The 56,418-nt window shown below is 70.2% G+C and carries 51 protein-coding genes, 2 pseudogenes and 2 riboswitches (1 of these 55 only partly in view); of the genes and pseudogenes, 31 read left to right on the top strand and 22 right to left on the bottom strand.

The window, feature by feature from the left end; translation table 11 throughout:
• Positions 1–1,004: 1,004 nt before the first annotated feature.
• The 6 genes from MKK63_RS18180 to MKK63_RS18205 form a co-directional block, all read right to left on the bottom strand.
• The gene (locus tag MKK63_RS18180) at positions 1,005–2,762 is read right to left on the bottom strand and encodes a DEAD/DEAH box helicase (protein ID WP_244004235.1); all 1,758 of its coding nucleotides are present in this window, start codon (positions 2,760–2,762) and stop codon (positions 1,005–1,007) included.
• A gap of 186 nt (positions 2,763–2,948) precedes the next feature.
• A complete protein-coding gene (gene cobF / locus MKK63_RS18185) occupies positions 2,949–3,722 on the bottom strand; it encodes a precorrin-6A synthase (deacetylating) (RefSeq protein WP_244004237.1) in 774 nt (257 codons plus the stop codon).
• A gap of 48 nt (positions 3,723–3,770) precedes the next feature.
• On the bottom strand, positions 3,771–4,709 hold the full coding sequence (locus MKK63_RS18190; RefSeq protein WP_244004240.1) for an ornithine cyclodeaminase family protein: 939 nt from the start codon (positions 4,707–4,709) through the stop codon (positions 3,771–3,773).
• Positions 4,710–4,838: 129 nt separating this feature from the next.
• Complete coding sequence (locus tag MKK63_RS18195) at positions 4,839–5,960, bottom strand: DSD1 family PLP-dependent enzyme (RefSeq protein WP_244004242.1); 1,122 nt, start codon at positions 5,958–5,960, stop codon at positions 4,839–4,841.
• Positions 5,961–6,012: 52 nt separating this feature from the next.
• A complete protein-coding gene (locus tag MKK63_RS18200) occupies positions 6,013–7,152 on the bottom strand; it encodes a pyridoxal-phosphate dependent enzyme (protein WP_244004244.1) in 1,140 nt (379 codons plus the stop codon).
• Positions 7,153–7,311: 159 nt separating this feature from the next.
• Positions 7,312–8,574 (bottom strand): D-amino acid dehydrogenase, encoded by a 1,263-nt coding sequence (locus tag MKK63_RS18205; protein WP_244004246.1) that lies wholly within the window; start codon positions 8,572–8,574, stop codon positions 7,312–7,314.
• Between the two features lie 63 nt (positions 8,575–8,637).
• A riboswitch (glycine riboswitch) is annotated at positions 8,638–8,753 on the bottom strand.
• A 1-nt stretch (position 8,754) separates the two neighbouring features.
• Positions 8,755–8,857: riboswitch (glycine riboswitch) on the bottom strand.
• A gap of 158 nt (positions 8,858–9,015) precedes the next feature.
• Between MKK63_RS18205 and MKK63_RS18210 the strand changes: the two genes are divergently transcribed.
• From MKK63_RS18210 to MKK63_RS18225, 4 genes are all read left to right on the top strand, one after another.
• Positions 9,016–9,372 (top strand): hypothetical protein, encoded by a 357-nt coding sequence (locus MKK63_RS18210; RefSeq protein ID WP_244004248.1) that lies wholly within the window; start codon positions 9,016–9,018, stop codon positions 9,370–9,372.
• Positions 9,373–9,500: 128 nt separating this feature from the next.
• Positions 9,501–10,031: a DUF2721 domain-containing protein gene (locus MKK63_RS18215; RefSeq protein ID WP_244004250.1), complete on the top strand. Its 531-nt coding sequence runs from the start codon at positions 9,501–9,503 to the stop codon at positions 10,029–10,031.
• A gap of 248 nt (positions 10,032–10,279) precedes the next feature.
• Entirely contained in the window at positions 10,280–10,531 is a 252-nt protein-coding gene (locus MKK63_RS18220; RefSeq protein WP_244004252.1) for a hypothetical protein, read from the top strand.
• Positions 10,532–10,617: 86 nt separating this feature from the next.
• Entirely contained in the window at positions 10,618–11,223 is a 606-nt protein-coding gene (locus MKK63_RS18225) for a glutathione S-transferase (protein ID WP_244004253.1), read from the top strand.
• A gap of 177 nt (positions 11,224–11,400) precedes the next feature.
• Here MKK63_RS18225 and MKK63_RS18230 read toward each other — a convergent pair whose 3' ends face one another.
• The 3 genes from MKK63_RS18230 to MKK63_RS18240 form a co-directional block, all read right to left on the bottom strand.
• Positions 11,401–11,868, bottom strand: a complete 468-nt coding sequence (locus MKK63_RS18230; RefSeq protein WP_244004255.1) for a DoxX family membrane protein — start codon at positions 11,866–11,868, stop codon at positions 11,401–11,403.
• Positions 11,869–12,000: 132 nt separating this feature from the next.
• Entirely contained in the window at positions 12,001–14,058 is a 2,058-nt protein-coding gene (locus MKK63_RS18235) for a methyl-accepting chemotaxis protein (RefSeq protein ID WP_244004257.1), read from the bottom strand.
• A gap of 101 nt (positions 14,059–14,159) precedes the next feature.
• Positions 14,160–14,519, bottom strand: a complete 360-nt coding sequence (locus MKK63_RS18240; RefSeq protein ID WP_244004259.1) for a winged helix-turn-helix transcriptional regulator — start codon at positions 14,517–14,519, stop codon at positions 14,160–14,162.
• Between the two features lie 108 nt (positions 14,520–14,627).
• Between MKK63_RS18240 and MKK63_RS18245 the strand changes: the two genes are divergently transcribed.
• Complete coding sequence (locus MKK63_RS18245; protein WP_244004261.1) at positions 14,628–15,647, top strand: zinc-binding alcohol dehydrogenase family protein; 1,020 nt, start codon at positions 14,628–14,630, stop codon at positions 15,645–15,647.
• 10 nt (positions 15,648–15,657) lie between these two features.
• Positions 15,658–16,083, top strand: a complete 426-nt coding sequence (locus MKK63_RS18250) for a cupin domain-containing protein (RefSeq protein WP_244004263.1) — start codon at positions 15,658–15,660, stop codon at positions 16,081–16,083.
• Positions 16,084–16,277: 194 nt separating this feature from the next.
• Here MKK63_RS18250 and MKK63_RS18255 read toward each other — a convergent pair whose 3' ends face one another.
• Positions 16,278–16,670, bottom strand: a complete 393-nt coding sequence (locus MKK63_RS18255) for a type II toxin-antitoxin system RelE/ParE family toxin (RefSeq protein WP_244004265.1) — start codon at positions 16,668–16,670, stop codon at positions 16,278–16,280.
• Positions 16,663–16,932, bottom strand: coding sequence for a type II toxin-antitoxin system ParD family antitoxin (locus MKK63_RS18260; protein ID WP_244004267.1), 270 nt, complete (start codon positions 16,930–16,932; stop codon positions 16,663–16,665). The genes MKK63_RS18255 and MKK63_RS18260 overlap by 8 nt, the downstream gene beginning before the upstream one ends.
• A 286-nt stretch (positions 16,933–17,218) precedes the next feature.
• Between MKK63_RS18260 and uvrA the strand changes: the two genes are divergently transcribed.
• The 11 genes and pseudogenes from uvrA (at position 17,219) to MKK63_RS18315 (ending at position 31,788) form a co-directional block, all read left to right on the top strand.
• Entirely contained in the window at positions 17,219–20,374 is a 3,156-nt protein-coding gene (gene uvrA / locus MKK63_RS18265) for an excinuclease ABC subunit UvrA (protein ID WP_244004269.1), read from the top strand.
• Between the two features lie 518 nt (positions 20,375–20,892).
• Entirely contained in the window at positions 20,893–21,882 is a 990-nt protein-coding gene (locus MKK63_RS18270; RefSeq protein WP_243916269.1) for a transporter, read from the top strand.
• 221 nt (positions 21,883–22,103) lie between these two features.
• Positions 22,104–23,078 (top strand): S1C family serine protease, encoded by a 975-nt coding sequence (locus tag MKK63_RS18275; RefSeq protein WP_243916268.1) that lies wholly within the window; start codon positions 22,104–22,106, stop codon positions 23,076–23,078.
• Positions 23,079–23,247: 169 nt separating this feature from the next.
• Positions 23,248–23,514, top strand: a pseudogene (locus MKK63_RS18280) (GCG_CRPN prefix-to-repeats domain-containing protein).
• 642 nt (positions 23,515–24,156) lie between these two features.
• Entirely contained in the window at positions 24,157–24,303 is a 147-nt protein-coding gene (locus MKK63_RS18285) for a DUF1127 domain-containing protein (protein ID WP_020095497.1), read from the top strand.
• Between the two features lie 75 nt (positions 24,304–24,378).
• The gene (gene trmFO, locus MKK63_RS18290; RefSeq protein WP_244004271.1) at positions 24,379–25,800 is read left to right on the top strand and encodes a methylenetetrahydrofolate--tRNA-(uracil(54)-C(5))-methyltransferase (FADH(2)-oxidizing) TrmFO; all 1,422 of its coding nucleotides are present in this window, start codon (positions 24,379–24,381) and stop codon (positions 25,798–25,800) included.
• 184 nt (positions 25,801–25,984) lie between these two features.
• Entirely contained in the window at positions 25,985–27,190 is a 1,206-nt protein-coding gene (locus tag MKK63_RS18295; RefSeq protein WP_244004273.1) for a Zn-dependent hydrolase, read from the top strand.
• A gap of 569 nt (positions 27,191–27,759) precedes the next feature.
• The gene (locus tag MKK63_RS18300) at positions 27,760–28,575 is read left to right on the top strand and encodes a glycosyltransferase family A protein (protein ID WP_244004275.1); all 816 of its coding nucleotides are present in this window, start codon (positions 27,760–27,762) and stop codon (positions 28,573–28,575) included.
• A gap of 77 nt (positions 28,576–28,652) precedes the next feature.
• The gene (locus tag MKK63_RS18305; RefSeq protein WP_244004276.1) at positions 28,653–29,915 is read left to right on the top strand and encodes a glycosyltransferase family 4 protein; all 1,263 of its coding nucleotides are present in this window, start codon (positions 28,653–28,655) and stop codon (positions 29,913–29,915) included.
• Between the two features lie 2 nt (positions 29,916–29,917).
• A complete protein-coding gene (locus tag MKK63_RS18310; protein WP_244004278.1) occupies positions 29,918–31,102 on the top strand; it encodes a DegT/DnrJ/EryC1/StrS family aminotransferase in 1,185 nt (394 codons plus the stop codon).
• Positions 31,099–31,788: a hypothetical protein gene (locus MKK63_RS18315; RefSeq protein ID WP_244004280.1), complete on the top strand. Its 690-nt coding sequence runs from the start codon at positions 31,099–31,101 to the stop codon at positions 31,786–31,788. Before MKK63_RS18310 ends, MKK63_RS18315 begins: the two co-directional genes overlap by 4 nt.
• 3 nt (positions 31,789–31,791) lie before the next feature.
• Here the strand turns inward: MKK63_RS18315 and MKK63_RS31740 are convergent, their stop codons facing one another.
• Complete coding sequence (locus MKK63_RS31740; RefSeq protein ID WP_276081995.1) at positions 31,792–32,511, bottom strand: CatB-related O-acetyltransferase; 720 nt, start codon at positions 32,509–32,511, stop codon at positions 31,792–31,794.
• 295 nt (positions 32,512–32,806) lie between these two features.
• On the opposite strand from MKK63_RS31740, the gene MKK63_RS18325 reads away from it, so the two are divergent.
• From MKK63_RS18325 to MKK63_RS18335, 3 genes are read left to right on the top strand one after another with little or no spacing between them, the layout of a single operon-like run.
• A complete protein-coding gene (locus MKK63_RS18325) occupies positions 32,807–33,445 on the top strand; it encodes a PadR family transcriptional regulator (protein WP_244004282.1) in 639 nt (212 codons plus the stop codon).
• Between the two features lie 30 nt (positions 33,446–33,475).
• On the top strand, positions 33,476–34,393 hold the full coding sequence (locus MKK63_RS18330) for a glycosyltransferase family 2 protein (protein WP_244004284.1): 918 nt from the start codon (positions 33,476–33,478) through the stop codon (positions 34,391–34,393).
• Complete coding sequence (locus MKK63_RS18335) at positions 34,390–35,355, top strand: glycosyltransferase family 2 protein (protein ID WP_244004286.1); 966 nt, start codon at positions 34,390–34,392, stop codon at positions 35,353–35,355. The genes MKK63_RS18330 and MKK63_RS18335 overlap by 4 nt, the downstream gene beginning before the upstream one ends.
• Here the strand turns inward: MKK63_RS18335 and rutD are convergent.
• The 4 genes from rutD to rutA all read right to left on the bottom strand — a co-directional run bounded on the left by rutD (position 35,315) and on the right by rutA (position 38,468).
• Entirely contained in the window at positions 35,315–36,130 is an 816-nt protein-coding gene (gene rutD / locus MKK63_RS18340; protein WP_244004288.1) for a pyrimidine utilization protein D, read from the bottom strand. The two genes, MKK63_RS18335 and rutD, sit on opposite strands and share 41 nt — an antisense overlap.
• Positions 36,117–36,503: a pyrimidine utilization protein C gene (rutC, locus tag MKK63_RS18345; RefSeq protein ID WP_244004290.1), complete on the bottom strand. Its 387-nt coding sequence runs from the start codon at positions 36,501–36,503 to the stop codon at positions 36,117–36,119. The genes rutD and rutC overlap by 14 nt, the downstream gene beginning before the upstream one ends.
• Before the next feature lie 109 nt (positions 36,504–36,612).
• Positions 36,613–37,374, bottom strand: a complete 762-nt coding sequence (rutB, locus tag MKK63_RS18350) for a pyrimidine utilization protein B (protein WP_244004292.1) — start codon at positions 37,372–37,374, stop codon at positions 36,613–36,615.
• The gene (gene rutA / locus MKK63_RS18355) at positions 37,374–38,468 is read right to left on the bottom strand and encodes a pyrimidine utilization protein A (protein ID WP_244004389.1); all 1,095 of its coding nucleotides are present in this window, start codon (positions 38,466–38,468) and stop codon (positions 37,374–37,376) included. The genes rutB and rutA overlap by 1 nt, the downstream gene beginning before the upstream one ends.
• A 474-nt stretch (positions 38,469–38,942) precedes the next feature.
• On the opposite strand from rutA, the gene MKK63_RS18360 reads away from it, so the two are divergent.
• Entirely contained in the window at positions 38,943–39,356 is a 414-nt protein-coding gene (locus MKK63_RS18360; RefSeq protein WP_243916256.1) for a DUF4864 domain-containing protein, read from the top strand.
• A gap of 34 nt (positions 39,357–39,390) precedes the next feature.
• Here the strand turns inward: MKK63_RS18360 and MKK63_RS18365 are convergent, their stop codons facing one another.
• Positions 39,391–39,771, bottom strand: coding sequence for a hypothetical protein (locus MKK63_RS18365; protein WP_244004294.1), 381 nt, complete (start codon positions 39,769–39,771; stop codon positions 39,391–39,393).
• A gap of 318 nt (positions 39,772–40,089) precedes the next feature.
• Between MKK63_RS18365 and thrC the strand changes: the two genes are divergently transcribed.
• The 7 genes from thrC (at position 40,090) to MKK63_RS18400 (ending at position 50,190) form a co-directional block, all read left to right on the top strand.
• Complete coding sequence (thrC, locus tag MKK63_RS18370) at positions 40,090–41,502, top strand: threonine synthase (protein WP_244004296.1); 1,413 nt, start codon at positions 40,090–40,092, stop codon at positions 41,500–41,502.
• A 160-nt stretch (positions 41,503–41,662) separates the two neighbouring features.
• A complete protein-coding gene (locus MKK63_RS18375) occupies positions 41,663–42,958 on the top strand; it encodes a M16 family metallopeptidase (protein WP_244004298.1) in 1,296 nt (431 codons plus the stop codon).
• Positions 42,959–43,227: 269 nt separating this feature from the next.
• Positions 43,228–46,104, top strand: a complete 2,877-nt coding sequence (locus MKK63_RS18380; protein WP_409564530.1) for an EAL domain-containing protein — start codon at positions 43,228–43,230, stop codon at positions 46,102–46,104.
• Between the two features lie 76 nt (positions 46,105–46,180).
• Complete coding sequence (locus tag MKK63_RS18385) at positions 46,181–46,585, top strand: globin family protein (RefSeq protein WP_244004303.1); 405 nt, start codon at positions 46,181–46,183, stop codon at positions 46,583–46,585.
• 91 nt (positions 46,586–46,676) lie between these two features.
• Positions 46,677–47,060, top strand: coding sequence for a hypothetical protein (locus MKK63_RS18390; RefSeq protein ID WP_244004305.1), 384 nt, complete (start codon positions 46,677–46,679; stop codon positions 47,058–47,060).
• Between the two features lie 62 nt (positions 47,061–47,122).
• On the top strand, positions 47,123–48,043 hold the full coding sequence (locus MKK63_RS18395) for a ferredoxin--NAD(+) reductase (RefSeq protein ID WP_244004391.1): 921 nt from the start codon (positions 47,123–47,125) through the stop codon (positions 48,041–48,043).
• Between the two features lie 449 nt (positions 48,044–48,492).
• A complete protein-coding gene (locus tag MKK63_RS18400) occupies positions 48,493–50,190 on the top strand; it encodes a methyl-accepting chemotaxis protein (RefSeq protein ID WP_244004307.1) in 1,698 nt (565 codons plus the stop codon).
• A 5-nt stretch (positions 50,191–50,195) separates the two neighbouring features.
• On the opposite strand, the gene MKK63_RS18405 is transcribed toward MKK63_RS18400, so the two are convergent.
• Together MKK63_RS18405 and MKK63_RS18410 are read right to left on the bottom strand one after the other, a co-directional pair.
• Positions 50,196–50,936 (bottom strand): Crp/Fnr family transcriptional regulator, encoded by a 741-nt coding sequence (locus MKK63_RS18405; protein ID WP_244004309.1) that lies wholly within the window; start codon positions 50,934–50,936, stop codon positions 50,196–50,198.
• Positions 50,937–51,105: 169 nt separating this feature from the next.
• The gene (locus MKK63_RS18410; RefSeq protein ID WP_244004311.1) at positions 51,106–52,125 is read right to left on the bottom strand and encodes a zinc-dependent alcohol dehydrogenase family protein; all 1,020 of its coding nucleotides are present in this window, start codon (positions 52,123–52,125) and stop codon (positions 51,106–51,108) included.
• Positions 52,126–52,473: 348 nt separating this feature from the next.
• On the opposite strand from MKK63_RS18410, the gene MKK63_RS18415 reads away from it, so the two are divergent.
• On the top strand, positions 52,474–52,791 hold the full coding sequence (locus MKK63_RS18415) for a hypothetical protein (RefSeq protein WP_244004314.1): 318 nt from the start codon (positions 52,474–52,476) through the stop codon (positions 52,789–52,791).
• A gap of 69 nt (positions 52,792–52,860) precedes the next feature.
• The gene (locus MKK63_RS18420; RefSeq protein WP_244004316.1) at positions 52,861–53,559 is read left to right on the top strand and encodes a hypothetical protein; all 699 of its coding nucleotides are present in this window, start codon (positions 52,861–52,863) and stop codon (positions 53,557–53,559) included.
• Positions 53,560–53,727: 168 nt separating this feature from the next.
• Here the strand turns inward: MKK63_RS18420 and MKK63_RS18425 are convergent, their stop codons facing one another.
• The 3 genes and pseudogenes from MKK63_RS18425 to MKK63_RS18435 all read right to left on the bottom strand — a co-directional run bounded on the left by MKK63_RS18425 (position 53,728) and on the right by MKK63_RS18435 (position 55,517).
• Positions 53,728–53,934, bottom strand: coding sequence for a hypothetical protein (locus MKK63_RS18425; protein WP_244004318.1), 207 nt, complete (start codon positions 53,932–53,934; stop codon positions 53,728–53,730).
• A gap of 153 nt (positions 53,935–54,087) precedes the next feature.
• Positions 54,088–54,348, bottom strand: coding sequence for a GCG_CRPN prefix-to-repeats domain-containing protein (locus MKK63_RS18430; RefSeq protein WP_244004320.1), 261 nt, complete (start codon positions 54,346–54,348; stop codon positions 54,088–54,090).
• A 166-nt stretch (positions 54,349–54,514) separates the two neighbouring features.
• A pseudogene (locus tag MKK63_RS18435) lies at positions 54,515–55,517 on the bottom strand (SDR family oxidoreductase).
• A gap of 427 nt (positions 55,518–55,944) precedes the next feature.
• Here MKK63_RS18435 and MKK63_RS18440 point away from each other — a divergent pair.
• On the top strand, positions 55,945–56,418 hold the 5' portion of the coding sequence (locus MKK63_RS18440; RefSeq protein WP_244004322.1) for a hypothetical protein. The gene runs 93 nt beyond the window's last position; the window shows 474 of its 567 coding nt (coding positions 1–474); it begins with the start codon at positions 55,945–55,947; its stop codon lies beyond the right edge, outside the window.

Here is a 56,418-nt window from a genome sequence, read left to right on the forward strand (position 1 = left end):
TTCAAGAGAAGCGCGTTTCCCCTCCCCCTTGCGGAGAGGGGTTAGGGGTGGGGGTGGTTCAGGATCGAGCGTGACGGTGCCGTCTGCACCACCCCCACCTCCGGCTCCTCCCCGCAAGCTCGAGCGATCCCGGGCAAGCCCTGGGTCGCCAGGGGAGGAGAAAATGCCGCGGCCAGCGATGTATGAACATCGTAGCCGGCAAAAATGCGAAGGATGTGCCGACCGCCGACCGTGTAAATGTCTTGACAATGTTCCTATTTTGTGCTCATTAGCCGCCACCTGTCCACGGCGGCCCGGAAGCGATCCCGGGGCGTCCTTTACGGGGCCCGTCCGGTGGCTGACCGGGCGGGTCCGTGGACGGGGCGGCGCCCGCGTCGGTGGCTCTCAGCCGCCATCGCCCCGGGCGGCGGACCGGTGCGGGGCGTGCCTCGGATGCGGGCGTGAGACCGGGCGGCAGTTTGCCCGGCGGGGGGAGGAAATGACCCCCGCGCCGACCCGCGTCGGGGCCGACCCTGGGCGCCCGTCGGACCCGCCGACAACGGGGCGGGGGACGCCTGGAAGGCCACGGTGCCGATGCGGGGTGCGGGGGTGCGTGCAACCGGCCCGAGACCGCTAACGGGGAGTGGCAGGACCGGGACGGCGACAAGACGCCGCGACGAGAAAGACGGCACCGGCCGGGGACCATGCCCGGTCGATGCCGCGGGCGCCGCGGGGATCGGATCCCGCGCGTACTTGGCCGACACCTGGGTTCCCGCGGCGTCCCGCGTCCCTCGTGTTCGTCTCTTGGGCCATGCCCCCGGCGCCAAAGGCGGGTGGGGACGATGATGCGCGCGTCGAAGGGGTGGCCTCGCATGCGGCTTCCATCCAGACGCTTCGGTTGCGGTTCCTCGCTGCCTCCCCTCCGTCATAACGCGCGCAGCGCAGGATCCGAGACACGGCGCTGTCGACAGGCGTGGCGCCGCGCGCAAGGAACCAGCGGCCGGACGCATCGACCGGGACCCGTGTCAGGCGGCCGATCCAGCCCGCCGACGGGTATCGCCGAGGATCCGTCCGTCCTCTGCCCGGCACTCGATCTGCTCCGTCAGCCGGCCCGGCCGGATCCGGATCGCCGCCGGTCGGGTCAGGCGATCGGCCCGGTCCAGGAACCCGGCGGTCCCCATGGGCGCATCCCGGCCGCCGCCGAGGCCGCGCCACCACTGCACCGCCTTCTCGCGCTCGTAGCCGCGGCCCTCGGGGCGCAGGCGCACGGACCAAACCGCGTCCCTGGTGCCATCGCGCCAGCCGAGCACGAGATCGAGCCCGTCCGGCGCGGCCTCCAGGCTCAGGGTTGTGACCGGATGCCAGGGGGCGTCCGGCCACGCGGCGTCCGGCCACGCGGCGTCCGGCTCCGGGGCAGGGCCGGACGGTCCGTTGCCGCGCGCGCCGGGATCGGCCGAGAGGATCGGCAGCTCGTCGTCGGCCGCGGCCTCGTGCGGGGCGTCGCCCTCCGCCGCATCCGCCTCCGGCTCGGTCCAGCAGGGCTCGCAGGTCGAGGCATTGAGGGGAATCAGGGCGCCGCAGCCGGGGCAGGGCTTGGCGCGCAAGGCCCCTGCCCCGCCGAGCAGCTGGCTCTGGACCTCTCCGGCGCTTCGGACGGTGACGGCGTCCACCGGACCGTGCATCCGCACCAGCCCGGCATAGTCGAGGATCAGCGCGTCGGTCTTGCCCGGCGCGCAGCGCAGGGCCCGGCCGACCTGCTGGACGTAGAGGCCGGTGCTGCGGGTCGGGCGCAGCAGCGCCACGAGATCGACCTCGGGGACGTTGAAGCCGGTGCCCAGCACGCCGACCGAGGTCAGGCAGCGGATGTTTCCGGCCCGGAAGGCGGCGACGATCCGGTCGCGCTCCCGGCGGGGCGTCTCGCCCGAGACGGTCTCACAGGGGTAGCCCTCCGCCCGCACCGCGTCCCGCACGGCCTCGGCATGGGCGAGCCCGGCGCAGAAGGCGAGCCAGGCCCGGCGCCCGCGCCCGTATTCCGCCAGTTCCGCGACCGCCGCCCGGGTGATCGCGTCGCGGTTGACCGCCGCCTCCAGCTCCCCCGGGATGTAGTCGCCCGCGCGCCGGCCGACCCCCGAGACGTCGAGCTGGGTCAGCGTCGCCTTGGAGACGAGCGGCGCCAGAAAACCCTGCCGGATCAGCGTGAAGGTATCGGCCTCGTAGGCGATGCCGGAGAACAGCCGGTGCGGACCCTCGTCGAGCCGGCCCGAATCGAGCCGGTAGGGGGTCGCGGTGAAGCCCGCCACCCGCATCCCGGGCCTGCGCGCCCGCAGGCCCGCCAGGAAGCGGCCGTAGCGTGTTTCCGAGGCGCGGGGGATCAGGTGGGCCTCGTCGACGATCACGAGGTCGCGCGGCCCCACCGCGTCGAGCCGTTCGGCCACCGACTGGATGCCGCAGACCAGCACCTGCGCGCCGGCCTCCCGCCGCCCGAGCCCGGCGGAGAAGATGCCGGCGGGTGCCTCCGGCCAGGCGCGGGTGAGTTCGGAAAAGTTCTGGGCGACGAGCTCGCGGCTGTGGGTGACGATCACGACGCGGGCGAGGGGGTTGTCCGCCAGGGTCTCCCGGGCCAGGGCCGCGATCACGAGCGACTTGCCGGCGCCGGTGGGCAGCACGATCAGGTGGCCGGGGGCCGCCGCGTCCACCCCGCCCCGCGCCCAGGCCGCCGCGAGCGCGTCGAGGCCGGCGCGCTGGTAGTCCCGCAGGTGCAGCCCGTGGTCAGGTGGTGCCATACCCTAGCTCAGTCCGGGCCAGTCGATCGATCTCGGTCCCAGGATCCCAAAGGGCCGAGGCCCTTTGGCGGGGTGTCGGGGCCGCGCCCCGATATCGGGCGAAGCCCGACCGCAGGGCTCTGCCCTGCACCCGCAAAAGGTCGCAGACCTTTTGAATCCCGGATTGTCGCGCGGTGGACGCGCCCTTTAGCGGGACCCGTCGGCTTCGTCACGACGCAGCAGGTAGATATCCATGATCCAGCCGTGCCGGTCCCGGGCCTCGGCGCGGACCCGGCGGATCGCATCGCCCACGCTGCCCAGCCGGCCGGCGATCAGGATCTCGTCCGGGCTGCCGAGATAGGCGCCCCAGTGGATCGTCAGGTCCGGGTCGAGATGGCCGAAGGTGGGGTCGCCGTCGAGCATCACCACGACGCTCTCGGCATCCGCCGGCCAGCCCGCGGCGAGGCGGCGGCCGGTGGTGATCAGCACCGAACCGCCGATGCCGTTCAGCGGCACCCCGTGGCGGGCTGCGAGCACCTGCACGCTCGACAGGCCGGGGATCACCGTCTGGGTGAGGGCGATGCGCCCGTTCACGGCGATCCGGTCGAGGATGCGCAGAATGCTGTCGTAGAGGGTGGGATCGCCCCAGGCCAGGATCGCCCCCACCTGCCCTGCCCCGAGATGGGCCGCGAAGGCCGCCTCCAGCCGCTCGGCCCGGGCCGCGTGCCACGCCGCGACGGTGCTGCCGTAATCGGCCGGGCGGCGTTCCCGGGGCGGGTCGTCCACGGTGACGAACCGGTGGGGGGTTCGGATATGGGCGGCGCAGATCCGGCGGCGGATCTCCACCAAGTCGGCGGTCTCGGCGCGCTTGTCGAGGACGAACACCGCGTCGACATCGGCGAGCGCCCGCACCGCCTGCAGGGTCAGGTGCTCGGGATCGCCCGTGCCGATGCCGATCACCCGGATCTGCCGGTCCTGCATGCGCTTCCCTCCTCCGCCGGGGCGGGCGAGGGCCGGCGCCGGCCTCCCCTACAAGCGCGCGTCGGCTTTGGCGAGGATCGCCCGGGCGATGGTCAGGTCCTGCAGGGCGATGCCGGAGGAATCGAACACCGTGATCTCGGCCGGATCGGTCCGGCCCCCCTCCCCGCTCCGGAGCACGTCGCCGATTGCCCGCAGGCCGGCCTGGGCGTGCTCCGAGGCATGCTGGAACTCGCCGATGGTGCGCGCCTGCTCCGGCAGGTCGCAGACCAGGCGGGCCCGCTCCAGCAGGGCGGGGGGCAATTCCTGCTTGCCCTTGGCGTCCGCCCCCATGGCGGCGACATGCGTGCCGGAGCGGACCCAATCGGCCTCGAACAGCGGCGCGCGGGCGGGCGTCGCCGTGACGATCACGTCGGCCGCTTCGCAGGCCTCCTGCGGCGAGGCCGCCCGCACGTCGAGCCCGGATGCCCCCTGCCCCGCCAGACGCTCACTGAGCCCCGCGACCTTGGCGGGGTCCCGGGCGACGACCAGCACCGTCTTGATCGGCAGCACCCGGGCCAGTGCCGCGGCCTCGAACGCGGCTTGGTTGCCGGCCCCGAACACTGCGAGCACCGCCGAATCCGGCCGGGCGAGGACGCTGGCCGCAACAGCATCGGCAGCGGCGGTGCGGTAGGCGTTGACGCGGCCCGCCTCGATCACCGTATCGATCCGGCCGGCAGCCTGATCGAACAGCAGGATCACCGAATTGTGCCGCGGCAGGCCCCGATCCGGGTTGCCGGGCCAGAACGAGCCGACCTTCAGGCCGGCATAGTCGGCGGTCGCGCCCGACTTGATCGAGAACCGGTTGGTCGGCTCCGAGCCGTGCCCAAGCACCGCCGGGAACAGGGTGGTGCCCGGCGCCACCGCGGCGATCAGCGCCTCACGGGCCGCGTCGAACGCCATGGCGTGATCGACCAGCGCGGCGGATTCCTCTTCCGAGATGAAGCGCATGGATTCATGGACCTCCAAAATCGCGGTTTCAAAAGGTCGAGACCTTTTGCGGGTGCAGGGCAGAGCCCTGCTGCGATCGGGGCTCCGCCCCGACACCCCGCCAAAGGGCCTCGGCCCTTTGGAATCCCGTTACAACGTCATGCCGCGGGCGGTGACCGGCCAGATCGCCTCGACCCGGCCGTTCCGCACGCCGACATACCAGTCGTAGACGTTGACCGTCGGGTCACAATGGCCGGGGATCAGCTTCAGACGCTCGTTGAGCTTGAGCACGTTGCCGGGATCGCTCAGCACCCCGTGCTCGTCGGAGCACTTGATGTATTCCACGTCGTCCCGGCCGAACACCAGGGGCAGGCCGCTGTCGATGCTCTGGGCCTTCAAGCCGGCGTCGCAGATCGCGACATCCGCCTTCGCCTTACTCATGATCGCCGTGACGATGAACAGGCTGTTCTCGAAATCGGCGATCGGCCGGCCCTCGGCGTCCTTCACCCGCTGGTAGTCCGCGTCCATGAAGACGTAGGAGCCGCATTGCAGCTCGTTGTAGACGCCGCTGCCGCCTTCCATCGCGAAGCTGCCGGTCCCGGCCCCCGCCACGATGGCGCAATCGAGGCCCTCGGCCTTGAGCAGGTCGACGGTGCGCTTGGTCTCGTCGATCGCCGTCTGGATCAGGGCCTTGCGCTCGCCGAAATCGCGCACGTGCTGGGCCTTGCCCTGGTAGGCCTGCAGGCCGGCGAAGCTCAGCCCCGGCGCCGCGGCGATTCGTTTGGCGATGGCGACGGCGGGCTCGCCCGGCGCGACGCCGCAGCGGCCGGCGCCGACATCGATCTCCACGAGGGCTTCGAGGATGACGCCGTACTGGACCGCCGCCGCCGAGAGGTCGTCGACATTGCCGGGGTCGTCGACGCAGACCAGCACCCGCGCCCGCTTGGCGAGCGCCGCGAGGCGCTCGATCTTCCGGGGTGCGGTCACCTGGTTGGAGACCAGCACGTCGCGGATGCCGGCGCTCACCAGCGCCTCGGCCTCGCTGACCTTCTGGCAGCAGACGCCGCAGGCGCCGCCCCGCTCGATCTGCATCACGGCGATGTCTGAGGACTTGTGGGTCTTGGCGTGCGCCCGGTGGCGCAGGCCGCGCTCCGTCATGAAGCGGCCGAGCTTGTCGATGTTGCGCTCGAGGGCGTCGAGGTCGACCAGCAGGCAGGGGGTGTCGACGTCCTCGACCGACATGCCGACGCTGGCGGGGATGTTGTTGCGCATGGGTTTTCCTCCTGATCGTCGCGGTTATGGTTTCGCAAGTCCCGTCAGCGCCTCACGGGGCAACACCCAAAAGTTCGGCGATGCGCGGCGTCGCCTTGATGCCGGTGCCGGTGAGCACCACCACGGTGGTCTCGTCGGGCCGGATCGCGCCGCTTGCGGTCAGGTCGGTGAGCGCCGCCGCCGCCATCGCGCAGGTCGGCTCGACGTAGAGGCCCGACCGGGCGAGCTCCATCAAAGCCGCCTCGATTGCCGCCTCGGAGACCGCCACGGTGCCGCCGCCGGAGCGGCGGAGCGCCGCCAGCACCTCACGGCCCCGGACCGGCTGGGCGATCGAGGCGCCCTCGGCCAGCGTCGGGCGCGGGGTGACCGGCACGAAATCCTCCGCGCCGGCCTCGAAGCCCGCGTGCAGGGGCGCGCAATGGGCCGGCTGCACCGCATAGAGCCGCGGCAGGCGGGCGATGGCGCCCCGGCGCAGCAGCTCCGAGAAGCCGATATCACAGCCGAGGATGTTGCTGCCCGCCCCGCAGGGGATGATCACGGCGTCGGGCGCGGAAAACCCCAGATCCTCCCACAGCTCGTAGGCCAGCGTCTTGGTGCCCTGGAGGAAATGCGCCTGCCAGTTGTGGCTGGCGTAAAAGATCGAATCCGCTTGGGCAACGGCCGCGTCGGCGGTGTCCTGGCGGGTGCCGGGGATCAGCTCGACCTCCGCGCCAGCGGCCCGCATCTGCACGGTCTTGGCCGGCGAGGTCGAGGCCGGGACCAGGATCTTGGCCCGCATCCCGGCCGCCGCCGCATAGGTCGCCACGGCCGCGCCGCCATTGCCCGAGGAATCCTCCAGCACCGCGTCGACACCCTGCTGGCGCAGGATCGACAGCATCACGGACGCGCCCCGATCCTTGAAGCTGCCCGAGGGCGCGAACCATTCGAGTTTGAAATGCGCGTGGCCGCCCCGCCAGGGCCGGCGCACCAGCGGGGTGCCGCCTTCCCCGAGGGTCACCGGATCGGAGACCGCCACCGGCAGCGCGGCGGCGTAGCGCCAGAGGGAGCGCTCGGCCGTTTCGATCTCCCCACGATCGATACCGGGAAGATCGGTAATCATCAGTGGGCCCCCCGTCTCCGAGCGCCAGCGCGGCGTCTCGATCGGGTAGGTCGCCCCGGTGGCGGGGTCGAGATAGGCGGGAGACGGGGGCATCGCGGCTCGGCTTCCGGGGAGCTGTTCGAAAAGAGAATACAAAATAATGTTGGGCGGCGCGCCCCCTGTCGGGGACATGACGGCGCGCCGCGCTGCGCGTCAGGGCTCCGCCCTGACAACCTGCCAAAGGGCCTCAGGCCCTTTGGAATCCCGGGATTCTCAAGCCGCGAGCGGCAGAGCCGTCCGCTCCGGCGCGTGCTCGGCCGCGATCGCCTCGGCGACGAGTTCGGCCGTGGCGCCCGAGAGGGTCCAGCCGAGATGGCCGTGGCCGGTGTTGTAGAACACCCCCGGCCGGCGGCCCCGGCCGACCTTGGGCAGCATGTTCGGCAGCATCGGGCGCAGGCCGCTCCAGGCCACCACCCGGTCGGTGTCGACCAGCGGGAACTGCTCCCGGGTCCAGTCGACCAGCGGCTGGATCCGGTCGTGCCGGATGTCGCCGTTGAAGCCGTTGAACTCGGCCGTGCCGGCGACCCGCAGGCGCGCGTCGCCGAGGCGGCTGGTGACGATCTTGGCCGCCTCGTCGAGGATGCTCACCTCGGGCGCCGCCCGCTGCGCTTCCGGGGTCAGCAGGTTCACGGTGATCGAGTAGCCCTTCACCGGGTAGACGTTGATCCGGTCCCCGAGCAGCCCCGCGAAGTGCCGGCTGGCGCAGCCCGCGCAGATCACCACCGCGTCGGCCTGCAGGACCTGCGGCGCCTCCGTGGCATGCCCGGTCTGGCGCCAGCCGACGGCGTAGCCCCCCTCCCCCGGCGCGATCGTCGCGACGTCGGCGTCCTGGACGAAGCGGACGCCCCTGCGCGCGCAGGCGGCGGCCAAGCCCCGGGTAAACTTGTGGATGTCGCCGGTGGCGTCCGAGGGCGTGAAGAAGCCGCCGTGATAGGTGCCGGCGAGCGTCGGCTCGATGGCGCGGATCTCCTCCGGGGTCACGGCGTGGCGCTCCAGGCCCCCCTCCCGCAGCAGGGCGTTGACGGTTTTCGCCTTCTCGAAGCTCGCCCGGTCCCGGTAGAAGTGCAGGATGCCGCGGGTCTTCAGGTCGAAGTCGATCCCCTCGGCCTCCGCCATGGCGAACAGGGCCGTGCGCGCCTTGAGCGCCAGCCGCACGGTCGCCACGGTGTTCTCGCGGTAATGGGCGATCTCGCGCATGAACGCCGCCATCCACGACAGCTTGTGCCAGGAGGGGGTGGGGTTCATCAGCAGCGGCGCGTCGCGGCGCATCATCCACTGCACGCCGTGGAGCACCGTGGAGAGCTTGTTCCAGACCTCCGCGTTGCAGGCCGAGAGCTGGCCGCCATTGGCGAAGGAGGTCTCCATGGCGGCGTAGCGCTGCCGGTCGAGGACGGTGACGCGGTAGCCGCGCTGGGCGAGCGCATAGGCGGTCGTCACGCCGGTGATGCCGGCGCCGATTATGGCGATATGGGTCATGGGTGGAACTCCGGAACGGGGACGCGTGGAGGCCGCCTTCAAGCGGTCGGCCGGTTGCGCGCCCCATCTGTCCCGGTGCCTGAGAGCTTGATCCGCGTCCGGCCCTGGCGAGGCCTTGTCGCGAACGTCCCCTTCGGCGGGTGCCCACGGACTTCCCCGCTGCACCACTCTCCAGATTGCCCTGACGACACGGTTCCGGTGCCTGAGAGTTTCCGGGGCGGTTGCTCCGTCGGCGCCGGGCCCCCCTCTCTGGGTGGATCCCGGTCTCTCCCGCATCGTCGCGATGGGCTGACCTCTCGATACGCCGATTCGGCGGCCCCGGAGAAGCCCGGATTCCCGGCACCCTGCCGGTTCCGCAGACAGCGCGTGCCGGCTGTCACCGGTCGGGAGCGATCCCGGCCGCCAGCGGTTGAGAGGGGATCCGAAGACGGAGGCGCCCCGATGCTGACCAGGACCGCGATCTACGAGGGCACGGTGCGCGAGGGCCGGGAGGATGAATTCTTCCGCCGGGTCCGGGATGAGCTGGAACCGTTCTGGCGGCGCTTCCCGGGCGTCACCGCGGTGCGGGTCCAGCGCCTCGTCTCCAAGGATGCCGACGCGCGGCCGATCGCCATGATCCTGGAGATGGATTTTCCCGATCAGGCGGCGCTCGACGCCTGCCTCGCTTCCCCGATCCGCCCGGAATCGCACGCTGCCACCGAGGCGGTGATGCGCATGTTCGAAGGGCGCTTCTACCATCTCGTCAGCGAGGGCCGGACCCTGCCGCTGGGCGAATCCAGCTCGGTTCAGGGGGCCTAGGGCGCGCGGCGCCGAGCACCCCAACGCGCCTGCCCGCCGCGGGTCCGGGCCGGGAACAGCCCACGCAGGTGCCGGTTTGCCGGAGGGTCGACCAGTCGATCACCCCGTGCCGAAAGCCCCGAATGCCGATGAATCTCGACCTCGCGAAGGTGCTCACGACGGTCGGGCCGGCGGCCTCGATCATTTTCGCCGCGTGGATCTTCGTGGCCTTCCTGCAGACCCGCTACGACGCCGCGGTCGAGCGCTATCGCGACCTGATCGAGAAGTTCAGGACGTCAGACCTGTCCGGAAGCCGGAAGGCCAACATGCGGGACGAGATCCTCAACTACAAGCGTCGTTGCGAGCTGATGAACCGCGCCACCGGATGCGGCCTCGTCTCCGCGATGCTGCTGATCTCGACGATGATCTTCGGCGGCCTGTCGATCGTCTTCCAGGACATCGGGTTGCTCAAGCTGGCGAGCATGGGCACCGCCCTGCTGGGCCTGCTGCTCGTCATCGCCGGCGCGGTCATCGTGGCCCTGGAGGGGCGGATCATCCGCCGGCAGATTCACAGCGAGTTGCTGGATATCCCGGATCTGGCGCACGGCATCGATCAGGATCCCGGCGCCATCGATGATCCGCAGCGACGCGGCCAGGATCGCGTCCCGGTCCGACCGTAGGGCGTGCCTGCGAAGGACACATCGGAACAGGAGCGGGCGCGGAGCATCGCGGATGGCCGCCCTGGCCGGCACCTTGACCGCGGATTTCTGCCCGCCCAGGGCGTTCATCGAACGTAAACCAATATTTCTGGGATATATTGGTTTTTATGCAAATCTCTGTGATCATATTCAAGTTGAGCCATCAGTATTGAGGCTATCGGCGCGGTTCCGGCCGGCCGGATGTAGATCGAGTACAGGCAGGCAGCGCGATGGCGAAGTGGATACCCGGCGCGGCCGTGTTCGGTCTCCTGTGCCTGATGATCATCCCGGCCCCCGGGATCTGGGGCGTGCTGATCGGGGCTACCTGCGTGCTGGCGATCATCGGCAGCCTGTTCATGCTGGTCCTCGACCGGGTGGCGACCGCCCTCCTCGCGTGGCGCGCGCGGCGCGCCACGCGACTCACGCAGTCGCGCCGGACCCAGGTGGTGCATGCCGGCTCCGGGATGACCCGGAAGGCCTGAGGCCGAACCGGGGACTGGATTCCCCGTCCCATCGGTGCAAGGTCCGGCGCCGCTGCCGCGGCGCCACGACCAACCGGGACGGTCCGATGAAGCTTCTCTACTCCCCCGCCTCCCCGTATGCCCGCAAGGTGCTGGTCCTCGCCCACGAGACGGGGCTGATCGACCGGATCACCGTCACCGCCGCCACGGCCTCCCCGACCGGCTCCGCCGCGGAGGTCGCCGCCCACAACCCGCTCGGCAAGATTCCCGCGCTGATCCTTGAGGACGGGACCGCCCTCTACGACAGCCGGGTGATCTGCGAGTACCTCGACGGCCTCTCGGACGGACCGCATCTGTTTCCCGAAGGCGCGGCACGCTGGGACGCGCTGACCCGGCAGGCGCTGGCCGACGGCCTGCTCGATGCGGCGCTGCTCACCCGCTACGAGCGCGTGCTGCGCCCGGAGGAACGGCGCTGGGACGCCTGGGATGCGGGCCAGATCGGCAAGATCACGGCGGCCCTCGACCGGTTCGAGGCCCTGGCGGCCGATCTGCCGGCGCTCGACATCGGCACGATCGCGATGGCCTGCGCGCTGGGCTACCTCGACCTGCGCTTCTCCGATCTCGCGTGGCGGGACGGCCGGCCCGCCCTGGCGGCATGGTTCGCCGTAGTGGAGCGCGAGCCCGCGATGGCCGCCACCGTGCCGAAGGGCTGAGCCCCTGTCTTGGTTTCGAAAGGGCGAGCCCTTTCGCGGGTCCAGAGCAGAGCCCCGGTGCCGGACGTGGTCCAGTGCCGGACGTCGTCCGGTGTCGGGCTGCGTCCTAGACAGTCAGGGCCTTGTCCTGACAACCCACCAAAAGGCTCGCCCTTTGGAAAACTGGACTCGACCGCGTCAGGGCCGGGACGGGGCCGCGTAGGGATGGGTCGAGCCGAGGGGATCGGCGAGGAAATCCTGGACCGTCCCGGCGCCGGTGCCGAAGGTGATGAGCAGGAAGCCGCCCGCGAGCGCGAAGTTCTTCAAGAAGTCCCAGAACAGTTCGCGGCCCTTGCCGCCGGCCCAGAAATCACCCGGTGCCCAGAACTGCTTCCACAGCAGCGCCGTGGCCCCGCAATAGCCCGCGAGCACGAAGGCGGCGGCCCGGTCGGCGGTGCCAGTCAGGATGCACAGCGACATCCCGATCTCGACGGTAAGCCCGACGAGGATCAGCAGCGTGGCGGGCGCGGTGGCGTGCACGGCCTGGCGCGCCTGCCCGACCGCGCCCTTGAAGTTCAGGATCTTGTCGAGGGCGCTGAACGGCAGGAACAGCAGCACGAGGAGCAACCGGATGCCGAACGCGATCGCGACGCTGAGACTGGCCATGGGCGTGAGACGATGTCCGATCCGGCCCCGGGGCCCTCGCGTGGTCAACTAGGGCGTGATCGGGGAAGGGGAATTCGGTTCATCGGGGTCTGAACGCGACCGGGCACGTCTCCAGGGCCGAGCCCCCTGCCCTCACGCCGCCCGCACCCGCTCCAGAAACCCCGTCACGGCCTCGCGCAGGGCACCCGCCTGCCGGGAGAGGTCGCCCGCCGCCTGCAGCACCTGGGCCGAGCCCTGGCTCGCGGTGTCCGCCGCCTCGCCCACGCCCGTCATGTGCCCCGAGACTCCGCGGGTGTCCTGCGCGGTCTGCGCGGTGGTCCGGGCGATCTCGGCGGTGGCCGCACCCTGCTCCTCGACCATGGCGGCGATCTCGGCGCCGATCCGGGCGAGGTTGCGGATCACCGCGGTGATGCCGCCGATCGACCGGACCGAAGCCTCCGTGGAGCCGGTGATCTCCGCGACCTTGGCGCCGATCTCCTCGGTGGCCCGGGCGGTCTGAGTTGCGAGGTCCTTGACCTCAGCCGCCACCACGGCGAACCCCCGGCCCGCCTCGCCGGCGCGGGCCGCCTCGATCGTGGCATTCAGCGCCAGCAGGTTGGTCTGGCCGGCGATCTGCGAGATCATGGCGACGATCTCCCCGATGCTGCCGGCGGCCTGCGCGAGGCGCCGGATCTCCCCGGCCATGCCGTCCGCGTCCCGGGTCGCGGCGGCCGCGAGATCGGCCGAGGACCCGACTTGGACGCCGATCTCCCGCACCGAGGCGGTGAGCTCTTCCGTCGCCGCCGCCACCGTGTCGGCCGAGCGCGCGGCCGAGTCGGCGGAGGTCGCCACCGCCCGGCCGAGGTCGGTCGTGTCCTGAGCGGCCCGGGCCATGCCGTGCGCGGAGGCCTCCAGCTGGGCGGCGGCCGCGGAGACCGCCTCGACGATGCCGACGACCTGGCGCTCGAAACTGTCGGCGAGGCCGAGGGCGACCGCGCGCTGGGCCTCGGCGTTCTCGGCGGCGAGGCGCTCCTGCGCGGCCCGGGCGACGCGGCGCTCGGCGACGCTGTCGCGGAAGGCCAGGGCGGCCGCGGCGATCGCCCGGACCTCGCGCGGGCCGCCCGACGGGATCGCCAAGTCGGCCGCGTCGTCCGTCACCTCGTCCCGGCCGATCGCCGCCAGAACCCGGGCCATCCGGGCGAGGGGCCGGGCGATGGCCGTGCCGAGCCAAACCGCCAGACCCGCCGCAAGGGTGAACAAGGTCAATCCCCCGACGCTCCAGAGGGTCAGCATCTGGTCGGCCCGGGCGCGCACGGCGCCGGCGGCTGCGACGAGGTCGGCGGTCAGCCGGTCCTCCACGCCCTTCAGGGCGTCGATCCGCTGCGTGGCGAGGCGGAACCAGGCCGGCGCGTCGCGGAACGCCAGAGGGGCGCCCGGCATCGTCTCCTGGGCGGCCTGGCGCAGGCGCGCCACCTCCCGGGCCGGCTCCGTTGCCTCCGCGGCGTCGAGCAGCGCCGCCTGGGGGTCTGCGGCTCCGGCCCGGAACAGGCCCGCATAGGTCGCCTGCTCGGCCGAGAGGGTCGCGAGCCGGCGCGCGGCCGGAAGGTCCAGGCTGCCCGACGCGAAGGCCGCCGAGGCGGCGGCCCGCTCCTGGCCGGCGGCCTCCTTGAGCGCCAGGAAGGCCGCGTAGGCGTTGGCCCGGGCGGCGAGGCCGGCCTCGTCGATCACCCCGCCCATCGCCCGCACGAGGCCGAGCCCCTCGCCGATCAGGCCGGTGTAGAAGCGCGCCGCCTCGGAGGGGCTGGGCGTCAGAGCGTCCACCGCCCGGCGCTGCGCCGCGAGTCCGGTGAGCGCCCGCGCGAACCCCGCCCCGCGCGCCGCGAAGGCCGGGCCGAAGCCCGTGGCGGCCACCATGGCCTCCGGCAGCCCCGCCAGCGCCGCGTCGGTGCGCTGGCGCTGGGCCGCGAGCTCCGGCCCGAACTGCGCGCCCTTCGCAGCCAGGAACAGGCTGGAGGCGCCGCGCTCCCGCTGGCCCTCGTGCACGAAGGCGCTGATCCGCGAAGCGAGGCCGACGAGGCTCTCCACCCGGTCCATCTCGGCGCGGCGCGCCCACTGGTCGGAGACGGCCAGACCCGCCGCCCCCGCGAAGGCGAGGCAGGGGGCGAGCGCCACCGCCAGGATGCGGGCGCGGAGCGAGGACAGGAGCGGCATGGGACGATCTGGGATTGTTCAGCAAGAAAGGGCTCACCCTCCCGGCAAGTGTTGAACATCCGGTTATGGTCTACCGTCTCGCTTCGATCGGATCTGCTCGATCACGCAGCGTTCTGGGCAGGATCTGCCTGTCCGGCGTGCAGATCGCCCCAGGTCTTCAAGGCGCGGATGACAGGTTCCAGGGAGCGCCCGCGCGCGGTCAAGCTGTATTCCACCTTCGGGGGCACCTGGGCATAGATTGTTCGCGTGATCAGGCCGTCCGCCTCCATCTCGCGCAACTGATTCGTGAGCATGCGCTGGGTCACGCTGGCCAGCCGCCGCCGGATCTCGCTGAACCGCAGGGTCCCCTCCAGCAGGTGGTAGAGGATCACACCCTTCCACTTGCCGTCGATGAACCGGAGGGTCGCCTCGACGGCGCAGCCCGGGCTGCAGGCGCCGGTATGGTGACGGGTGCGGGCCATGGCGGTCTCCCACGGTATCGTTTTCGGCACTATCGGCCTTTTATGTGCGTACTTGCGGCGCGGGAAGGGCCGCGGCATCTCCTGCCTGACAAGCCGGAGGAGATCACGATGCGTGCCGTCGGATACCGCAAGTCCCTGCCGATCACCGATCCCGAAGCCCTGGTCGCTGTTGACCTGCCGCAACCGGAGCCCGGCCCCCGCGACCTGCTGGTGAAGGTCGAGGCGATCTCGGTGAACCCGGTCGACACCAAGGTCCGACGCCGGGCCGAGCCGGAGGCCGGCGGCGTCAAGGTCCTGGGCTGGGACGCGGCCGGGACCGTCGTCGCCGCGGGTGCGGAGGTCCAAAACTTCGCGGTGGGCGACGCGGTGTTCTACGCCGGCGATCTCACCCGGCCGGGCACGAACGCGGAATACCATTGTGTCGATGCCCGCATCGTCGGGCACAAGCCCCAAACCCTCGACTGGGCGCAGGCCGCCGCCCTGCCGCTCACCGCGATCACCGCCTGGGAGACGCTGTTCGACCGGCTCGACGCGGGCAAGCCGGTGCCGGGCGCGGCCCCGGCAATCCTGATCGTCGGCGGCGCGGGCGGCGTCGGCTCCGTGGCGATCCAGCTCGCCCGGGCGCTCACCGACCTCACCGTGATCGCCACCGCGTCGCGGCCCGAGACGGCGCAATGGTGCCGGGACCTCGGCGCCCACCACGTGGTCGACCATGCCAGGCCGCTCGCCGCCGAGGTGGCTGCCCTCGGCCTCGGCGCCCCGGGCCTCGTCTTCTCCACCACCAACACCGACGCCCACCTCGCCCAGATCGTGGAGCTGATCGCCCCGCAGGGCCGCCTCGCCCTGATCGACGATCCGGAGCAGCTCGATGTCGGGCTTCTCAAGCGCAAGAGCCTGTCGCTGCACTGGGAGTTCATGTTCACCCGGTCGATGTTCGCCACCGCCGACATCGCCGCCCAGGGCGCGCTCCTCGACGAGGTGTCTCGCCGCGTTGATTCCGGGCGCCTGCGCACCACCCTGGGGGAGCATTACGGGCGGATCGACGCTGCGAACCTGAAGCGCGCCCATGCGCTGATCGAGAGCGGGCGCGCCAAGGGCAAGATCGTGCTCGAAGGCTTTTCGGAGTGAGGGGGACGGGATGGCCGAAGCGGCGGGAACCGGCATCTTCGATGTGGCGACGCTGGCGGCGTCCCTGCCCGACAGCGCAAAAACCCTCTTGGTCGACACCTACCTGACCGACCGAGAGGCGGCGAGCGCCCGGGTGTTCCGGATCTACCGGCCGACCCCGCCGCATTATCACGCCACCTGCGACGAGTATCTCTACTGCCTCTCGGGCCGGGGCACGGTCTGGCTGGGGGATCCGGACGCTGTCACGGCGTTCGGCCCCGGCCAGCTCCTGTTCTTCGAGAAGGGGACCGTCCACGCCATGCCGACGATCGAGCCGGAAGAGCCGGTGGTGTTTCTGTCGATCGACACGCCCCGGCGGGCGCCCACCGACATCGTCTTCGTGAACCCGGAGGACGGGACGCCCGCCACCTTTATGGCGCGCAACGCGGAGGCGTGAGACCGTTCCCGCGAAACGGCCTCAGAGCCGCAGGAACCGCCCGCTCGCCGCGACCCGGACGAGCGGGGCCGCCACTGCGCGCGGCGCGGTCGTCGGCTCAGGCAAGGGCGGGTCGGTCAGGATCGAGGGCTGGCATCGGCACCTGTCGGTGAGGAGGGGCCGAGAATCGAGGCGGCACGGCACAGGCCCCTCCGCTACAGGCCGAGGCGACTCACGCTGTGGCCGTGGACGATGGCTAGAGCGCTCTCCGCCGAAGTGGACGCCGGTTCGGCGCAAGAGCGCGCGTCAAAACAAAGGCTGAGAGCAACGCACGATTGCAGTGCGATCGGGCACGGCTCTAGGATCAAGACACCGCCCTCCACCGGCTCGTACAGGATGACGTGCGCGGCATGCTCGTGCCGATGCACGCCGGGTCGGATCGCGTCGGCCTTCCAGCCCATGCGGGGATTGTCGGCGAGGAGCTGAAAGACGTGTTCCAGGCCGCCAGCACAGGTTTCCGCTTGGCGGATACCGAACTGCCGGTAGCCGGAGACGGCGATGCCGAATGGTTCCGCTTCAGCCCTCGCGGTGAGGGCATAGTCACCCATCCAGAAGCTGATCAGCCTGCGCGTGCTGCTTGGCCCGTGCGAGGATGTCGGGGACCTTGCGACGGCTCGGTCCGCTGGCGCGGGACTCATCGACGATCCGGCGCAGATCCTCGATCGTCAACTCGGGCTGGGTCCGCCGCTCGCGGTCACGGCGCACGAGGTCGCGGACGTAGTCGCTCGTGCTGGCATAATCGCCCTGTTTGATCCGCGCCTCGATCCACTCCTTCATCGGATCGGGCAGGGAAATCGTCATGGTCGCCATGGAGACCTTACCGTCTGGTCAGAAGAATCGAGGGTCGCTGGAGCAGGGATAAGCATAGTTCACAAAAATTCTTATGGCTCCCAATGTTGGGGTTCAATTCCGCCGCTGCACGGAGCGGTTGCCGCCGTACGCGTTTCGTTCTAGCAAGGACGGCGCATGACGGGCCTGCGTCCCGCCGGCCGCATCTTGCCGTGGGCCCTTCGGGCTCGACATGAGTCGGAGCGGCGGCTGGCCCGCGCGCGCATCCGATTTGACTTCGTCGACGCCTCGAAAGACCGCCGCCCTCATGGCCAAAGCCCAAGCTGGAAGTCGTGCCGCAAGCCGCGCTGGTGCCGCGAACGCCGCGCCCAAAGCTGCCGCCGAAACGCCTTCCAGGACGGCTCCGAAGGCCCCCATCGCCGTCAAGGCCGCACAGCCCAAAGCCGCACAGGCCAAAGCTGCACAGGCCAAAGCTGCACAGGCCAAGCCGGCTCGCGCGAAACCCGAGGCCGCCACCGACGCCAAGCTCGCAGCCTTGTTCGACGCCGCCCCCGCCCCCGCCTCCGCCGAGGACCGCCGCGTCATCGCGGTCCGCGGCGCCCGGGAGCACAATCTCAAGAACGTCGATCTGACCATCCCGCGTGACAAGCTCGTGGTGTTCACCGGGCTCTCGGGCTCGGGCAAGTCGTCGCTCGCCTTCGACACGATCTACGCCGAGGGGCAGCGCCGCTACGTCGAGTCGCTCTCGGCCTATGCCCGCCAGTTCCTGGAGATGATGTCCAAGCCCGATGTCGATCAGATCGACGGGCTGTCGCCGGCCATCTCCATCGAGCAGAAGACCACGTCGAAGAACCCCCGCTCCACCGTGGGGACGGTCACCGAGATCTACGACTACATGCGCCTGCTCTGGGCGCGGGTCGGCATCCCGTACTCGCCCGCCACCGGCCTGCCGATCGAGAGCCAGACCGTCCAGCAGATGGTCGACCGGGTGCTGGAATTGCCGGAGAAGACCCGGCTCTACCTGCTCGCCCCGGTGGTCCGCGGCCGCAAGGGCGAATACCGCAAAGAAATCGCTGAATACCAAAAGAAAGGGTTTCAGCGGTTGCGCGTCAACGGCGAGTATTACGCCATCGACGACGTGCCCAAGCTCGACAAGAAGTTCAAGCACGACATCGACGTGGTCGTCGACCGGATCGTGGTCCGCGCCGATATCGGATCGCGGCTGGCCGATTCCTTCGAGACGGCGCTGGAACTCGCCGACGGTATCGCGGAGGTCGTGTTCGCGGATGCGCCCGAGGGCGAGGCGCCCCGGACCATCACCTTCTCGTCGCGCTTCGCCTGCCCCGTGTCGGGCTTCACCATCGCGGAGATCGAGCCGCGGCTGTTCTCGTTCAACAACCCGTTCGGCGCCTGCCCGACCTGCAGCGGCATCGGTCACGAGATGCGGATCGACCCCGAACTGGTGATCTCCGATCCGGCCCTGAGCCTGAAGCGCGGCGCGATCGGCCCCTGGGCGAAGTCGACCTCGCCTTATTACGGCCAGACCCTCGACGCCCTGGCCGAGCATTTCGGCTTCAAGACCAGCGTCCCCTGGCAGAGCCTGTCGGAGACGGCCCGCGCCATCGTACTCTATGGCTCCGACAAGCAGTCGATCCGCTTCGCCTACGATGACGGATTGCGCAAATACACGGTCAACAAGCCGTTCGAGGGCGTGATCCCGAATCTGGAGCGCCGCTACAAGGAGAGCGACTCGGACGCCGTCCGGGAGGAGATCGGGCGCTTCATGAGCGAGACGCCCTGCGCCACCTGCGGCGGCAAGCGGCTGAAGCCCGAGGCATTGGCCGTCAAGGTCGCCATGGCGGACATCGCCGACGTGACCGCCCTTTCGGTGAGCGAGGCGCACCGTTGGTTCTCCGAGCTGCCCGAGAAGCTGACGCCCAAGCAGAACGAGATCGCGGTCCGAATCTTAAAAGAAATCCGCGACCGGCTGAGCTTCCTGGTGGATGTCGGCCTCGAATACCTGACGCTCGCCCGCGGCTCCGGCTCGCTCTCGGGCGGCGAGAGCCAGCGCATCCGGCTGGCCTCGCAGATCGGCTCCGGGCTGACCGGCGTGCTCTACGTGCTGGACGAGCCCTCGATCGGCCTGCACCAGCGCGACAACGAGCGCCTGCTCGGCACGCTCAAGCGCCTGCGCGACCTCGGCAACTCGGTGATCGTGGTCGAGCACGACGAGGACGCGATCCGGCAGGCCGATTACGTGGTCGATGTCGGCCCGGGCGCCGGCATCCACGGCGGCGAGATCATCGCGCAGGGCACCCCCGCCGAGGTTCTGGCGAATCCCGCCTCGCTCACCGCCAAGTACCTCACGGGCCAGATGTCGGTCCGCACGCCGACCGCGCGTCGAAAAGGCCGGAAGGGCAAGCTCGGGCTGTTCGGCGCCCGGGGCAACAACCTGAAGGACGTCGACGTCGAGATCCCGCTCGGCACCTTCACCTGCATCACCGGCGTCTCGGGCGGCGGAAAGTCCACCCTGGTGATCGACACGCTCTACAAGGCGGTGGCAAAAAAGCTGAACGGCGCCCTGGAGCACCCGGCCCCCTATGGGCGGCTGGAGGGGCTGGAGCACCTCGACAAGGTCATCGACATCGACCAGTCGCCGATCGGGCGCACGCCGCGCTCGAACCCCGCCACCTATATCGGCGCGTTCACGCCGATCCGCGACTGGTTCGCCGGCCTGCCGGAGGCCAAGGCCCGGGGCTACCAGCCGGGGCGCTTCTCGTTCAACGTCAAGGGCGGGCGCTGCGAGGCCTGCTCGGGCGACGGCGTCATCAAGATCGAGATGCACTTCCTGCCGGACGTCTACGTCACCTGCGACGTCTGCAAGGGCAAGCGCTACGACCGCGAGACCCTGGAGGTGAAGTACCGGGGCAAGTCGATCGCCGAGGTGCTCGATTCCACCGTCGAGGAGGCGGCCGAGCTGTTCAAGGCGGTGCCGGCGATCCGCGACAAGCTCGAGACCCTGAAGCGGGTCGGCCTGCACTACGTCCATGTCGGTCAGCAGGCCACCACCCTGTCGGGGGGCGAGGCGCAGCGGGTGAAGCTCTCCAAGGAGCTGTCGAAGCGCGCCACCGGCCGCACCCTCTACATCCTCGACGAGCCGACCACCGGCCTGCACTTCCACGATGTCGCCAAGCTCATGGAGGTGCTCCACGAGCTGGTCGACCAGGGCAACACCGTGGTGGTGATCGAGCACAACCTCGAAGTGATCAAGACCGCCGACTGGGTGATCGACATGGGTCCCGAGGGCGGCGACGGCGGCGGCCGCGTGGTGGCGCAGGGCACGCCCGAGGAGATCGCCCGTGCGAAGGCCAGCCATACCGGCCGGTTCCTGCGCGAGGTGCTGGAGCGGCGCCCCGCCGCGCCGCCCGCCGCCCGTGCGCCCCGCCGCAGCGCTGCCGAGTAGACGGCGCTTCGGCGCCCGCCCGCGCGGCAGTTTTTGCCGGGTGCCGGCCGAGAACGGTTCCCGCGGATGGTGATTCGAGCCGTCGCCCCGCGTTTCGCGCCTGGCGCGGGCCCCTCCGGACGCCGATCGGGCGCGGATCCGGACCGAAGCGCCCGAGGCCGCCCCCTGCCCGATTGTCCGCCAGGGCTTGCCGGATTCTCCCGTGATCCGCGGCGACAACAGCTTGACCGTTCAACGATATTTTGCCGGAGACGGCGTCCCGAACCCGCCTTGTGGATAGTGTTGCGCCGCCGCAAATATGCGGCTTTTGGGCAACGGTTGGGCCGGTTTTGGCATTCGGGCGAGCATTCCACTGTCTTTCCGAGGGTCTCTGTAGAATAGTCGCAGACGTTGAGACGGGCAGGCTCCGTGGGGGCGCTCGGCAGGTCCGAAGCCGGCAGCCGCAATGAGCGAGCAGACCGGCAGGGAAGTGCCGAAAGCGGGACGGATGCCTTGGGACCTTGGGAAGGAATGAGACAATGATGAAGAACTGGCTCGCGGCCGGCACGGTCGCGCTCACGGTCGGCATGACCTCGACGATCGCGCAGGCGCAGACCACGACGGTTCCCGGTGAGCAGGTCGGCCTCGCTGTCGGCGCGCCGCTGCCGGAAGGCCTCTACGCCATCAACACGTTCACCTACCGCCGCACCGACGGCCGGAACGACGCCGACACGGCCGTCAACGTCCCGGTCCTGGTCTGGTCGACCCCGCTGGTTCCGCTCGGCGGCCGCGTCGAGCTGCTCGTCGCTCCCCCGACCGTGTTCGTCTTCACCCGCAACCCGGCGGGCCAGCGCAACAAGGACATCTCGATCAACGTCGGCACCTTCGTCGGCGGCATCTGGGCCTTCGACCTCGGCAGCAACTTCGGCGTCAGCTTGCTCGGCGGCGTGTACCTGAACGACCTCAACGGCGACCGCGGCTCGATCAACGGCGGTGTCGTCAATGGTCAGGTCGTCGGCACCCCGGTGCTGCCGCAGCTCTCCTCCAACACCTACCGCTTCGGCGTTGCCGGCAGCTACACCGGTGACGGCTGGAACATCACCGGCAACCTGACCGCCAACATCTACGATTCGCCCGGCCGCTTCCCGGGTCAGGTCGGCGCCGCCATCGGCCCGATCAACCTCTCGGACTCGCTGAACTTCGACATCACCGCGACGAAGAAGTTCGGCAACTTCGAGATCGGCCCGATCGCCTACGGCACGTATAACTTCGACATCAGCCAATACAGCGCGGCGGCCGGCAACCGCGGCCGGTTCGCAGTCGGCGGCCTCATCGGCTACGACTTCAAGATCTTCACCGTCCAGGCCTACGTCGCCCGCGACGTCGTGACCGGCGCGACCCTCACCAACGCGTTCGGCCGCACCCGCAGCGACTACTCCACGGACGGCTGGATCCGCTTCATCGTCCCGCTGTACTCGCCGGTCGCCGCCGCCACGCCGGTCCCGGCGCCGCTGGTCCGCAAGTACTGAGACGCGCCAACCCGGATCCCGCCGCGCGGCGGGACCCGGACGCTTTCGAAGGACCGCCCGGCCCCGGCCGGGCGGTCCTTTTCGTTTTCAGCCCTGCGGCAATGGTGTGCGGGGCGCCCGACATGGGTGTCGCGGGCGGCGCGGACATCCTATCTTGTCGTCTTTCGCGCACCCGGTTCCGGCCAGGGTGCGGATCTGCGAAGGACGCGCGAAGGACTCTCATGGCGACGCAGGGCGAGTGGAAGATCCCCGCGCAGGCCCAGCCGCGGCCTGCGGATTATGGCTACGACCTCGACCGGGCGCTCTCGGCGGTGCTGGCCCTGTCGACGCGGGTGCCGGAGGGCGCCTTCACGGCCGAGACGCTGGGGACCGAGCGGGCCGGCAATGGCGTGATGATCCGCGAGGACGGCCTCGTGCTGACCATCGGCTACCTCGTGACCGAGGCCGAGAGCGTCTGGCTCACCACCCGGGACGGCCGCTCGGTCCAAGGCCATGTCCTCGGCTTCGACGCCGCCACCGGCTTCGGCCTGGTCCAGGCCCTGGGCGACCTCGGCGTGCCGGCCCTGCCGCTCGGCCGCTCGGCCGGGCTGAAGACCGGCGACCGGGCGGTGCTGGCCGGGGCGGGCGGGCGCCAGCGCTGCGTCGCCGTCGAGGTGGTCGCCCGGCAGGAATTCGCCGGCTACTGGGAATACGTCCTCGACGAGGCCCTGTTCACATCCCCCGCACACCCGCATTGGGGCGGGACGGCGCTGATCGGCCCCCAGGGCGAGCTGCTCGGCATCGGCTCGCTGCAATTGCAGCAGGGCGGCTCGGGAAGCGCGCGCCCGATCAACATGGTGGTGCCCATCGACCTGCTGCCACCGATCCTCGACGACCTCGCGACGAGCGGGCGGGCGAACCGGCCACCGCGCCCGTGGCTGGGCCTCTACGCCACCGAAAGCGAGGAGGGCATCGTGGTGATGGGGCTGGCCGATGGCGGCCCGGCCGAGACCGGCGGCCTCCAGGCCGGCGACGTGATCGAGGCGGTGGCGGGCGAGCCGGTGGCGGATCTCGCCGCCCTGTTCCGCAGCGTCTGGGCCCTCGGCGAGGCGGGCGTGCGGGTGCCGCTCACCATCCGCCGCGAGGGGCGGGGCGTGAAGCTCGCCCTCGTCTCCGCCGACCGGGAGCGGTTTTTGCGCACGCCCTCGCTGCACTGACCGCGCGAAAACCTCGGCCGTGAAATCGCGGCGGCCTGTACGGCGTTGCGCCGATGCCGCCGCGAGCCTGTACCCGCTACAACCTCTGGCTCAGCGTCGGTTCAGGCGGCGGAGCCGAATCTCCCTCGACCGGCTGCCGATCCGCCGGAGGACGAGAGGAGATCCTGTCATGACGTTTCTGAGCGCACCGCGCGCGAAGGCGCTCGTTGTGGCCGCCGCGATCGCCGGCGGCCTCGGGCTTGCCGGCTCGGCCCAGGCGGCCGGGGGCTGCGGCCCCGGCTTCCATCCCAATCCCTGGGGCATCTGCCGCCCGAACTGAGGGCCCCGCCCCTACGGCTCCTGGCGTCGGCCGGTCTATTATGGCGGCTACGGCTATGGCCGGCCCCGGCCCTACGGCCGCCCCTACGGCTACTACGGCGCGCGCCCGTTCTACTGAGGCGGCCCCACGCGATTGAGCGCTCTGCGCCGAAGTGGACACCGGTTCGGCGCCGGAGAGCGCGTCACACCAAGGGTATAGAGCCGTGCGCGATCGCAACCCGCACGGTACACGACAGCGACGCCACCATCGCGGAATGAGGCGCGGGTCCCCTCTCCCGTGGGGGAGAGGTCTGCGTTCGCAGAAAGCCGGGTGAGGAATGTGCGGCTTCCGGAAGAGACGCACCCTGTCGGCGCCTTGACGGTGCGCTCGATCCTGAACCTTCTCGACCCTCACCCCAACCCTCTCCCGCACGGGAGAGGGGGCATGTCGCGCTTGCCACCCGTGTTGGCAGACAAGTGTCGTGTACCGTGCGCAACCCGATCGGGCGCACGGCTCTAGCTGCTCGATTCAACGCGAAGGGTGCCCCATCGGCCGGTGGGGCGCCCTTCGCGCGTTCGGCGGGCTCCGCATGCGCCTAAAGAATGACCATTCGGAAAGGTTGCCGAGATCTTAAGCGGGTCATGCGATAACCGCAGGGCTGATGCTTGACCTTTCGACTCCTGCTGCGCCGCAGCGGGCTTATATGTGCATTGCACCAACAAGAGGCACCGATGCGCATCGAAGCGCCATCGGATGCCCGAACAGAGGTCAAAGCATATCATGTCCGCCGCCCGTAGCGTCCTGAGCCGCGTCCGCGCCTATCTCCGGTACCGCGACACGGTCACCCAGCTCTCCCGCCTTTCGGATCGCGATCTGGCCGATCTCGGCATCAACCGCAGCGAGATCCGCGGCGTCGCCCGCGTCTGATCCCCGATACTGCGTGGGCCTATCGAAGGACCGCCGCCCGTTGATCCGGGCGGCGGTCCTTCGCTATTCTCGGGTATGACACAGACCATTCACATCGTCGGCGGCGGTCTCGCCGGGTCCGAGGCTGCCTGGCAGGTGGCGGAGGCCGGCCATCGCGCCGTCATTCACGAGATGCGCCCGGAGCGCCGCACCGAGGCCCATCAGACGGACGGGCTGGCCGAGCTCGTCTGCTCGAACTCCTTCCGGTCGGACGATCCCGAGAGCAACGCCGTCGGGCTGCTGCACCAGGAGATGCGTGCTTTGGGCTCGCTGATCATGCGGGCGGCGGATGCCAACCAAGTGCCGGCCGGCGGGGCGCTGGCGGTGGACCGCGAAGGCTTCTCCGCCGCGGTCACCCGGGCGCTGGAGCAACACCCCAACGTCGCCATCGTCCGCGGGGAAGTCGCGGGCCTCCCGCCGGAAGATTGGGGCTCCTGCATCGTCGCCACCGGCCCGCTGACCGCCCCGGCGCTGGCCGCGGGCATCCGCGGGCTCACCGGGGCCGAGTCCCTCGCCTTCTTCGACGCGATCGCGCCGATCGTCCACCGCGACTCGATCGACATGGACGTGGCGTGGTTCCAGTCGCGCTACGACAAGCCGGGCCCCGGCGGCACGGGGGCCGACTACCTCAACTGCCCGATGGACCGCGCGCAGTACGAGGCCTTCGTGGCCGCCCTCGTGGCGGGCGACAAGATCGGGTTCAAGCAGTGGGAGGGCACGCCCTATTTCGACGGCTGCCTGCCGATCGAGGTGATGGCCGAGCGCGGGCCCGAGACCCTGCGGCACGGCCCGATGAAGCCCGTGGGCCTGACCAACCCGCGCGACCCCCTGGTCAAGCCCTGCGCGATCGTTCAGCTGCGCCAGGACAACGCGCTCGGCACGCTCTACAATCTGGTGGGCTTCCAGACGAAGCTGACCTACGCCGAGCAGGTGCGGATCTTCCGCACGATCCCCGGCCTGGAGCGGGCCGAGTTCGCCCGCCTCGGGGGGCTGCACCGGAACACCTATCTCGACAGCCCGCGCCTGCTCGACGCCACGCTCCGGCTGAAGGCTCGGCCGGCCCTGCGCTTCGCCGGCCAGATCACCGGCTGCGAGGGCTACGTGGAGAGCGCCGCGGTGGGGCTGATGGCGGGCCGCTTCGCGGTGGCCGAGGCCGCAGGGCAACCCCTCGCCCCCCTGCCCCAGACCACGGCGCTGGGTGCACTGATCGCCCATATCACGGGCGGCCACGTGGAAGCGGATGGCGAGGCCAACGCGCCGCGCTCGTTCCAGCCGATGAACGTCAATTTCGGTCTGTTCCCACCCCTGGCGCAGGCGCCCCGCAACGAGACCGGCCGGCGCCTGCGTGGACCGGAGAAGGCAGCCCTCAAGAAGCGCGCGCTGACCGACCGCGCCCGGGCCGACCTCTCCGCCTGGATGACGCAGCCAGCGGACCGGACGCCCGTAGCGGCCGAGTAGCGCCAAGTCCCGGATTCAAAAGGGCGAGCCCTTTTGTGGGTGCAGGGTGAAACCCTGCTCGGCTTGGGCAAAGCCCAAGGTCGGGGCTCCGCCCCGACGCCCCGCCAAAGGGCCTCAAGCCCTTTGGAAACCGGGATGCGCGCATGGACCTTGCACGGTCGGCGCGTTCAGCCTCCGGGGATCCATGACCGAGATCGACACCCAAGCCTTCCTGGCCGACCTGCACGAACTGCGTGAGATCGGGCGGTTCCGCACCGGCGTCCACCGCCCGACCTTCTCGGCGGCCGACATGGAATCCCGCCGCTGGCTGATGGCCAAGCTGGAGGCTTGCGGGCTGGAGGCGTCCATCGACGGGATCGGTAACGTGCTCGGGCGCCATCGCGGCGCCGGCCCGCATCTGCTGGTCGGCAGCCACATCGAGACCCAGAACGAGGCTGGCTGGCTCGACGGGGCGCTCGGGGTCGTGGCCGGTGTGGCGCTGGCCCGGGTCGGGCTGCCGGTCGACGTCGTGGCTTTCGCGGACGAGGAGGGACATTTCTCCGGCGGCTTCCTGGGCAGCCGCTCGGCGATCGGCGACCTGACCGAGGCCGAGATCGACGAAGCCCGCAACCGCACCGACGGAACCCCCCTCCGCGCGGCGCTCGCGACCGCCGGCCTCGCCGGCCTGCCCCGGATGCGGCTCGACCCGGGCCGCTACCACGGCTTCCTGGAGATGCATATCGAGCAGGGCACGCAGCTCGAATCCGCCGGCCTGCATCTTGGCGTGGTGAGCGGCATCGTGGCGATCTGGCAGTTCCGGATCGTGTTCGAAGGCAACCAGGACCATGCGGGCGGCACCACCATGACGGAGCGCCGGGACGCGGGCCTCTCGGCGGTGCGGCTGCTCGCGGCGATCGACCGGGACTTCCCGACGGTCTGCGGCCCGCGCAGCACCTGGACCACGGGGCGGATCACCCTCGATCCCGGCGGCTACAGCATCATCCCGGGCCGGGCCGAGGTCTTCTTCCAGTTCCGCGACGTGTCGATGCCGGTGCTGGAGCGGATGGAGGCCTGCCTGGAGGCACTGGTGCGCGAATCGAACCGGCACGAGCGCTGCCCCGCCACGCTGACGGCTCTCTCCAAGGCGATCCCCGCCCCCTGCGACCCGGATCTGATGCGCGCCCTCTCCGAGGCCGCCGAGCAGGTCTGCCCGGGCGGCTGGCAGGTGATGCCCTCCGGCGCCGGCCACGACGCCCAGAACGTCGCCCGGATCCTGCCGGCCGCGATGCTGTTCGTCCCCTCGATCGGCGGCATCAGCCACCATTGGGCGGAGGATACCAGCGACGCGGATCTGGCGCTGGGGGTGCGGGCGCTGGGCGCGGCGGCGGCGCGGACGCTGGCGCGGGGATAACGGATGCGGCCTTAGGGACCGCCTGTCGAAGCACCGAAACATGCGCTGAGTGGGATCGCCGCGCCGTTCCGCTACGCTGCAGGACGTCACAGATCGCGGCGTGTCTCTTCGCCCGGACGGTAGGGCGGCGGAGCCCCCCCGGGGGGATCCGAGGTTCTGCCAGATTCTTCGGATTCCGTAGCGATGCAGGAAACCACTTCTGCATCTGGCTCCCGGACACAGCAGTCGGGAAACGCCTGTCTTCGGTTTCTAAATTTCATTCGATCTCCATATGCCGTAAAAATTCGTCTTTATCGAATAAATCTGATTTATATCTGCTGCGCTTTGGGCATTATAAGTTGCCGATATCTCCATAATCCCCCCAATTTCGTAAACTTGACGGCGGGTTTTTCAAAACGTAACAGGGGCATTGCGCTCGTCTTCCGATCAGAAACGCTGAGACTTGGTTTTAAAAGTTGCATGATCGAGTATTTGCCTTCATAAATAAGAAATAGACTGAAAAAAATTCGCCAATATCGAGATATATATTTGATGCCACGGTTTTCGGAGTCATACGGGAAAGTTTCGAGATGTCGCAGCCTTCGTCGGTCGGGGTGATCACGCCGTCCCGTCTTCAGCGGATCACCGTCGGGGCACACACCGACGCGTATTTCGTCGACCGGGCGATCACCGGCGCGCTCGCCCAAACCGCTGTTGCGGAAGGACGCGCCCGGCTCACCTTCATCATCGGCATCGATGCTGATGCGGCCATCCCCGCGTCTCTTGCCGAGCGGAGCGATGTCATCTGGGCGCGGAGCGAGACCCGCTCGCAGGCCGGTGCCCTGAATGCCGGGATCGATGCGGCGGCGGATCGTTTTGACTACATCGCCTTCTTGGAGGACGACGATTGGTGGGACCCGCATTACCTCACCTGGGGTCTCAATGCTTTGAAACGCTTTGATTTTGTCTCCACGACCCAGCTCGAGGTCGATGAGAACGGCACGATCATGCGCATCAACGACTTCCCGACGCCCTCAGGGTGGATGATGCCGTCCAGCACTCTGCGGCGGATCGGATTGTTCGATCCCACCTTGCGCTGGCATCTCGATAATGAATGGCTCGGTCGATTGGGCGACAGCGGCTTGAGACGCTGCCACCTCATCGACGCCTTGGCGCCGGCAACCCTTGCGATGGCGGAACAGGTCCGCCCCTGGATCGCCAATGTCGTGCACTTCGGCGGCAAGAATCTCGAGTTGCAGCGGCATACAATGCCGGCGCCGCTGATCACGCGGCTTGTGCATTCCCGCTCCGGAATGGCGCGTATTGCCGGTGACGCAGCGCTTCAGGAGCAGAGCCGGGCAGAATACCAGCACCTCATCGAGCGCTTCGGCCGCATCCCCTGGTGAGAGACAGCCCCGGGCAAGGATCGGGCTTGATGAGTCGTGCGCCGGAGAGGGCGCAGGACGACTCAAAGGACTTTGCAGTGTCAGAGCAGCTTCACGTCGCGATCGATGCGCGACCGGCCCTGGGTGCTGCTGGTGGGGTGGCCGAGGTCACACGTGGCCTGATCACCCATCTCCATTACCTTCCGGCGGACCAGTTTCGCTTCTCCCTGATCGTGGATTCGGACGCGCGCGACGATCTGCGCGCGATCATGCCGGATCATTGCAGACTGCTGCCGCTAAACACCGAAGCCCTGCCGATTCGCGAGCGCGCGTTCAGGCTGGCTGGCACGCCGCTGGCCCAGCGGATCTTCAAGTTCCGGGACAAGAGTGCGAATACCCGGATCAACCTCCACGACGCGACAGGACCCTTGCGGGATGCAGGCGTGGCAGTGGTGCACGGCCTGTCGCAATTCGCGCTCGATTCGGACCTGCCGCTCCTCTACCACCCCCACGACCTCCAGCATCTTCATCTGCCGCAGTTCTTTTCTGACGGCGATCTTGAGCAGCGTGAGGTCGTCTACCAGTATTTCTGCAGCTTGGCGGCGATCGTGCCGGTGGCTTCGCGCTGGATCGCGGAGGATCTCCAACGCCAATACCGGGTACCGACCGAGAAGCTGGCCGTCATCTCGTTCGCGCCGCCGGCAGGCGACCGCACGCTTCCGGCACCGGCAGAGGTGCGGAATCTCTGTGATCGCCTCCAGATCCAGCCGGGCGGCTTCCTGATCTACCCGGCGGCCGGTTGGGAGCACAAGAACCATGTCGGCCTGGTGGAGGCTGCCGCAATCCTGCGGGCACAGGGTATCCAGCCGCCCCTCATGGTCTTCACGGGGGCGCTCGTGCCGTTCTCGTTGCGCGTGTTGGAGCGGGCGGCCGCCCTCAACGTGACGGACTGCTTCCGATGGGCCGGCTACATAACCCAGCGCGATCTGGTTGTGCTCTACCATCTAGCCCGGGGCGCCGTCGTACCGACCAAGTTCGAGGCCGCCAGCGCGCCGGTCTGGGAAGCCTTCGCGATCGGGTGTCCCGTTGCCTGCTCCAACGTCACATCGTTGCCGTCGCAGACCGATGGCGGCGCGCTCCTGTTCGACCCCAATAACAGCGGCGACATCGCCGGTGCGATCTTCAAGCTGTGGTCGGATGCCCCGCTCCGCGACCAGTTCGCGGCGCGGGGACGAGAGGTTGTCGCCCGGCACACCTGGGAATCGGTGGTTCGCCGGTTCGGCGTCCTCTATCGCAAGGCCGCCGGCCGGCCTCTGAGCGCGGCGGATGAAGCGCTGATCGCCACCGGGCCGGCGGTTTGATCATGGCCGACCGCAATTTCATTCCCGTCGCCGCTCCGACCCTGGGTGGGAACGAGCGCGCCTACGTGCTCGAATGCCTCGACAGCACCTGGATCTCGTCCAGTGGCCGCTTCCTGGATGCCTTCGAGGTCGCCTTCGCGCGCTTCTGCGGTGTTTCCCATGCGGTGGCGGTCAACAACGGCACCACCGCGCTGCACCTCGCGCTCACGGCCCTGGGGATCGGCCCCGGCGATGAGGTGATCGTGCCGAACCTCACCTACATCGCGTCGGCGAATGCCGTGACCTATTGCGGGGCCAAGCCGGTCTTCGTCGATTGCGAGCCCCTAACCTTGAACCTCGACCCGGATTGTATCGAGGCGCGGATCACCCCGCGCACCCGGGCCATCCTACCGGTCCACCTCTACGGCCATCCTGCCGATATGGACCGGATCAGCAGGCTGGCCGCGCGCCACGACCTGCACGTGGTCGAGGACGCGGCGGAGGCGCACGGGGCTACCTATCGGGGGCGGCCGGTCGGTTCGTTCGGGGCCTGTGCGACCTTCAGCTTCTACGGTAACAAGATCATCACCACCGGCGAGGGCGGCATGGTGGTGACGGACGACGCGGCTCTCGCGGCGCGGCTGCGTCTCTACCGCGGGCAAGGCCTCGACCCGCAGCGCCGCTACATACATCCGGTGGTCGGCTTCAACTACCGGATGACGAACATCGCCGCCGCGATCGGCCTCGCTCAGCTGGAGCGGATCGACACGATCCTGGCCGCCCGCCGTCAGGTGGCCGCCTGGTATGCCGAGCGGCTCGCCGGCATTGAAGGTCTGCGCCTGCTCGGTTCCCAGCCATGGGCGGTGCCCGTGCCCTGGCTCGTCACTGTGCTGCTCACGGGAGGTGATGCCCATGAGCGGGATGCGGTCATGGCGGCGCTCCTGGCCGATGGGATCGATAGCCGTCCGCTTTTCTACCCGACACACCAGCAGGCCCCCTATCATGAGGAGACTCGCTATCCCGTCGCCGAGACATGGTCGGCCCGTGGCCTCAACCTACCCACCTTCGAGGCCATGACCGAGGCCGATGTCGCGGCGGTCTGCGCGTCCTTGAGGCGGGCCATCGCCCAGTATGCCGAGGCGTTCCCCGGCGCACCACCGAGTGAGGTCCGCGAGCCCCAGGCCAGATCTCCCCAAGCCGTTCGATGACGCAGCGGCTCGTGATATGCGGTGGCGGCGGTCTGGCGGTGGAGGTCGCCGCTCTCCTGCGCGACCTCGGCGAGCGTGGACGCGTGGACGGCGACGGCTACGTGATCACGGATGTGGTCGCCCCCGGACCAGTGCGGACCGCAGACCTGACCGCCCTATGCGGTAGTCCCTTCGCGACGCATGCGGACATCGCCTCGATCCCGGACCGGGATCAGAAGGAATTCATCGTCTGCACGGGCGACCCGACGATCCGGCACAAGATCTATCGTGAACTTGTCCGCATGAATCTGACCCTGGCGCGTATCGTCCACCCGATGGCTTACGTCGCGCCTTCAGCGGTGATCGGGGCCGGGGCGATCATCTATCCCGGCGTTTTTGTCGGTCCCTTCGTGCAACTCGGCGCCAACGTGGTGTTGCATGCACAGGTGGCGGTTCATCACGACTCACGCCTCAACGCATCTGTCGTTCTGTCACCAGGCGCGCTCCTGTGCGGTCATACCGTGTGTGGAAAGGCCGCATTCCTGGGAACCGGCGCATCAATCCTGCCGAAAATGCGCCTGGGCGCCTACAGCAAGCTCTCGGCCGGATCGGTGCTCAGGCGGGCGGCCGGTGATGGATGCCTGTTGCATGGTAACCCGGCGACGGTGCGCCGCACTTGGTCCGTCGCGTTGGAGGAAGACACGTAATCCTCACCCCCCCGGCACCAGCGACCGGAGCGGGATCATCTCCGGCCGGTATTCCTGCATCCCGCCGGCGATCCGCTCCTCCACGGCGTCCAGGAACTTCTCCGGGTCGGTGATCGAGCACTGGCGCAGGTCCCAGAAGGCGTAGCGCCACCATTGCACCTTCAGGTAGCGCTCGATCAGCGCATCGGGGAAGCGCATCTTCACGACCCGGGCGGGGCTGCCGGCCACGATCGCGTAGGGCGGCACGTCCTTGGTCACCACCGCCATGGCGCCGACCACCGCCCCGTCGCCGATCGTAATGTCGGGCATCAGGAAGGCGCCGTGGCCGATATAGACGTCGTTGCCGATGCGCACGCGCTTGGGCCACAGATAGGGGCCGCAGATCTCGTAATCCTCCGCCCGCGGATCGGCGCGGTCGAACACCGCCGAATGGTGCGTGTAGAACAGCGGTGAGGTCGAGCCGCACTGGACCGGGTGGCTGCCGCGCCCGACCTGCACGCTCTCGCCGATCGAGCAGTAGCGGGCGATGTCGGCGCCGAAATAGTAGCCGCTGACCGCGTACGAGAACGCCCCCATCGTGAGGCAGTAATCGACGCCCATCCACTTGATGCTGCACGGCGGCTCGAAGGTGCAATCCTCCGGCAGGCCGAACGGCGCCGGGTGCAACACCGAGATGCCCCGCCGCAGCATCTCCTGCTTCATGTCCTCGTTGACGGAGATCATACGGCGTCCTCGTCGATCGGGCGTCGGGCCCCGGACCTCCGCACGGACGCGTTCACCGCGTGTCGTCCCGGGGCGCTGTCGCCGTGCAGATCGCGGATCGGGTCACGGGCAATTGTCGGGCGGCGTCGGGGGGTGAAGGGCAAGGCGCAGGCCGGTGGCATCGGTGAGCCGCCGCACTAACCGAACCGGCAGGGCCCGTAAACCGCAGGCGGCCCCCATGGCGCAGAAGCCCGCCTCACCGAATCCCTTGCAGGCGATAGGGTTTCGATATATCTTAATTGGCGACATATCGGAAGTGAGTCGACTCACCATGCATCCCGACATCATGGACCCCTTCTACGGCGATCCCTTCGACGCCCACCGCGTCCGCGCTCATCGTGGCCCGATGGGGGGTGATCACAGGGGGCGGCACGGGCATCCCGGCCGCAGCCCCGGCGACCGCCGGATGTTCGGCCGCGGCGGTCGCGGCGATCTCGCCCGCTTCTTCGCCCATGGCGACCTCAGGCTCGTGATCCTCCACCTGATCGCCGAGAAGCCCCGGCACGGCTACGAGATCATCAAGGCCATCGAGGAGCGGGTCGGCGGTGCCTACAGCCCGAGCCCCGGCACGGTCTACCCGACGCTGACGCTGCTCGAGGAACTCGGCCACGTCACGGTGACCCCCGGGGAGGGCACCAAGCGGCTGCACACGATCACCCCGGAGGGCCAGGCCGTCCTCGACGGCAACCGCCCGACCCTGGAGGCCATCCTCGCCCGGATGGCCGAGGCCGAGGCCGCCCGGGGCGACGGGCCGCCGCCCTCCCTGGTGCGCGCCAAGGAGGGTCTGAAGCTTGCCCTGCAGATGCGCCTCGCCCGCGGACCGCTCAGCGCCGAGCAGACCGCCGCCATCACGGCGGCCCTGGAGGCGGCGACCGCCGCGGTGGAGCGGGCGTGACGCGCCGCGACCTGCGTCGGGGCCCGTCCGGTGCCTGATCCGCGTTCGGGCCTTCCCGCCCTCGGCATCACCCTGTTCCGGCCGGGCCCGGACCAGGTGGAGCGCGTCCTCGCCCAGGCCGCGGCCGGGGGCGCCACGGTGATCGCCTTCGACAATGGCGGTCTCGCCGCCGGTGACGCGGGACGCCTCGTCCGCGCCGGCGTGATCCTGCTGTCGGAGGGGCACAATGTCGGCATCGCGGCGGCGCTCAACCGGATCGCCGCGTCCGCCCGGGACGCGGGGGCGGAGACCCTCCTGCTCCTCGATCAGGATGCCGAGCCGCCCGGAGATCTCGCCGCTGGGTTGCTCGCCGCCCTCGGAGAGCTGCGGCGTGCCGCGATCCGGGCCGCGGTGGTGGGCCCCGCCCCGGCGCCGGCCGCCGGCCACAAGGCGCCAGCCTATCCGCGCCGACCCGGCGTTCCGGATCAGGGCGTCCTCGCCTCGGTGCAGTTCCTGGCGACCTCGGGCTCGCTGATCGACCTCGCCGCGTTCGACCGGATCGGCCCGTTCCGGGCGGACTTCTTCATCGACGGCGTCGAACTCGAATGGTGCTTCCGGGCCTGGAGCCTCGGCTATGGCTGCTATTGCGCCCGCGACGTCGGGATCCCCCACCGGGTCGGCGGCGGGGTGATCCGGGCCTTCGGGATCGCGATGCCGCGCCAGCCCCTGTTCCGCATGGCGACCTACCTGCGCAACGCGGTGTATGCGTGGCGGCTGCCGCACGTGCCGCTCCGCTGGAAGCTCGCCCAGGCCGCCTACCTGCCCCTCCAGGCCGGCCTGTACTGGGCGGATTCAGGCTGGCGGCCCTCCGTGCTGCTTCGGCTTCTCGCAGCGGCGCGCGACGGCGCCCTCGGCCGCCTCGGCGCACCCCGGGATCTGCCCCAGAATCTGCCCCAGGATCTCCCGTGACCGAGCGCCCTGCCCGTCCCCCGGTCCTCGACGTGGTGATCGTCAACTGGAACGGCGGCGCGCTTCTCCGCGCCTGTCTCGCGAGCCTCGCGGCCGCGCGGGACGCCGCGTCCGTGCAGGTGATCGTGGTCGACAATGCTTCGACCGACGGCTCCGCCGAGGATCTGCCCCCCCTGCCCCACCCGCTCCGGCTGATCCGCAATGCGCACAATCTCGGCTTCGGCCGCGCCTGCGATCAGGGCGCTGCCGCGGGCGATGCCCCCGCGATCCTGTTCCTCAATCCCGACACGCAGGTCGAACCCGACGCCCTGGGCGTGGCCCGGGCCGCCCTGCTGGCCGATCCGCGGACCGGGATCGTCGGCGCCCGGCTGGTCGATCCCGACGGACGGACTGCGCGCTCCTGCGCCCGGACGCCCTCGGCGCTCGGCCTCCTCGGACGTGCCCTGGCGCTGGACCGGCTGGGCCTCGTGCGCCCGCACTTCCTTCGCGAATGGGACCATGCGGAGGACCGCGCCGTCGATCAGGTGATGGGCGCCTTCCTGATGATCCGCCGCGACCTGTTCACGGCGCTCGGCGGGTTCGATCCGCGCTTCTTCGTCTACTGGGAGGATGCCGATCTCTGCGCCCGCGCCCGGGCGGCGGGTTATTCCGTGCGGCACGTCGCCGGGGCGGTCGCGCACCATCTCGGCCAGGGCACGACCCGGCAGGTGCGGGCGCGGCGGCTGTTCTACTTCCTGCGCAGCCAGATCCTCTACGCCGGCAAGCACCACGGCGTCGTCACGGCCCTGGCGGTGACGGCGGCGAGTTTTGGCGCGCAGGTGCCGCTCCGGCTTGCCCTGGCCCTCGTCCACCGCTCGCCCGCCGAGGCCGCCGAGGTTCTGCGCGCCGCCGCCCTCCTGGCCGCGGCGCTGCCGGAGCTCCTCATGCGGGGCGATCGAGGAAGTCCAGCAGGACCCGGTTGAACGCCTCCGGACAGGTCACGCTGTGGGCGTGGCCGCCCTCGGGGGCGAGGGCGAGCCGGGCGTTGGGCAGCGCCGCCGCGAGGCGCTCGGAGCGCGTATAGGGCACCAGCACGTCGTCCCGGGCGGCCATCACCAGGGTCTCGTGCGGGATGCGCCCGAGCCGGTCGGCGATGGCGAAGCGCTCCAGGGCGCCGATGCGCGTCAGCACGGTCTCGGCCCCGGGGAAATGCGCGAGGGCGTGAACCTCGTCGGCCGCGACTCGCGCGGCCTCGGCCGACAACCAGGGCGCCGGGTACAGGAAGATCGCCTGCGCCCGCACGAAGGCCTCCGGCCCGCCCCCGGCCAGGATCGCCCGGCGGGCCGCGAAGCACCGGCGTGTGGCCGGGTCCAGGGCGTCCCAGCCGTTGATGACCACGATCCGCCCGACGCGCCCGGGCGCGGCGAGCGCCGTCTGCAGGGCGATCAGGCCGCCCAGCGCGTGGCCGACCACGTCGGCCCGGTCGATCCCGGCGGCGTCCAGCACCGCGAGCGCGTCCCGGGCCATGGCGGGGATATCGTGGTCCGGCCCGAGCCGGTCGGGCGACCGTCCGGTCCCGCGATGGTCGTAGGTCACCACCCGGAACTGCGCCGTGAGCGCCGCCATCTGCGGCGCGAAGTATCCGGCCCCGCCGCCGAGCCCCGGCGAGAGCAGCACCGGCCGCCCGTCCTCAGGGCCCGCCACCGCGTGGTGGAGCGGGGCCGCGCCGACGCTCACCGGCTGCTCATCGGCCGACATGCGCCACGGAGGCGATCTCCACCAGCGCCTCCGGCTTCACGAGGCCGCACTGGATGCAATAGCGCGCCGGCTTCTCGCCCGGGAAATACGCCGCGTAGACGGCGTTGATCGCCGCGTAGTCCGCCCAGTCCTTCAGGAAGACGTGGTTGAAGGTGACGTCGTCCATCGTGCCGCCCGCGGCTTGGACCACGCCCTTGATGGTCTCCAGCACGTGGCGGGTCTGGGCGGCGGCGTCGCCGACATGGACGACGTTGGCCTCCGCATCCAAAGGGAGCGTGCCCGAGACGTACAGCACGCCGTCGGCCAGCGTCCCCGGCACGTAGGGGGCGAGCGGCTTGCCGGTCCCCGGCGGAATGACGACCTGCTTCGGCATGCCCGTGCGCGCTCCCATTCGACCTGTCGGCCGGGCAGGCCGCGCGGGCGGCGCCGCGTCGGGCGGCGCTCGTGCACCCTGCCGGTGACCGGCCGGGTGCGGGATGCACTTATTCGGCCATATCGAGGCCGACCGCATCAACCGCGGCGTGTGAGGCCGTCCCGAGGGCCGCCGCGAAGGCGGCGACGTCCGAGACCCAGCCGAAGAAGGTCTCGATATTGGCGAGCGCCCCGTGGTGCAGGCTTTCGGGCCCGGCCTGATGCGTCGCATCGGCCAGTACGATCCCGAAATACTCCCGGTGGAACCCGTCCCGCAGGGTCGATTCCACGCAGACGTTGGTGGCGATGCCGGTGAAGACCAACGTGTTGATTCCCCGGGCGCGGAGCATGCTGTCGAGGGGGGTGTTGTAGAAGCCGCTGTAGCGCGGCTTGCCGATCGTCAGGTCGCCGGGCTCGGGCTTCAGGGCGTCCACCAGCGCGTAGTCCCAGGAGCCCTTGGCGAGGAGCTGCGCGTTCATCTCCTGCTTCCGGCGCATGGTCTTGAGGGCGTTGGATTTGTGCCAGTTCGGCGAGCCCGGACCGCCCGCCTCGACATAGTCCGGATCCCAGCCGTTCTGGAACCACAGGATCCGGATGCCCGCCGCCCGGGCCGCCGCCACCGCCCGGACGATCTGCGCGATCACCGGGCCGGTGCCCGACACGTCGAAGCCCGCGAGGTCGAGGTAACCGCCCGCGCTCGCATAGGCGTTCTGCACGTCCACCACGATCAGCACCGTGGCGGCGGGGTCGAAGGCGATCGGCTCGGGCCGGGCCGGCAGGACGACGCTGCCGTGGCGGCCTCGGGGATCGCGATATCCGGCGGGGGCGTCCATCAGGCGACCTCAGGAAGCGGCGCCGTCGCCACGTGCCGGCGCGTGCGCATCAGCGGCTGGATCCGGGTGCCGAAGGCATCGAGACCCTTGAGGAAATCGTCGAACACCAGCAGCACGCCCTCCACCCCGTCGATGGTCATGATTGCGTCGAGCATCGCCGCCACGGTGGCGTAGCTGCCGACCAGGGTACCCATGTTGAGGTTCACCGCCGAGGCGGGGTCCGCGAGCTGGCGCACATTGGTGTCGCCGCCGGACTTGGTGTCGGCCGCGCCCTGGAGGCCGAGCCACGCGATCGCCTCGGCATCGGCTCCCGCCTTGTAGTGGGCCCAGGTGGCCATCGCGGCGGCGTCGGTCTCGTCGGCGATGATCATGAACAGGGCGTAGCAGGTGACGTGACGCCCGGTCTCGGCGCGCGCCCCCGCCAGCTTCTCCACCACGGGGGCGAAGGCGGTCGGCGTGTTGAGCCCTTTCCCTAAACAGAAATTGTAGTCGGCATAGCGGGCCGTGAAGGCAAGCCCCGCCCCGCTCTGGCCGGCGCAGATGATCTTCATCGGCGCCTGCGGCCGGGGGCTCAGCCGGCAATCGTTCATCTGGAAATACGTGCCCTTGAGATCGCTGGCGCCGGTCTCCCACAGCGCGCGGAGGATCTGAGCGTACTCCGCCAGATAGTCGTACCGACTGGCGAAATGCGCATCGCCGGGCCACAGGCCCATCTGGTCGTATTCCGGCTTCTGCCAGCCGGTGACGAGGTTCACGCCGAAGCGACCATCCGAGATCGAGTCGATGGTCGCGGCCATGCGGGCGACGATGGCCGGCGGCAGGCACAGGGTCGCCGCGGTGGCGAACAGCTTGATCCGGGTGGTCACGGCGGCGAGCCCGGCCATCAGGGTGAACGATTCGAGGTTGTGGTCCCAGAACTCGGTCTTGCCGCCGAAACCGCGCAGCTTGATCATCGAGAGGGCGAAGTCGAGCCCGTAACCCTCGGCCTTCAGGGTGATCGCCTTGTTGAGCGCGAAGCTCGGGCGGTACTGCGGGGCATTCTCCGAGATCAACCAGCCATTGTTGCCGATCGGGATGAACACCCCGACGCTCATGGCCTGCGATCCGCCCTGAACCACGCCGGCGGGATGCGCCGGGGCCGAAAGTCCCGTACCGGCCTCGCTCTGACTCATCGATCTGCGCTCCACGCGACGCGACTTCCCGGCCTCAGGGCCCCGAGTCGGCCGGAGGTTTGCAAAACCGGGTTGGAGGGTCAAACCCGTGGCGCCTGTTCGGCGGAAAAATGCTCATCTTTCCAGCGTGTTGCACAATCTGGGCGCGATTTATGCCCAGCCCATTCGCACTTGGAGCGATACCCATTCGGATGCGGCTCGGACGTCGAACCGAAGCTCGTCTCGGCTCAGAGCGGTCCAGGGACGGCGCCCAGCGCAGGCTCAAAAACAGGTCTCGCGCGGCAAATTTGGCAGCACATATACTTGGGGGCCGAGTCCCAATTGTCGCTGACGATCCGAGGACCATTTTCAGTTGGTGAAAACGAGTAACGGATCCGCTCAGCTGGAGTGACATCGATGCGCGTGTTGCCCGCCCTTCTCCTCGTCCTCGGCCTTGCGGGACCGGCAGCGGCCGATGACGCCGCCCGCGCGGCCGCTCAGGCCACGATCACCCGGCAGGTCGAGGCCTTCGGGCGCGACGACGCGCCGGTGGCCTACGCTCAGGCGGCCCCGGCGATCCGCGAGCTCTTCCCGAACGCCGACCTGTTCATCGGCATGGTCCGCACCCAGTATCGCCCGGTCTACCGGCACCGCAGCTTCGTGTTCGGCGAGGCGCGGGACACGGATACGGCGGGCGTGGTCCAGTCGGTGGCGATCCAGGACGAGTACGGCGTCGACTGGACCGCCGAGTACAGCCTGGTCCGGGACGCGGATGGGCAGTGGCGCATCACCGGCTGCCGCCTGACCAAGGCGCCGGGCACGAACGCCTGAAGGGCCCGCCGCCGCCGCCGCGGCGGGCGAGCGCTTACCGGGCGTCCGGCTTCAGCGTCGTGAGCTTGTCGAGCAATTGCAGCGTGGTGTCGGCGCAGGCCTTGGTCGTGTCGTCGTCGGCGCACTTCACGTCGAGGCGGGCATCGCCACGCTCGATGATGAAATGCGCGCCCTTCGGCGGCGGCGGCGGAGGAGGCGGTCCGCCGCCGTCGCGCTGCGGGCCTCCGGGCGGCGGCGGGGGCGGCCCGTCGGCCCCTGGGCCGCGGCGCGGTCCGCCCGGGGGCGGTGGCGGAGGCGGTGCGCCGGCTTCGGGGCCGGGCCGCGGGCCTCCGGGGGGCGGAGGCGGCGTCTGCGCGAAGGCGACGCTGCCGGACAGCAGGGCCGCGACGCCCGCGAGGGCGATGATTCGGGTCATGTCGGCTCTCTTCGAGGAGGGATCCGTCCCGCCGGCTCGATCGCCGCGGGGTGGGCCGAGTCATGGGCGGCCGCGGCCGAACCGGCCCTGAACCGGCCCGTTCAGCTTCGGTTAAACTGGCCGCCCCGCTCTGCGGGCAGACCGGCCGCGCGGCTTTAGAGCCGTGCCCGATCGCGTTGCAATTGAGCACGGCTCGAAGCCCTTGTTCTGGCGCGCTCTCTTACGCCGAACCGGGGTCCACTTCGGCGGAGGGCGCTCTCGGCTTTCGACAGGCCCGTTGGCATCGTGTAGAGGGAGCGCCTTCCCTCGGAGGACCCCGTGCTCCACGTCTCGACCCGCGGCGAGGCCGCGCCGCTCTCGTTCTCGGACGCCCTGCTGGCGGGCCTTGCCCGCGACGGCGGGCTCTACGTGCCGCAGACCTGGCCGCAGATCGGCCGTTCGGAGATCGCCGCCCTGGCGGGCCGCCCGTACGCGGAGGCCGCCAAGCGCGTCTTGCACCCGCTGATCGACGGCGACATCGCCGGCCCGGATCTCGACCGGATGATCGACGCGTCCTACGCGACCTTCCGCCATCCGGCGGTCTGCCCGCTGACCCAGCTCGACGACAACCTGTTCCTGCTGGAACTCTTCCACGGGCCGACGCTCGCCTTCAAGGACGTGGCGATGCAGCTGCTCGGGCGGCTGATGGACCACGTGCTGACCCAGCGCGGCACCCGCGCCACCATCGTGGGCGCGACCTCGGGCGATACCGGCTCGGCCGCCGTCGAGGCCTTCGGCGGGCTCGACAGGGTCGACGTGTTCATCCTCTATCCCCACGGGCGGGTCTCGGAGGTGCAGCGGCGGCAGATGACGTCTGTGCCGGCGCAGAACGTCCACGCGCTCGCGGTCGACGGCACGTTCGACGATTGCCAGAACCTCGTCAAAGCCCTGTTCCAGCATGCGGATTTCGCCGACGCGGTCCGGCTGTCGGGGGTCAACTCGATCAACTGGGCCCGGGTGGCGGCGCAGGCCGTCTACTACTTCACCAGCGCGGTGGCGCTGGGCTCGCCCCACCGGCCGGTCTCCTTCGCGGTGCCGACCGGCAATTTCGGCGACGTGCTCGCCGGCTGGGTCGCCAAGCAGATGGGCCTGCCGATCGGGCGGCTGATGATCGGCACCAACGCCAACGACATCCTGGTGCGCACCCTGGAGCACGGCGCCTACGAGCTGCGCGGCGTGGTGCCCACCACCTCGCCCTCCATGGACATCCAGATTTCTTCGAATTTCGAGCGTCTGCTGTTCGAGGCGTTGGCTCGCGATGCGTCGGCGCTGTCGCGGCTGATGGCCGGGCTGAAGCAGTCCGGCGGGTTCTCGCTGAGCCCCGAGGTTCTCGCCACGGTGCGGTCCGAGTTCGACGCCGTCGCGGTGCCGGAGCCCGACGTGATGGAAGAAATCGCCCTGACCCAGGCCGCCACCGGCGTGGTGCTCGATCCCCACAGCGCCATCGGCGTGCGGGCCGGGCGTCGCCTGTTGGAGCAGGACCCCGCGACCCCGGTCGTGGCGCTGGGCACCGCGCACCCGGCCAAATTCCCGGACGCGGTCGCCAAGGCCACCGGCGGCCTGCGCCCGCCCCTGCCGCCGCACCTCGCCGACCTGATGGATCGGCCCGAGCGCATGACCCGGGTCGGGAACGATCAGGCCGCTGTCGAGGCGCTGATCCGCGAGCGCGCCCGCATCACGAGGGGTGCGTGAGCTTGGCGCGAGTCGCGCAACGAGCCCCCTCTCCCGAGCGGGAGAGGGTTGGGGTGAGGGTCGAGAACTGTCCGGAGAGGTCGCACCCCTCACCCTGTCCCTCTCCCGCACGGGAGAGGGGACCCGCGCCGGATCCGGCCCCCTTCGCGACGAGCCGTCGATGAACCAGCATTTCTCCACCCACGCTGCCTCGCCGTCGCTGCGCACCACGCGGCTCGACAACGGCGTCACCGTGGTCACCGAGCCGATGCCGGGGGTGGCCACCGCCAGCCTCGGCGTCTGGGTCGGGGCCGGCTCGCGCAACGAGCGGGCCGACGAGGCCGGGCTGTCCCACCTCATCGAGCACATGGCGTTCAAGGGCACCCGCACCCGCTCGGCCCAGGCGATCGCCGAGGCGATCGAGAATGTCGGCGGCGAGATCAACGCCGCCACCTCCACCGAGGGCACCAGCTACACCGCGCGGGTGCTCGGCGAGGATACGGACCTCGCCCTCGACGTGATCGGCGACATCCTCACCGGTTCGGTGTTCGATGCGGGCGAGCTCGCCCGTGAGAAGGGCGTGATCCTGCAGGAATACGCCGCCGTCGAGGACACCCCCGACGACGTGGTGTACGACGCCTTCACGGAGGCCGCCTTCCCCGACCAGCCGGTCGGCCGGCCGATCCTCGGGCGCCCCGAGACGATCCGGAGCTTCGACGAGGCCGGGATCCGCGCTTATCTCGACCGGGAATACACGCCGGACCGCATCGTGGTGGCCGGCGCCGGGGCCGTGACCCACGCGGCGATCGTGGCGGCGGCCGAACGCCATTTCGGCGCCCTCCCCGCCAAGGCCGCGCCTCAGGCGGTGCCGGGGGTCTATCGCGGCGGCGAGCGGCGGATGCCGCGCAAGCTCGAACAGGCCAACGTGGTGATCGGCCTGCCGGGCCTCTCCTTCCGGGACGAGGGCTATTACGCGCTGCACATGTTCGCCCAGGTGCTCGGCGGCGGCCTGACCTCGCGGCTCTGGCAGGAGGTGCGCGAAACCCGGGGCCTCGCCTACGAGATCCAGGCCTTCCACTGGCCGTTCTCGGATTGCGGCCTGTTCGGCATCGGCGCCGGCACCGCCGGGGCGGACCTGCCCGAACTGATCGACGTGACCCTCGCCGCCACCGCCCGGGCCGCCCGGGACCTCGACACCGTCGAGATCGCCCGCGCCAAGGCGCAGCTCAAGGTGTCGCTGCTCTCCGCGCTGGAGACGCCGGGCGGGCGCATCGAGCGCAACGCCCGCCAGATCCTGGCCTGGGGCCGCGTGATCCCCGCCGGGGAGGTGATCGCCAAGGTCGACGCCGTCTCGGTCGAGGCCGTCCGCGCCGCCGCCGCCGCGATGCTGCAGGGTACGCCGACGCTGGCGGCGATCGGCCCGATCCGTAAGCTGCCGTCTCTCGACACGATCGCGGGCGCGCTCCGGGCCGCCTGAGAGCCGGTCATGGTTTCGAAAGGTCGAGACCTTTCGCGGGTCCAGGGCGGAGCCCTGGTCAAGATCTCAGGGTTCAACCCTGAGCACCCGCCAAAGGGCTGAAGCCCTTTGGAAACCCGGGATTCGTCGGTCGAAGTGGCTCTGGATCGTGCCTCGAAACGGCCGCCGCAACTTGATTTGGCCGCAAAAGGGCGCGATCCGCTCGATTGAGGCCGCCGGGGCGGCTGACGCCGCTTCTCGCACGGCCGGACATCAAGACACCCTTGCGCATCCTCGCCCTCCTCCTGACCCTGGTCGGCGGTCTCGTCGGTGCCCTCGCCCTGAGTGGCCCGGCCTGGGCCGTGGAAGCGGTGCGCGTCACCCTCGACGCGCCGGTGATCGACCTGACCTCGGCGATCGAGCGCTACCGCTCGGACGGCGACCTGATCCAGATCTCCACGGCGCCCGGCAAGGACGGGATCGTCCGCCGCATCGTCGTGAAGGCGCGCGATGCCGGCGCCCGGCCCGACTGGATCGTGTTCGCGCTCACCAACGACACCGACGAGCAGATCGACCGGATCCTGATCGCCCCGCATTTCCGGCTGGTCGATTCCGGGGTGATCTGGCCCGATCTCGGCGGTTCGCGCATCGCCGCCATCACGGCGAGCCAGGGCATCCGGCCCGAGCGGGACGAGAACCCGGAAGCCGACCAGTTCACGATCACGCTCGATCCCGGCACCACCGTCACCTACGTCGCCGAATTGCGCGGCGCCAACATTCCCCAGCTCCACCTCTGGGACCAGGATGCCTACCGCCGGAAGGCCGCCGGCCTGACCCTCTACAAGGGCATCATCATCGGGATCAGCGGGTTGCTGGCCCTGTTCCTGACCATCGTGTTCGTGGTCAAGGGCGCGATCATCTTCCCGGCCGCGGCCGCGCTCGCGTGGTCGGTGCTGGCCTATGCCTGCATCGATTTCGGCTTCCTGCAGCGGGTCTTCCCGGTCACCGAACTGGCCGAGCGGGTCTACCGGGCCTCCGCCGAGGCGGTGCTCGGGGCGACGCTGCTGGTCTTCCTGTTCGCCTATCTCAACCTCGCCCGCTGGCACGTGCGCTACAGCCACGTGGCGTTCTTCTGGCTCGCCTTCCTGGCCGGCCTCGTCGGGCTCGCGGTGTTCGACCCGCCGGTGGCGGCGGGGGTGGCGCGCATCTCCATAGCGGCGGTGGCCGGCATCGGCCTGCTGCTGATCCTCTACCTCGCGGTCCATAACGGCTACGACCGGGCGATCCTGCTGGTGCCGACCTGGCTGATGCTCGTCGTCTGGGTGGCGGCGGCGGGGTTCGCGGTCACCGGCCAGATCGGCAGCGACCTCGTGCAGCCGGCCCTGATCGGCGGCCTCGTGCTGATCGTGATGCTGATCGGCTTCACGGTGCTCCAGCACGCCTTCGCGGGCGGCGGTCTCAGCCACGCCCTGGTCTCCGACACCGAGCGCCGGGCTCTGGCGCTGACCGGCGCGGGCGACGTGGTGTTCGACTGGGACGTGCCCGCCGACCGGGTCTTCGTCGGCCCGGAGATCGAGGGCCAGCTCGGCCTCGCCCGGGGCACCCTGGAGGGGCCGGCGACCAACTGGCTCGGCGCCCTCCACCCGTTCGACGTGGAGCGCTACTCGGCGGCCCTCGACACGGTGATCGAGGAGCGGCGCGGCCGCATCGTCCACGATTTCCGCCTGCGCTCGGAGGCCGGCACGTTCTTCTGGTACCGGCTGAAGGCGCGCCCGGTGATCGGCGCCGATGGCGAGGTGATCCGCGTGGTCGGCACCATCGCGGATGTGACCGAGATCAAGACCGCCGAGGAGCGCCTGCTCCACGACGCTGTGCATGACAGCCTGACCGGCCTGCCGAACCGCGAATTGTTCGGCGACCGCCTCGACGCGGCTTTGGCCTTCGCCAGCCAGGACCCGCGCCTCAAGCCCACCGTGATCGTGCTCGACGTCGACCGGTTCAAGGGCATCAACGACGCGATCGGCCTCTCGGCGGGCGATTCGATCCTGCTGACCCTGTCGCGCCGCCTCGGCCGCCTGCTGCGCCCGCAGGATACCCTGGCGCGGGTGGCGGGCGACGAGTTCGCTGTGATCCTGCTGTCCGAGCGCGAGCCCGACCGGATCCTGGCCTTCGCCGAGATGATCCGCCGGGCGATCGCCACGCCGATCACCTACGCCGACCGCGAGATTTTTTTGACGGTCTCCATCGGGTTGGCGCTCTACGAGTCCGGCGCCAACCTCAAGCGCGACGAGGTGTTCAAGAGCGCCGAGGTCGCCATGATCCAGGCCAAGCGCAACGGCGGCGACCGGATCGAGGTGTTCCGCGCCCATATGCGCACCGATCGCACCGACCGGCTGATGCTGGAGAGTGACCTGCGCAAGGCGATCGAGCGCAACGAGATGAAGGTGCTGTTCCTGCCGGTGGTGCGGCTCGAGGACCGCACCGTGGCGGGGTTCGAGACGGTCCTGCGCTGGGACCACCCGAAGCTCGGGCGCATTCCCCCCTCGACCTTCCTGCCGCTCGCCGAGGAGAGCGGCTTCATCGTCAATCTCGGCATCTTTGCCCTGGAGCGCACCGCGCTCGAACTCGCGGCCTGGCAGCGCTCCCTGGAGGTCGAGCCGCCGATCTTCGCGGCCTGCAACCTGTCTTCGCGTCAGCTCCTGCGCCACGACCTCCTGCACGACGTGAAGACCGTGATGGCCCGCTCCGGGGCGCTCCCCGGCTCGCTCAAGCTGGAATTCAGCGAGAGCCTCGTGATGGAGAACCCGGAATACGCCGCCCAGATGCTGGCCCGCATCCACGACCTCGGCGCGGGCCTGTGCCTGTCGGATTTCGGCACCGGCTACTCGGCGCTCTCCTACCTCCAGCGGTTCCCGTTCGACACGATCAAGGTCGACGCGACCTTCGTGCGCCAGATCGGCACCGGCCAGACCGCGATCCTGCGCTCGATCGTCCGCATGGCGAGTGAATTGAACCTCGCCATCGTGGCGGAGGGCTGCGAGTCCGAGGCCGACGCCCAGGCGCTCGCCGGGCTCGGCTGCGAATACGCGCTGGGCCCCGCCTTCGGCGAGCCCATGACCCTGCTGCAGGCCCGCCAGATCGTCGGGGCGGCGCCGGAAGCGGCCTGATCTTAGCCTGGATTGGTTTCGGCGGGTTGGAACAGCCGTAAACTGCCAAGGACCGAATCCTTTGGCCGGTGATGCGATGACGCCCGAACAGATCAGGCTGGTGCAGGACAGTTTCGCCAAGGTGCGGCCGATCGCCGGGACGGCGGCCGACCTGTTCTACGGCCGCCTGTTCGAGATCGCCCCGCAGGTGCGCGACCTCTTCCCCGCCGACATGGCCGAGCAGAAGTCGAAGCTGATGGCGATGCTGGGGCTCGCGGTGGCCAACCTGAACCACCCGGACACGGTGGTGCCGGCGCTGCAGGATCTCGGGCGCAAGCACATCGCCTACGGCACGCAGGCCGCCCATTACGCGCCGGTGGGCGAGGCCCTGCTCTGGACCCTGGAACAGGGGCTGGGCCCGGATTTCACCCCGGAGGTGCGGGCGGCGTGGGTCGCGACCTATGCGCTCGTCGCCGGGGTGATGAAGGCGGCGGCGGCGTGAGTCGCCGATGGGTTTAAGCCCCCCTTAACCATGCTCGCGCAAGCTCCTGTTGATGGATGGGCGCGCCGGCGTCCGGCATGGGGATAGGCGGATGGCCGAGGCGGCACGGCGTTATCAGCAGGCGGGCAGCTCCGATCTCTTGCGTCGCCTGATGGCCCGGCCGGTCCGGCTGGACCAGCAGGCCCGGATCCGGCTGCCACTGCCCGGCCGCGACCGGCACCACGCCGACGCGCCGGTCGAGGAACACGCCGGCGGGCCCGACGCGGATCTCTTCGACGAGTCCGGCGACGCCATCACCCGTCTCGAGACCGAGCTTCAGGTGATGAAGGCGGTGCTTCGGGCCCAGCGGCAGGAGGTCGAATCCCTGCGGGCGCAGCGCCAGGTCCTCACGGAATCCGCCCCGAGCGACGATGTCCGCGCGACCCGCGAGCGCTGGGCGGCGCTGGTCGATTCGCTCCTGATCCGTGCCCCTTGAACCCGCCCTCGCCCCTGAATCCACCTTCGATGAGCCCTCTCCAGACCACGCGGGGTAAGGCCATGGGCGCGCGCTGCTCGCTCGTCGTCAACGGCCGGTCGGTGCGCGTCTCGACCGGCGACACGCCCCTGGAGGCGGCCCTCGCCGAGGGCATGATCGCGCCGGTCCAGGCGCAGGCCGGCCAGAGCGCGACGCATCACGGATCGGCGCGCCCCGTCCGCCGCCCGCCGGCTCTTCGGTCTCGTTCCGAGGCTCTCCGGCCGGGCCTGCCGGCCGCCCCGATCCAGGGGCAGGAGGAGGCGCCACCGATCCCGGTCGCGATCCGCAAGGGCACCGTCACCGAGATCCGCCGGCTCAGCCCCGGCATCGTCGAGGTCGTGGCCACCCTGACCAAGCGCCCGACCCTGGAGCCCGGCCATCAGGCGCTGGTGACCTTCGCGGGGCTGCCCGCGATGACCCTGTCCCCGACTCTGCGGGTCGATGGCGCGGCCGAGATCAACGAGGCGGTGTTCCACATCGCCCGCGATCCCGAGGGCGGCCCCATCGATACGCTCCGGCTCGACCAGCCCGTGCGCCTCAAGGGCCCCGTGGGACGGGGGCAGTACCGCCCCGGGGGCGGGCGCCTCGTCCTGGTGGCGGCCGGCGCCGGCTTCGCGGCGATCTGGGCGATCGCCCGGGCGGCCCGCTACGTCGAGCCCGCCCGCGAGATGGCGCTCGCGGTCGGGGCCCGGGACGCGCTGGACCTGTACATGCGCGAGAGTCTCGACTGGCTGCGCCGCACCGGCGTCGCCCGGATCGTGCTCTGCGCCGACCGCGGCGGTCCGCGCCCGCCGGACGTGCGCTCCGGCCCGCTCACCGCCCATCTGCCGAGCCTGCGCGCCACCGACGTGGTCCACGTGGCGGGCGACGTCTCGACGGTGGGGGCCGTGCAGGTGCTCGCCGCCTCGGTGGGCGCACGCTGCTACCCGATCGTGCTGGGCTGAGCGCGGGCGCACGGGATCGCCACCGCCGACGCATTCTCCACCGCCTCCCTGCCCTGCCGCTCCGCCCCCGCGCGGGATGTTCCATCGCCCCGGCCCGCGGCGCGGCAGCCAAGGCGTATCCTGCGCGACGATGCGATTCGAGGCTGCCGTTTCCGGTGCGCCTGGGCCTCTTCCCGACGAGATCTCGCCTAGGGCGACCGTCCGGGTCTGAAGGTCGGCCCGAAGATCCAATGTCAGGCAGAAATGAAATTCCAGGACGTGCCCGTCGTCGTCCGAAAATTCTCAGATAAGTGGCTGATATTTTTGGTACGTAGACGGGTACATATCTATATTTTCTTATAATAATGCTTATTTGATATTGTGAGACTTGATAACTGTTCTGCATTTTGTGGCACAAATCAGGGAAAATTCTGCTACGCGAGTCCGTCTAGCAAGCAGGAGTCGGATAGATGCGGCTGCTACAAGATACGAAACTCATCATTAAGATATCTGTTCCCTTCTTGATTATGATTTTGTCGAGTGTGTTTGTCGTACTATACTCAGTGCAAGCGCTTGAAAAGTTGGAAAATCGCAATAAGTATCTCGTAGACTACTACTTCTCGCGGCTGGAGATGTTTGCGCAGGTTCGGGAGCAGTTCCTCGAAGCGGGCCTGATGAACCGCAACATCATCATCGGCCGGCCGGAAAGCGAGATCCCATCCTTCCGCGATCGCTACGATCGGGCCGTCAAAGCCGTGGCCGACAATGTCGAGACGCTGGCTGCGGGGGCGCGCCGGAAGGAGATCCAGGACATCCAGCGCAACATCGGCCGTATCGCGCGTGTCTATTTCGATCTGCTCGATCGCTCCAACGCCCTCGCCCTTCGGGACGAACGGGACACCGCGATTCAGGTGGGCCTCGTAGAGAGCCGGGAGATCCGGACGCAGTTCAACACGGCGTCGCAGGCCTACGAGGTGCAGGCGGCGGCCCGTCTCAACGAGGCGAAGATCGCCTCGCAGTACGAGGCCGCGCAGGCCCGCACGATCCTGATCGGCGCCGCCCTGGCGGCCTTGCTCACCGCGCTCGGCCTCTCAATGGCGATCGTCGTGCTCGGTGTCACGCGGCCCCTTCACCGCCTCGTCGTCGGCTTGCAGCGTATGGCGGAGGGCGATGTCGCGGCCGCGATCCCGGAGGCGCGGCGCGGCGACGAGATCGGGATCGTCGGGCGCGCGGTCGAGGCGATCAAGGCCATGGTCGCCCGTAACGCCGCCGCCGAAGCCGAGCGGATGAGGCAGGCGGAGGCGGCCGCCTCCGTCGAGCGCAGGCGCAACAGGATGGAGCTGGCCCAGGTCTTCGAGCAGGCGGTGGCCACGATCGTCGATCGCGTCTCGTCGTCCGCGGGCGACCTCCAGACCACAGCCCGTCAGATGACCACGACCGCCCAGGAGGCTGCGAGCCAGTCCGGCACGGTGGCGCGCGCGGCCGAGGAGGCGACGGCCAACATCAATACCGTCGCGGCCTCGGCCGAGGAACTCGGCAGCTCGATCCAGGAGATCGGCCGCCAAGCGAGCGACTCCTCCGGATTGGCGCAACAGGCGGTCGACGAGGCCGATCAGGCCGCCGGCCTCGTATCCGAATTGCGGATGGCGGTCTCGGAAATCGACGCGGTGGTGCGGCTGATCTCGTCCATCGCCGAGCAGACCAATCTGCTCGCGCTCAACGCCACCATTGAGGCCGCACGCGCGGGCGAGGCCGGCCGCGGCTTCGCGGTCGTGGCGGGCGAGGTGAAGGCGCTCGCGGAGAAGACGGCCCAGGCTACCGACGGCATCGCCGCACAGATCGGCCGGATCCAGGGGGTCACCGGCGCGACGGTGGGTGCGATCGGCACGATCATCGACCGGATCCGCGAGATCAACGGGATGGCGGTCGCGATCGCGGCGGCCGTGGACCAGCAGGGCGCGGCGACTCAGGAGATCGTACGCAACATCACCCAGGCGACGCAGGGCGCCTCGGAGGTGACCGTCAACATCGCCGGCGTGGCCGAGGCCTCGGAGCAGACGGGACGTGCGGCCGATCAGGTGCTCACGGGGGCTACGGCCCTGGCGGTCCAGTCCGAGCGCCTCTCGGCGGAGGTCGACCGCTTCCTGGTCGGCATCCGCGCGGCCTGAGCCGATCAAGCGCGCCGCGCAGTGACGTGGGCGGCCGGCTCCGTCATGTGGAGATAGGCGGAGTCGAAATGGGCGAGCCGGGCGAGGGCGGCCGGATCGTGGATGGTCAGGCGCCGGCTGCGCAGGGTGATCAGCCCCATGCCGCGCAACTCCTGCAGCGTGCGGTTGATGTGCACGCTGGTCTGGCCCATCGCGTCGCCGAGATCGTTCTGGGTGACCGGCATCGGACAGGTGTCGGCCTCCGCAAGGCCCACCGCCGCCAGCCGCGCGTGGAGTTCGCAGAACAGATGGGCGAGCCGCTCGATGCCGGTGCGGCTGCCCAGGCTGATCGTCCACTCGCGCTGCACCGCCGCCGTGGCCAGCGCCTCCCGGTGGAAGGCGAGGTCGAGCTGCGGGCTGCGGGCCGTCATCGCCTGCAGCGTGGGGCCGGAGATCTGGCCGAGGGTGACGGGCGTGATCGCGCCGATCGTGTGATCCATCGCGTCGAGGAGGAAGACGTGCGGGTCGCACGGGTCGCCCGGCAGGAGGAACGAGACGATCTGGCGGCGCCCGCTGATGAACTGCCGGTAGCGGCAGGCCCAACCGTCGAGGATGATGCTGACGGCGCGCGGATCGTCGCCCTCGTGGATGATGTCCGTCCGCGCGGCGACCATGCGCCCCGGGCCGTTGGCATCGAACAAGCACATTCGATCCGCCTCCGAGAGCGGGACGTAGCATTTCAGCTTGCGCACGAGCGGATTTGACATGGTGTTCCTCCGCACCGGCTTGTGTCCACAAGCCTACTGAGGTTTCGTCGAATAAATACTTATGCAGATTAGTTTGCCGAGCCGTATCGACGATTGACGAACCTTGGCGGGCGCTGCCATGCCGACAGGGCCACGATCCGCGCCCGCATCCGCTCAAGTCGCACGGTTGCTAGATCTCGATGCAGATCTTGCCGAAGTGGCGGTTGCTCTCCTGGTGGCGGAAGGCCGCCACGAGGTCGTCGAGCGGGAAGCGGCGATCGACCACCGGCTGCAGACCGCAGGCCTCGATGCCGCGGATCATCGCGATCTGGTGGCGCCGGCTACCGACCAGCACGCCCTGCAGGCGGATCTGTTTCAGGAGCGCCGGGACCAGCGGCAGCTCCCCCGCCACGCCCGACAGGATGCCGATCACCGAGATATGGCCGGCCACCCGCACGGCGGCCATCGACTGCTCCAGCGTCCCCGGCCCGCCGACATCGAGGACGTGATCGACGCCGCACCCGCCGGTCAGCCGCCGTGCGGTCTCGCCCCAGGCCGGATCGGCGCGGTAGTTGAGGACGTGGTCGGCGCCGAGCGCGCGCAGGCGCTCGAGCTTCGCGTCGCTGGACGAGGTGGCGATCACCGTAGCGCCCGCGGCCTTCGCGAATTGCAGGGCGAACAGCGAGACGCCGCCGGTGCCCTGGACGAGGACGACGTCACCGCTCTTGAGGCCGGCATCGGCGTGGAGCGCGCGCCAGGCGGTCAAGCCGGCGGTGGTCAGCGTCGCCGCCTCGGCGTGGTCCCAGCCCGCGGGCGCACGGGTGAAGGCCACGGACGGCGCCGTGACCCGCTCGCGGGCGTAGCCGTCGACCCCGTCGCCCGGCACGGTGGCAAAACCCTCGACCTGGGGCGTGCCCTCCAGCCAGGTCGGGAAGAACGTGCTGACCACGGAATCGCCCACGGCGAACTCGGCCGGGCCGGGCCCGACGGCCTCGACCGCGCCGGCCCCGTCGGACATCGGGATGCGGGGCTCGCTCGGTCCCCACATTCCGCTGACCACCGCGTAATCGTGGTAGTTGAGGGAGCTGGCCCGCAGGCGGACGGTGATCTCCCCGGGGCCGGGCTCCGGAACCGGCCGCACGCCGAACCCGACCTTGTCGAAGCCGCCCCCCGGCTGGACGATCACGGCCCGCGAGAGTGATCCGGTCATGGCGCACCTGTCCCTGTCACGGGCTCGGTCGCCCGTGGCATGAGGGTGGCAGGCCGCGCAGCCGGCGTCGAGACGCGAGGCGGACTGCCGACTCCGCATCTTCTGCTCCCGAAAGCCGGTTCGGCGCATAGGCTCCGCTTCGAAGCGGCCGCAAATTGGCAGCCTTTTTCCGGCTCCGGCGGCTAGATTGACCGTGTCGATGCGACCGTCGATGCAGAGCCGAATGGAGGTTTGCCGTGATCGCCAGCGTGGATCGGATCGCCCCGACGATGATGTCGCCCTGTCCGTGGTGTTGCCGCATCCGAACCGAGGAGAGCGCACCCCACCCGACATGGAAGACGAACAGCGATGCTGACTTATAACGTTGCCCCGACCCCCCATCCCGACCTGAGTGCCGCGGCGCTTGCCGACCTTCGTGCCGCGGCGCTTGCCGACCTGAGTGCCGCGGCGTTCGGCAATCCCCTGGACCGGGGCGTCCGGTCCCATCCCTCGCACGAACGCGCCGCCCTCGCGAACGCCCTCGACGACGGGCTGATGCCCGACGAGGTGGCCCGGATCCTCGCCGGCCGCCGGATGGCGGAGGCCTTCCCGATCCGCTGGGGCGAGAGCCCCCAGGCCTACGCATCGCGGGCCGTGGCCGAGATGTTCGTCGCCTACCTCCAGTAGGCGTCCGCGTCCGGCCCCGTCGGTCGCCCCGATCCCGCCACGCCGATCCCACCCATTTGGAATGCCGCCATGACGGCCGCCACGCCGCACCTCACCCGCCGGTGGGGGCGCCGGACGGGGATGCGCGCGCGCATCCTCGCCCTGGCGCTCGCCACCTGTCCGATTCCCGCCTCGGCCGGCCCCGCCGGGCCGGGCCTCGGGGCTGCCTCCGGGGCGGACGACCCGGAGGTGTCGGCCCGGCTCACGGTCGGGCCGGGCGGCCGGGACCTGCACCTCGTGGGCGACCTCACCGAAGGCGTGGCCGCGCGGGTGTCCGGCCTCCTCGGCACCCATCCGGGGATCGTACGCCTGCACCTGACCAGCGACGGCGGCCTGGTCGAGGAGGGGGCGGCGATCGGGGCCCTCGTGGCCGCCCGCGGGCTGGAGACCCGGGTGTCCGACGCCTGCGCGTCGGCCTGCACGCTGATCTTCGTCCGCGGGCGGCGGCGCGTCCTGGCGGAGGGCGGACGGCTCGGCTTCCACGCCCCCTATGAGGTCGGGGCGCGGGGGCGGATGCGTCCGGTGGATTCCAAGCCTGAGCGGGCCGCCTATCGGGCGGCCGGCCTGCCCTCGGCCTTCGTGACGCGCGCCCTGGCGGTGTCCCCGGCCGCCATCTGGATCCCCGACGCGGCGCAACTCTGCGCGGCCGGCATCGTGACCGGGCTCGTCGGACCGGACCCGGGCTCCGGTGAACACGAGCCGCGGCCGTGTGGCGGACGGCAGCCGTGAGGGCTCATCCTGTGCGGTCCCTGAGCGGAGGGGGGCCGGCTCTTGCGGGTGCAGGGCAGTGCCCTGCTGTCGGGCGCTGCCCGAAAGTCGGGCTTCGCCCGATGCGCCGAGGCTTCGCCCTGGTAACCGACCAAAGGGCACGGCCCTTTGGAAACCGGTCTCGAAGTTCTAAACCCCGTCGACCGCCGTGCTGACCGCCTGGGCGTTCGGATCCTGCGGCCCGGTCACCGCCCTGCGATGGGCTGCGTCCTGCTCCACGGGCGTGGGGGCCGGCTGTGGCCGCCCGTTCTCGCCGAGGCGCTTCCGGCCGGCCCGCTCGGCCGCCGCCCGCTCCCGCGCCGGGTCGCCCGCTCCGCTGCTCTGATCTCGGGCCATGGTGTCTCCCGCTGGTGGCAAGATCGCGCGATCACGAATCGAAAAGGCAGGCCGCCCTGTCGGCGGGGTCGCCCCACCGGACCGGCAGCCTGCCCTCGTTTCAACCCCTGGATCGCATCACGGTTCGGCGGGGCCGGGTCCCCCGCGACCGCCTCAATCGCGGCAGACCCGCCGCGGCCCGTAGGGCGTGGGGCGGACGAAGCAGCGCGGGCCGTAGAAGCGTGGCCGACGATAGATCGGACGGCAGCGGCCGTACGGGCCGGGCGCCCAGCCGGGGCCGCAGCCGAAGGCCACGGTGGTCGCGGCAGCGGGGCCGGCGAGAGCGGCCGGCGTCAGGGGCGCCGCAAGGGCGGAGGCGGAGCCGAGGCCGCCGATGATGGCCGCGGCGGCCGCGAGCCTCTTCACGTGCATCATGATCAACCCTTCTGTTCGATCTCGTGCCGGGCTGGCCGGGCACGAGATCCGGGCAGATTGGTCATCATGCCTGAATGGGCGCTGACCTCAGCCGAAATTGTCTGGAAACAAACATTTCGACGCCCTCGGTCGCGACGCGCTGGCTCGCACCGGTCCCACGCCCGCTTCAGCGCCGGTTGGAGGGGGCGAGCAGCGAGGCCGCCGCCGCCGTGGCGCCCGCCAGCAGGATCCCGGTCAGGACCGGGGTGACCGAGGCCTGCGTGTAGACGCTGCGCATGACGTGATGCGGCGAGGCTCCCCGCACGGACCCATCCCGGCCGGCCGCGTAGAGGGCGCCGTCCCGGTCCCTGCCGGCCGCGCCGGCCTTCTGGGTCCGGGACATGACCCGGGCTCCCACCCAGTCCGTGACCGACGGCGCGCGGTTGCCCAGGGAACTCATCATCTTGCCGCCGCCGCCGACATAGAGGTCCCGCGGGCCGTGCTCGGCGGCGTACAGGATCGCCTTGGCCACGTCCGCCGGGTCGTAGACCGGCGGCGGCAGCTTCGGGGCCTGCGCCATGTCGTTCCCGGCGTGTTCCGGGAAGGGCGTGTCGATCGAGGCCGGCTTGATCAGCGTCACCGAGACCGGGACGCCCTCGCCTGCAATTCCATGCGCAGGGCGTCGGTGAAGCCTTTGATCGCGTGCTTGGAGGCGCAGTCCATGCCCTGGATCGGGAAGGCGAGGTCGGAGGCGATCGAGCCCAGGTTGACCAGCGCGCCGCCGGTCTTCCGCAGATGCTGCAGCGCCACCGTCGAGCCGTAGACGATCCCCCAGAAGTTCACGTCGAACAGCCGCCGATGGTCTTCGTCCGAGACCTCTTCGAGGCGGCCGAAGATCGAGAGGCCGGCGTTGTTGACCCAGGTGTCGAAGCCGCCATAGGCGCGGATCGCCTCGGCGGCGAGCGCCTCGACATCCGCGCGGCTGGACACGTCGGTCACGATTGCCCGCGCCTCGCCGCCGCGCTCCCGGATGTCGTGGGCGATGTCGTCGAGGGCGGCACCGTTGCGCGCCGCCAGGACCACGCGGGCCCCGCGGGCTCGGCCTCCCGCGCCGTGGCGAGGCCGATGCCGCTGGAGGCGCCGGTAATGACGATCACCTGCGCGCGCAGGGGCCTGTGCCGGATCTGCATGCTGCGTGTTCCTCTGTCTGCTGTCCGTTGCGCCGACGGGATGAGGCCGCCGGACGGGCTCATCGACCGCCGGGCCGGTCCCGCTCGGCCCCGAGGCTTGTCCCGCCGCGGCGCGCCTCGTCCTTCTCGGTGCCGGCCCGCTCCATCGGTCCGTCCTGCGGCTTGACCGTACCGGTGGCGGTGTCGAGGGGCGTGTTGGCGAGGCCCGCGCTCTCGGGTTTGCCGGCGGGCCTCCGCTGGGCCTGCGTGTCGTCCGGTGCGTCTGCCAGGCCGTGTCCCGTCGTGCCGTACCCCTGGAGGCCAACCCATCGGCGTCGCCGACGTATCCGGGATTCATCCCACGCGATTATCGCCCGGGGCGGCGCGTCGTCGGAACGGAGCTGGACGCGTGGTGTTGACTGCGAAATCTTGATTCGGAGACAGGACGATGGCTGGAACCGCGAAGAAGACTGATCCCAAGCTGTGGGAGAAGGTCAAGAAACAGGTCACGAAGTCGGAGAAGGGCGGCAAGCCGGGTCAGTGGTCGGCGCGCAAGGCCCAGATGGCCACCGCCGAATACAAGAAGGAGGGCGGCGGCTACGCCGGCAAGAAAGCGGACGACAATCACCTCAAGCAGTGGACCGACGAGGAGTGGGGCACGAAGTCGGGCCAGGAGAGCGGCAAGACCGGCGAGCGCTACCTGCCCAAGAAGGCCCGCGAAAAGCTGAGCGACACGGAATACGCCGCCAGCACGGCCAAGAAGCGGGCCGATACCGCCAAGGGCAAGCAGTTCTCGAAGCAGCCGAAGGCGGCCGCCGACAAATCCGCTGCCGCGCGCAAGACCGGCAAGGCCGCCAGCAGGAGCACCGGCAAGGCCGCCAGCAAGGCGAGCGGCAAGACGGAGAGCAAGTCCGGGACGACC

The sequence above is a fragment of the Methylobacterium sp. J-088 genome (assembly GCF_022829295.1).
In the GTDB taxonomy this organism is placed as follows: domain Bacteria; phylum Pseudomonadota; class Alphaproteobacteria; order Rhizobiales; family Beijerinckiaceae; genus Methylobacterium.

Bases quoted from the DNA above. Each gene is read 5' to 3' on its own strand.
- MKK63_RS18275 (WP_243916268.1), top strand. From the start codon at position 22,104: ATGGCGACGCAGGGCGAGTGGAAGATCCCCGCGCAGGCCCAGCCGCGG.
- MKK63_RS18195 (WP_244004242.1), bottom strand. From the start codon at position 5,960: ATGCGCAACAACATCCCCGCCAGCGTCGGCATGTCGGTCGAGGACGTC.
- MKK63_RS18315 (WP_244004280.1), top strand. From the start codon at position 31,099: ATGACGCAGCGGCTCGTGATATGCGGTGGCGGCGGTCTGGCGGTGGAG.
- MKK63_RS18180 (WP_244004235.1), bottom strand. From the start codon at position 2,762: ATGGCACCACCTGACCACGGGCTGCACCTGCGGGACTACCAGCGCGCC.
- MKK63_RS18225 (WP_244004253.1), top strand. From the start codon at position 10,618: ATGAAGCTTCTCTACTCCCCCGCCTCCCCGTATGCCCGCAAGGTGCTG.
- rutB (WP_244004292.1), bottom strand. From the start codon at position 37,374: ATGGACGCCCCCGCCGGATATCGCGATCCCCGAGGCCGCCACGGCAGC.
- MKK63_RS18255 (WP_244004265.1), bottom strand. From the start codon at position 16,670: ATGGGTGACTATGCCCTCACCGCGAGGGCTGAAGCGGAACCATTCGGC.
- MKK63_RS18385 (WP_244004303.1), top strand. From the start codon at position 46,181: ATGACGCCCGAACAGATCAGGCTGGTGCAGGACAGTTTCGCCAAGGTG.
- MKK63_RS18210 (WP_244004248.1), top strand. From the start codon at position 9,016: ATGCTGACCAGGACCGCGATCTACGAGGGCACGGTGCGCGAGGGCCGG.
- rutC (WP_244004290.1), bottom strand. From the start codon at position 36,503: ATGCCGAAGCAGGTCGTCATTCCGCCGGGGACCGGCAAGCCGCTCGCC.
- MKK63_RS18200 (WP_244004244.1), bottom strand. From the start codon at position 7,152: ATGCCCCCGTCTCCCGCCTATCTCGACCCCGCCACCGGGGCGACCTAC.
- MKK63_RS18245 (WP_244004261.1), top strand. From the start codon at position 14,628: ATGCGTGCCGTCGGATACCGCAAGTCCCTGCCGATCACCGATCCCGAA.
- MKK63_RS18360 (WP_243916256.1), top strand. From the start codon at position 38,943: ATGCGCGTGTTGCCCGCCCTTCTCCTCGTCCTCGGCCTTGCGGGACCG.
- cobF (WP_244004237.1), bottom strand. From the start codon at position 3,722: ATGCAGGACCGGCAGATCCGGGTGATCGGCATCGGCACGGGCGATCCC.
- MKK63_RS18405 (WP_244004309.1), bottom strand. From the start codon at position 50,936: ATGTCAAATCCGCTCGTGCGCAAGCTGAAATGCTACGTCCCGCTCTCG.
- rutA (WP_244004389.1), bottom strand. From the start codon at position 38,468: ATGAGCGTCGGGGTGTTCATCCCGATCGGCAACAATGGCTGGTTGATC.
- MKK63_RS18310 (WP_244004278.1), top strand. From the start codon at position 29,918: ATGGCCGACCGCAATTTCATTCCCGTCGCCGCTCCGACCCTGGGTGGG.
- MKK63_RS31740 (WP_276081995.1), bottom strand. From the start codon at position 32,511: ATGATCTCCGTCAACGAGGACATGAAGCAGGAGATGCTGCGGCGGGGC.
- uvrA (WP_244004269.1), top strand. From the start codon at position 17,219: ATGGCCAAAGCCCAAGCTGGAAGTCGTGCCGCAAGCCGCGCTGGTGCC.
- MKK63_RS18420 (WP_244004316.1), top strand. From the start codon at position 52,861: ATGACGGCCGCCACGCCGCACCTCACCCGCCGGTGGGGGCGCCGGACG.
- MKK63_RS18395 (WP_244004391.1), top strand. From the start codon at position 47,123: ATGGGCGCGCGCTGCTCGCTCGTCGTCAACGGCCGGTCGGTGCGCGTC.
- MKK63_RS18215 (WP_244004250.1), top strand. From the start codon at position 9,501: ATGAATCTCGACCTCGCGAAGGTGCTCACGACGGTCGGGCCGGCGGCC.
- MKK63_RS18410 (WP_244004311.1), bottom strand. From the start codon at position 52,125: ATGACCGGATCACTCTCGCGGGCCGTGATCGTCCAGCCGGGGGGCGGC.
- MKK63_RS18250 (WP_244004263.1), top strand. From the start codon at position 15,658: ATGGCCGAAGCGGCGGGAACCGGCATCTTCGATGTGGCGACGCTGGCG.
- MKK63_RS18425 (WP_244004318.1), bottom strand. From the start codon at position 53,934: ATGGCCCGAGATCAGAGCAGCGGAGCGGGCGACCCGGCGCGGGAGCGG.
- MKK63_RS18400 (WP_244004307.1), top strand. From the start codon at position 48,493: ATGCGGCTGCTACAAGATACGAAACTCATCATTAAGATATCTGTTCCC.
- MKK63_RS18375 (WP_244004298.1), top strand. From the start codon at position 41,663: ATGAACCAGCATTTCTCCACCCACGCTGCCTCGCCGTCGCTGCGCACC.
- MKK63_RS18430 (WP_244004320.1), bottom strand. From the start codon at position 54,348: ATGATGCACGTGAAGAGGCTCGCGGCCGCCGCGGCCATCATCGGCGGC.
- MKK63_RS18390 (WP_244004305.1), top strand. From the start codon at position 46,677: ATGGCCGAGGCGGCACGGCGTTATCAGCAGGCGGGCAGCTCCGATCTC.
- MKK63_RS18235 (WP_244004257.1), bottom strand. From the start codon at position 14,058: ATGCCGCTCCTGTCCTCGCTCCGCGCCCGCATCCTGGCGGTGGCGCTC.
- MKK63_RS18205 (WP_244004246.1), bottom strand. From the start codon at position 8,574: ATGACCCATATCGCCATAATCGGCGCCGGCATCACCGGCGTGACGACC.
- MKK63_RS18230 (WP_244004255.1), bottom strand. From the start codon at position 11,868: ATGGCCAGTCTCAGCGTCGCGATCGCGTTCGGCATCCGGTTGCTCCTC.
- rutD (WP_244004288.1), bottom strand. From the start codon at position 36,130: ATGTCGGCCGATGAGCAGCCGGTGAGCGTCGGCGCGGCCCCGCTCCAC.
- MKK63_RS18270 (WP_243916269.1), top strand. From the start codon at position 20,893: ATGATGAAGAACTGGCTCGCGGCCGGCACGGTCGCGCTCACGGTCGGC.
- MKK63_RS18220 (WP_244004252.1), top strand. From the start codon at position 10,280: ATGGCGAAGTGGATACCCGGCGCGGCCGTGTTCGGTCTCCTGTGCCTG.
- MKK63_RS18365 (WP_244004294.1), bottom strand. From the start codon at position 39,771: ATGACCCGAATCATCGCCCTCGCGGGCGTCGCGGCCCTGCTGTCCGGC.
- trmFO (WP_244004271.1), top strand. From the start codon at position 24,379: ATGACACAGACCATTCACATCGTCGGCGGCGGTCTCGCCGGGTCCGAG.
- MKK63_RS18190 (WP_244004240.1), bottom strand. From the start codon at position 4,709: ATGCGCTTCATCTCGGAAGAGGAATCCGCCGCGCTGGTCGATCACGCC.
- MKK63_RS18415 (WP_244004314.1), top strand. From the start codon at position 52,474: ATGCTGACTTATAACGTTGCCCCGACCCCCCATCCCGACCTGAGTGCC.
- MKK63_RS18285 (WP_020095497.1), top strand. From the start codon at position 24,157: ATGTCCGCCGCCCGTAGCGTCCTGAGCCGCGTCCGCGCCTATCTCCGG.
- MKK63_RS18260 (WP_244004267.1), bottom strand. From the start codon at position 16,932: ATGGCGACCATGACGATTTCCCTGCCCGATCCGATGAAGGAGTGGATC.
- MKK63_RS18240 (WP_244004259.1), bottom strand. From the start codon at position 14,519: ATGGCCCGCACCCGTCACCATACCGGCGCCTGCAGCCCGGGCTGCGCC.
- MKK63_RS18295 (WP_244004273.1), top strand. From the start codon at position 25,985: ATGACCGAGATCGACACCCAAGCCTTCCTGGCCGACCTGCACGAACTG.
- MKK63_RS18300 (WP_244004275.1), top strand. From the start codon at position 27,760: ATGTCGCAGCCTTCGTCGGTCGGGGTGATCACGCCGTCCCGTCTTCAG.